We start from the raw sequence: 51,333 nt of genomic DNA, 5'->3' as shown, positions 1-51,333 counted from the left end.
AAAAAACCTGAGCCCGGTGGAATACCGGACTCAGGTCCTCAAGGTCGCCTGACAAATTATTTATTGTCTAACTTTTTTGGTTCAGTTCATGAGGATAGGGGTGTTTGTCGTCAATCATGCTTCGTATAATCGTAACGCCTCTCGTGCGACACGATCTGCTTTATTCTCCGACCGTGGAATCCACTTCACAAAAGCGAGTGGTAAGAGTTGATAACGCGCAAAGGCAGGATCAAAGATCGTCTGCGTTCGTTTATTCTTGACGAATTCGCGTTCGACCGCGAGTGCAACTGCTTCTGAATCCGTCCGAAACGAAATGACACTCTCGCCTTGTGCGATGAGTTCGTGCGCCCACTCGACAGCTTTCGAAAAAGCAATAAATTCTGCCTCATGATTATTGATTGCTTGAATTTGATACATTTTTTCTGTGACTTCGCCCTCGGAATTTTTACTAAAAAGTCCAACCGCCGCTTCATCATTTGAAGGACGGACCGTACCGTCAAAATAAAGTTCAACCATGTTCAATTGCCGCCTCGATTCCTTTTCGTATCGCTTGTTCATCTAGCCCTTTCCCAATGAAGACGAGCGTCGTCTTTGGTTGTTCGCTAAATGGTTCTCTAATCGCTGTTCCGTAAATCATGCCAGTACCTTGTAAAATGACCTTTCGATCCGTATCTGCAAAATGAATGATCCCTTTATAGCGATACAGGTCTTCCGCATAGGCCTCTAACACCTCACGTAGGACCATTCCGAATCGATTCCGGTTCAACGGTCGTTCCTCGACAATCGTCAATGCCGTGAAATCCTCAACCGATTGATGAATCTGATCCGTTTGTTGACTAAGTCGTACTTGCTCTTCTTTTGGAAAATGGAACGTTTCAAACAGTCGATCTGATTCGAGTTGACCTTGTTCCGTTTCAATGATGGCTGCAGAAGGATTTCGTTCGCGCAGTAAAGCGGTCAACGTTTCGCGCTCTGATACATCAACTAAATCCATCTTATTTAAGATAAGGACATCAGCAAAACCGATTTGTTTCACATTTTCTTGGAACGTCAGTTGACGTTCTAAATGATATGCATCGATGACTGTGACGACACTGGAAATCTGATAGGACTGTTCAACAGCCGGCTCAAAATAGAATGTCTGTAGAATCGGTCCTGGATCAGCGACGCCTGTCGTCTCAATCAATAATCGATCAAACGATAGCTCCCCATCTCGACGGCGTTTTGCGATCCGTAGCAACGCATCCCGTAAATCACCGCGAATCGAACAACAAATGCAGCCATTCGTCAATTCGATCATCTCTTCGTCACTTCGTTCAATCAATGCTTCATCAATATGAACAGAACCTACTTCATTGACGAGCAACGCAAACTTTTCTGTCGGTTGAGAAACGAGATGATTGAGTAGCGTAGTTTTACCGGCACCTAAAAAACCAGTAATGACAGTCGTACGTATTTTGTCTTGCATGATTTCACTCCTTAGCGTCCTTGTTGCTGACGCCATTTTTCTTTTCGTGCATCGAGTAGATCGATCGCATGGAGATACCAAGCATCTGTCGTTTGCGGCGTAACACTTGATCCCCACTCGCGTTTACCATGGTGTGATAATACCATATGCATGAGACGGTGATAAACAGCACGCGGTAATCGGATATCTTCTTCTCGAAGTGTTTGTTCGAGAACAAAACATCCATATGGCATATGCCCCATCAACACGCCGTCCGGATCAAGCGCAATGCCCGCCAGTTCTTCCTCTTCCTCTGTTACGTGCAGCAGTCTTGAAAAACGATCTGCCGAAGCCCCTGCATGTGTATACTCCCATAGCTTTCCGATGTCATGCAATAAAATGCCGAGTAACAATTCGTTCGGATTTGGACGTTGATCTAACAGTGCAATCCCTTTTGCCGCTTGATAGAGAGCATCAAAACTATCATCCCAAGAAAATTGACGTATCTCTCGTTCAGCTGCTTGGAATAGTTCATTTTTATGATCGGCTTCTGCTTCTTGAATACATTTGAGTAGCGTCAAGTATGGTTGTTCACTATCACAAATTCCTCGACCAATCGTCATCATACAAGCAGTGTGTTTCAGCAACCCACCGATATAGGCATGGTGATGAAAAAGAGCAGCCGGTCGTGTCGAAAAATCTGCCCAGTACTGTCGCAAAATCGAGAGCGCGATTTCTTGATGAGGAGAATCAAGCTGACCGACTAATCCAAGCAACTGATCACGGTATGTTTCAAGCGATTCACCTGCCGGTAACTGTGGCAAGAACTGCGTCGGTGAGGCATCATGAATCGGAGTGACACGCTGAACGGTCAATGATTTGTTTCCGGATTGCGGCGGATATTCCTCTACCTTTGCCTCGACCCGAACGATTCGTGTTTCGAGATAGGGACGAAGTGCTTCTTCTGCCGTTCCTTGATTGATCCATTGTTTTCCCTTACAAGATCCAGCGGGCGAATTGAACGTGAATTGTAACCATTCTCGTCCGGTTTGACCAGTACGGATTTCACCAGAGGCAACAAGTAGGACCTCTTCCACTCGTTCACCGGGAGCACATGTATCGATCGAAAATCCAATCGGTTGATTCGACTGATTAATGGAAAAATCAACATTTTCATAAGGAGGCATCGTCACTTCTGGAAGTGCCTTAAATAATTGAATCACGTCATCTCACTCCTTTTTCTTCATTCATATCATAGCAGACACGATTTCATCACGACTACTATTAAGCAGATATTGTAAGCGTTTTCTAAATGAATTATGATGAAATTGGAAGTCCATTTTATGCTTAAGGAGGAGAAACGATGATTCGACCACTTACTCAACTATACAGTGAAGCTGTTGGCACACTCGATCAATGGACGGTATCCGAAATCGTGACACGCGATCAAATTCGGCAAGCTGTTCAGTTGTACGATCCATATCAAATGCATACGTCGTATGCTTTGGAACAATTGTTGATTCATGAATTGCGTGAGGCTTGTCAGCATGTCCAAGAACAAGGGCTAACGTTGGCTGATGCGCAAACAGAGCTTCTCATTCTCTCTGCCTTCCAAAGTGATGCGGGCTATCAAGCAGAAGAAATTCAAGATATGTCTCCCACTGCAATCAAACGACACTTGTCCTCGCTAGACGCTGCCTTTAATCGACTATTGCATCAACTGTTTTTACATCAATCGCAACCAGACATCCTTTGTCAGCGATTCATGACGATTCTTTCAGGTGCGGTCGCCACGAAATGCGCAATCCGTGCTAAACGCTTCAAGGAAGCGACACTTGTTCATCCATAAAAAAAATCCTGACTCATGTGAGTCAGGATTTTTTCATTCAACGACCTGGCATTCCAGCTCCTTGATTGGTTTTGTATGAAAATGCGGCGTTCCGCTTCGTCATATTCTATAGTCATCATGACAAACTATTCAATTCCTGTCAATTCTTTTCTAAAAAAAAGTGGACCGATTTTCGATTGAAAATCAGTCCGAATGGAAGAGTGAATAATTACCATGGCAATGCTTGATTTCATCATACAATGCAATGGAAGCGTTTACAACCCTTTTCAGTTAAATTTTTTCAAGAAAATATTCGTTTGCGAGTGGCAAGTGAATGACTTCGATCCCACTCTGCCTCATCAGGTTCAACCCGTCCCCGTATTCATAACCTGTCGAATAGACGACCCGATCGATTTTAGAGGCAATCAGCGCCAAACTACATGCATGACACGGACTATGGGTGACATAAGCGGTCGCATGACGCGCACTCGTCGAATCGGCTGCCAGCTTACCGAGCGCGTTGATTTCAGCATGAATCTCGTGTTGTTTCGACCATTCATGGTGTTCTTCTTGATTTTCGCACCGATAAAAAAGAATCCCGTTTCGTTCAATCGATTCTTCAACCACCGGGTGGTCAGGTCGTGATGTATAGAGAATACCCTCTTGCTTTAAGTAAATTTCGTTGCAATTCACATGCTGACTAGGTGTTCCGTTTATTCCGATCGAAATCGGCTTTTCATCTTTGACGATGACACAGGCAACAGATTTCGAGGCACATTTAGAATGACGATCTGCCATCATCCGTGCGAATAATAACCATGTCGTATCCCATTGCAGCTGTTTCTCTTCACTTTTCATTCCTAATCCTTCCTTTCATGAAGGAAAGGAACACGAAAAATCGTGTTCCTTAGTATGGTCGATTCGGTAATTCTCTGCTTTTTGAAGCGACTTCGATGACTTTTTGTTTCAGTTCGTTTTCCATTCGTTCTAACTCATGCTCCGCATCACGACGCTTTTGTTTTCCTTCTTGTTGGATGCGTAATGTTTCATCGAGTGTCTCAATCAAGTTTTGATGTGCAACCTTTAACGATTCAACAGATACGATACCTTTTTCGTTTTCTTCCGCAATTTCAATTGACGATTCCTTCAACAGCTTCGAATTTTGCTCAAGTAACTGGTTCGTCGTATTGGTGACATCCTTCTGCATTTCAAGCGCTGCCTTTTGACGCGACAGACTCAAAGATAGGACAACTTGGTTCTTCCAAAGTGGAATCGTATTGACGACGGCTGATTCAATTTTTTCCGCTAGAATTTGGTTGTTTTGTTGAATGACACGAATTTGCGGTGCCATCTGCAAGCTAATCGTTCGAGATAATTTTAAATCATGGATTTTCTTTTCAAAACGATCCGTCAATTGAATCAAGTCATTTAATTCCTGTAACTTCGTTTGATCCCGCGATACCTCGACTTCTGTTCGTAACGGTTCGATTTCATGTTGACGAACGTGAGCAATTTTCGTTTCGCCGGCTGCAATATAGACGTTCAATTCTTCGAAATAACGCTTGTTCTTTTGATACATTTGATCAAGTAGCGTAATATCCTTCATTAAACCAAATTTCGATCGATCAAGATTGTGTACGACTTCTTCCAGATACGCACTCATTTTCTCATATTGCAAGAAGTACGTTTCCGCTTTTTTCTTCGCCCGACCAATGACCGGTACGTTCGACCAGAAACTCTTTTTTTCTTGGAGCGTGTCTGGATCCATTTGGCGGACACGTTGCATTAAATCACTCAACAATTTTCCCGCTTCGCCGCCATCCTTCATCTTCACTTCACTTAAGACTTGATCAGAGAATTGGGATAACTCACGTTGAACAGGCGCGCCAAACTGCATGACAGCATCTGTTTTCTGAAGATCAATCACCTGTAGTAGACGTTCGATCTTTTGTCGTTGTTCTGACGGAACATCTGAAGGAATCATCTCTTCGACCGGACGTGCCGGCATTTTAGGTGGTGTCTCTGCTACATTCAAATCGACCGATGGATCAGAAATCGTCGGTTGCTCTTGCTCATCAGGCCATTGTTGCCATGTATCTTTATCAGAATGGGTCATGTCGGTAACTCTCCTCCTGTTTTCGTTGTTCAGTCTCTTGCGCCAGTACCTTTTCAATCGTCAAAAGTTCCCGTTCTAAATCAACGGTGTCTCCTTCAAGCAACAAGGTTTGTTGCTGTTTCAGCTTTTGACCGATCATCTTTAAGTTCGAAATCAATTGATTTTTCGTATCCAATTGAACTTGGGCACCACGGCGTTCCAAATCGGCATATTTTTCTGAAATCGACAATAAGGAATCCAAGTAGAATGTAAAGAAGTCCCGAACTTTTTTGACGTCGCGTGGACTTTCATATAATTCCTCGAACAATACATGCGCTTCACGAGAGACGATTCGCATCTCGCTTCTAATTTCGCTATCTCGAATGGACGGAACGATTTGATCGTACGTCTGGATTTTCGCAAATCCTTCTTCGATTGTCCGCTGCAATACTTGAAGCTCCAAATCATCCGTCTCTTCAAAACGGCGTGTCGCCCGTTCTGGTTTTAAAATGACACTTCCGACGAATTCCTCTTCATCGTCAAGAAGTAATTTCTTTTTCACATTTTTCCGCTTGATTTCAGTCGACTTCCGTTCTGTCCGATATCGTCGACCTGGTTTTGTCCGGTAACCGCTCCAAATGAACCACAAACCAAGAGCGATGAAGATTCCCGAGAAGTTGAACGTATCGGCTAATTGTAGAAATACGAACATCATACCGATGGAACCAAATATCCACCATGAAGACTTCATGTCATCCCCTCTTCCTTCGTGCTGATTCTTCTATCAGGTTTACGTGTCTTTATTTTAACATTACGTATGGTCTAACAAAAAGTTTCCCGTTTTTGCGAAATGTTACGCCTCATGTATTCATATTTCACCATACTTTTTAACGAATGACATCAGGCTGAAGAATGAACTGTTCAGGCTTTTCTGTTTGATATCCTTTCATGACAAATAAGGTAGTCGACAATTTTAGTCGACTACCTTATGGAGAATACTTCATTTATTATCCGAACAACGGCCAAACAAGAATAATGAGGATCGCGATTGGACTTAGGTAACATACACTCAGTCGCCAGATTGGGACCATTTTTTTCATCATTGGGCTAGTAACCAATTCTTGTTCGACAAGTGCACGGTCTAACTTAAAGCCAGCAAAAATCGAAATTAATAATGCACCGATTGGCATTAAAATATTCGAGACTAGGAAATCAATGCTATCAAAGAACGTTTTTCCCATGAACTGCGCATCACCTAAGATTCCGAACGAAAGCGCGGACGGAATCCCGACGATTGCAATCGCTAGTGTCGCAAGCCATGTCGTCCGTTTTTTATCACGCATCGTCGCGTTTTCTTTACGATCCGTTAAGGAAGCAACAACGACTTCAAGCATCGCGATCGATGACGTGATCGATGCGAAAGCGAATAAAAGGAAAAACAACGTCAAGAAGACTGAACCAAACTGAATTTGGCTGAAGACTGTTGGTAAGACGATAAAGAGTAACGCTGGTCCTTCTGCTGGATCAAGACCTGAAGCAAAAACTGCTGGGAAAATCGCAAATCCTGCGAGTAACGAGACAGCGACATTCATTGTAACGATCCAAGCTGCAGAACGATTAATCTCTCCACGTTCCTTCATATAGGAAGCGTATGTCAGCATCGCTGATACACCGAGCGATAGTGAGAAGAACGCTTGACCGAGTGCACTGAGCACTGATGTTCGATTCAGGACCGAGAAATCAGGCTGTATGAAGAATTTAACACCTTCCATTGCACCATCGAGTGTCAAAGAACGGACAACAAGAACAATGAAACAAACAAATAATAAAGGCATCATGATTTTACTCATTTTTTCAATACCAGATTGAACTCCGCGTAAGACTATCCAACACGTCAATGCGAGGAAAATCAATTGTCCTGAAATGACATAGAGCGGTGAGGCAGAAATCGTGCCGAACAGTTCACCAAGCGCACCACTGTCCATCGTCGTTAAACGACCAGTAAACCCTAGAATGGTATAAATCAATACCCATCCACCAATGACGCTGTAGAAAGAGAGCAACAAGAAACATGCGATGACACCAAGGACACCAATGAACGTGAACTTCTTATGGCCAAGCTCCGAGAATGCTCGAAGTGCTGTTTTCCCGCTCGTTCGACCGATTAAAAATTCGGCAATCAAGACAGGCAGTCCCAGCAGTAAGGTAAACACGAGGAATAAGAGTAAAAACGCGCCTCCTCCGTTCGTTCCAGTCGTGTACGGAAATTTCCAAATGGCCCCCAGACCAATGGCGGATCCCGCTGCTGCTAAAATAAATCCAACTTTTGAAGCCCATGCGTTTCCTTTCATGGTGCTCCACCTCCTTTTCAAAATACTTTTTCATTGTACAGAAAGAATCCGTGAAAGTCATCCTTTATCAAATATTTTCTTTAAAGCGTCAAAGCATAACCGCATACGCGTGTTGAATAATCATCAAAAAAGAGAAGATCGTATACTTTTACGACCTTCTCTTCCTTCCAATTTTATTATAGAGTGCCTCCATACATTCGGAGAAACTCTGGTAATACTTTGACTGTCACTGGTGTATGAATCGCTTTTTCACCATCTGTATCAATGACTTTTGCATCTTTCGTTTTCAACTGAAAACCGCTTGTCAGGATATGCGTAAAGGAAGGATCATTGGCAAGACCGATTTTTTGAAGGATCACATCACGAATAGTCGTCAAGTTTACTTCATCGACGATGACTAAATCAAGTTTCCCATCGTTATATGCTCCATCTGACAAGTTTGTTTCGATTCCACCGAGCGATTCTCCATTTGCCGCAAGGATTAGTACCGCTTCGCCTGTCATATGACGACCTTCGTCTAAGATTAATTCATATTCAAATGGTTTTGCTTCTAGACTCGAACGAATCGTCGATAGATAATAACCCATCTTACCAAGACGTGCTTTTTCTTCCGTATCGATTCCAATTGATGCTTCTGCGACAAGACCAACGCCAAGGAAATTCAAGAAATAGCTATCTTCGACTTGTCCGAGATCAACTTGAACGACATGTTGCATCGCAATCGCTTCCGCGGCAAGGCGCGGCGCCATCGGCAACCCGAGTGTTCGTGCGAAATCATTACAAGTACCTCCAGGAATGATCCCAAGAATTGGTCGCTCGTCTAGTTTTGCGACGCCGTTGATTGTTTCAAAGACCGTTCCATCTCCACCAATGACGACGACGGCATCAAACGAAGATGATTCTTCCGCAAAATGCATCGCATCGCCGGCTTGTTTCGTATTTTTAATGACGATTTCATCGAACAATGTACTTAACGGTTCGATGACTTCTCCAAGTAATCCCATACCATTCATGCCCGCTGTTGGATTACTGATCAGTAATAGCTTCATTGAATGATGCCTTCTTTCTTCAGATAATCACGAGCGACTTCATTCGCTGTTTTCCCACCATATGCGACCGCTTCATTCATTTTGGACATCTCTTCATCAGAAATTTTACCTGATAATTGTTCGAGTGCCTGTTTTACTTCTGGATATTCTTCAATCGTCTCTTGACGCAGAAGAGGAGCCCCTTCGTACGGCGGGAATAATTGCTGGTCGTCTTTTAGGACCACCATGTCGTATTTCGCGATTTCTGGATCCGTTGAGTAAGCATCAATGACATCGATTTCACCTGATTCGATTGCTTTATAGCGCAACTTCGGTTCCATCGTAACGACTTCTTTGAAATTGACGTCATATTTTTCTTGAATGCCTTTATACCCATCTTGGCGATCCTTGAATTCTAACGTGAAGCCGGCTGTTAACTGATTCGCGACCTGTTTCAAGTCAGAAATCGTCTTCAGATCATAGCGTTCAGCTAATTTCTTCGGAACGGCTACAGCATAAGTGTTGTTATAGTTCATAGGTGGTAGCAAGGCTAATTCTTGTTTTTCAAGACCGGCTTTCGCTTGTTCATACACTTCTTTTGCATCGTTTGACTTCGGTTTTTCATTCGTCAAACTAGCAAGTACCGTTCCCGTAAATTCTGGATACGCGTCGATATCACCTGACTCGAGTGCCTTGTAGACGAATGTCGTCTTCCCAAAGTTTGGTTTAACTTGAACTGTCAAATCTGTTTCATCTTCAATGACGATTTTATACATATTCATCAGGATTTCAGGTTCTACACCTAATTTTCCAGCAACGACGAGATCCGGTCGTTCACTGCGACCAAAGGCAAAAGGTGCAGCGACGATCGCGACCATCAATACGACTGCTGTTACGAGACGGGCTGTTTGTCGTTTACGAGTTGCGACTTCCGTTTGACGTAATAAGCCATCAAATAGAAGGGCGAGCAGTGCTGCTGGAATCGCACCAAGCAACAGTAGATAGTTATCGTTACGGTCGATTCCAAGGAGAATGATGGAACCTAATCCTCCAGCACCAATCAAGGCCGCAATCGTTGCTGTACCAATGATCAGTACCATCGCGGTCCGTATACCCGCCATCATGACAGGTAGTGCTAATGGAAGTTCGACTTTCCATAAACTTTGCATCGGAGTCATCCCACATGCGCGTGCTGCTTCCTTGATCGAAGGATCGACTTCGGCAAGCCCTGTATAAGTGTTTCGAACGATTGGTAATAAGGAATATAAGACAAGTGCAATAATGGACGGGACTGTACCGATTCCGACAAGTGGTATCATCAGACCGAGTAACGCGAGTGATGGAATCGTCTGGATGACAGAGGTTACACCAATCGACCACTCACTCAGACGTTTATTGCGTGATAAGTAAATCCCCAGCGGAATAGCGATGACACATGCGATCAGCAAGGAGATGACAGATAATTGGATATGTTCGATCAACGCTTGAAGCAGTTCGCTTTTTCGGTCCTGATACGTCTCAAGCAATCCGTTCATTCGATATTCCCCCTGACTTGACGCATGAATTCTTGAACGAACGGATCGTTACTTGCTAGTACCTCTTCCTTCGTACCGATGAAAGCGATCTCTCCAGCGTTCATCAGACAGATGCGACTGCCTAGTTTCAACGCTTCGTTCATATCGTGCGTGACGAATAAAATTGTTTTACCAAGCTCTTCGTTTAGATGCAACAAATCATTTTGTAATTGTTCCCGTGAAATGGGATCAAGAGCAGAAAATGGTTCATCCATCAAGATGACGTCTTGTTCTGCTGCGAGTGCCCGCATAACCCCGACCCGTTGTTGTTGTCCCCCAGAGAGTTCGCTTGGATATTTTTTCTTAAGTGAGGTGTTCAACCCAGTTAACCGAAATAATTCATCGACTCGTTGTACCACTTTCTCTTTATCCCACTTTAATAACTCAGGTACGACGCTAACGTTCTCCTCAATCGTCATGTGTGGAAAAAGGGCAATCTGTTGTAAGACATAGCCAATTCGCCGACGCAGTTCATGTTCATTGATTGACATGATCGGTTCACCATCAATCCAAATTTGCCCTTCCGTATGATCAATCAATCGATTGACCATTTTCATCGTCGTAGTTTTACCGCATCCTGAAGGACCAATCAAACAAAAAATCTCGCCTTGTTCAACCGTAAAATTCACATGTTGTACTGCCTTTGTTCCGTCTGCATACGTTTTGCCGACATCCTTGAATTCAATCACTAACCATCCCTCGTTTCCCGGTTTATTATCTTTGTAAAATTCCCCTTTCTTGGACATTCCAAAACCTATTCCATCCACTCTTTTCCCTGTTTTCTAAATCCATTATCGAACAGGCAAGTTTTTAATTCTTTATCAAAACAAAAAAGACGATGGAAACTATCCACCGCCTAATCGTAAACATCTCTTATTCGAACGTCACCGTGACTTGACGGCGACCCCATTCTAAGGCTTCTTGTTTTGAACCGACAAGAAGATCCATGATTTTTCCGCGAATCGCACCACCTGTATCGAGCGCAATCGCATCGCCGAAACCTTCTACATGTACCTTAGTTCCAAGCGGTACGACCGATGGATCGACAGCAACAATGCGACGTCCTTCGTATGTAATCGTGTTTGTGACGTCATAACCTGATGCCGTTAAGGCACGACCATTATACAAGCGGCTTCCATTGTTTTCTGGATTCGTCGTATACGCTGTCGTCTCAAATGTTTCCGTACGCTTTGTGGAACGGTCAGTGTTTGCTTGTGTTCGACTGTGTTTCTTTACCTGTTGTGCTTCCTTTTTGGCTTCTTGTGTTGCTTTTGCTTTTTGCTTAGCCAAGGCTTTTAGACGCGCTTGTTTTTTCGCCTCTGCTTGTTCACGCTTCTCTTGAGCAGCTTGACGTTTCATCTCTAATGGATTTTGTACGATTGTTTTCTCCGTACCGATCCCGATTTGTGCTGCCGACGCTTCATGATGCGGCAAAAGAATAAATATGAATCCCGTTAAACAAAGGGATAAAAGGAATGATGTTCGTTTCATGTTGATGCCAACCTTTCTCGCCGTTTTACGACCCGCACAACGTATCACGGTGACAAATAGTTTGAAAAGCGAACACTATGAATTGAAATATATCTGTCAAAAAGTAACGAAATGGTTACACGCTTACAAAAAACGCTCTCAATCGTTGTGTATCAACGTTTTTATATTTTGTAACCGTTCTGTTACGAATTAGTTCTTGTTACTCTTTTGTAATAAATGTATCTTTTCGATGTTTTCAGTTATTTTATCCAATTCTTCAAAGAATATAAGAATATAGGATTTTATTATTATTCAGATCGCTGAATGAACATAAAAAACACACCAATTATGTGGTGTGCTGAGTTTGCAAACAAGATGGTCCTGCGGAACCAGTTGTTCCAATATGATTGTGATCTCTCTTACCATCATTGAAAGTCCTCCTCCTTCTTCGTTTCTACTTTTTTATACCGAAAGAAAGAGGAGAGAAGCGTTTTGTTCACTCGAAATCGCTTCCTAGGGAAAAACAAGCAGGAGCGACCCTGCAACGAAGTGAAGCGGCGCGATGCTTGTCCCAGGAAAACGATTCGAGATGAACAAAAAAAGCGCAATCTTTCTCGTTAAGAGAAAAATTACGCTTTGTCTTAAGTCTGAGCAAACCAATTATGTGGTGTGCTTTCATGTATTATTTTGTTTTACGTTCTAACAATTCGATCTCTGACTTTAATAAGACTTGTTTTTCAAACTCTAAGCCGAGTGACTCAAAGTTTTTCGTGTGGGATACATCACCGACGACCGTATTTGTCAATACAGCCGTTACTTCCGCAACCCAACCTTCTTTTGTTTTCACCATATCGCCAACGATATAATCGAATAACTCTTCTGTTTCTTCCATCTGACTCATCTCCTGACACGTTCAATTACAGTTAATCATATAAAATAACGACCGAAAAAGCTAGTCACGCGTCAATTGAGTTAAGAACTGGCGCAAGATTTTAGCGGTTAATCCCCAAATCAGATAATCCCCGTGCTCATAAAAATGCTCCGTGACCGTATACGTACGATCCAGATATGCTTCTCGATTCGCCATTCGTTCGGTCGGCACTTCCTTGCCAGGGCGGATCCGCCACTCCATATCTCCTTTAATCGGCTTCGAGGTCATCAATTCTGTTAATGATACGAGAAACACATGATCGACTTCTGCAGGTGAAGGATTAAAGTCCGTCGCATGGAGAATGCCAAGATACGGGTAAATGATCGACCGGTTCGGTGTCACGAGTGGTTCAAGTGTTCCAATCACTTCGATCTCAGAAGCATTGACATTTAATTCTTCGACCGTTTCACGAACAGCTGCTGCTTTCGGTAATTCACCCGCATCGATCCGACCACCCGGAAAAGCGATTTCACCTGGTTGCGAACGTAGTGTTTTGGCTCTCACTTGAAATAACAGGTACACTTCACCATTCTGCTCGACTAACGGAACGAGTACGGCTGCCGCATGACGAGGTAAACGTTCTTCAGAATCTACGTATTGCTTTCGGATATCGGCTAAGTTCACCTGTTTCATCGCCCTTCTTGTGCAACGTGATGGTACGCCTCTTCCAGATGGCGCATACGGACGATGAGATCCGCATTCTTAGCAATCCGGTCCGATAAAATCGATCCTGCTACCGTCTTGTAATAGGCGTTTAACGCATGTCTTTTTGTTAGATGCGCTTCATTCTGCCGGATATATTCCTTAAAATTCGCAATCAATCGTTCTGTCGTAAAAAGTTGTTCGTTCACAAGTTTCATCCTTTCACACGTCCAGCGTGTCATCAATAGTTTAATGGTACCGAGTTTTGGCTAAGATGTAAATTAAGGGGGGTTATCCGTGAATAAAAAATTAGATGTCCTCATTATCGGTGCCGGACCAACCGGTTTAACACTCGCACTCGCACTCTCGCGCTATGGATTATCCTTTCGCATCGTCGAACGTGCAAGCGGACCATCCGTCGTCTCAAAAGCAATCGGGATTCAAGCGCGTTCTCTAGAGTTGTTCGCAAGGCTTGGTGTCGCAGAAGACTTGATGGAGAATGCGATTAAAATCAATCAAGGAAACCTCTATGTCAATGGTGCATGGCAGGCAAAACTTGATTTTACTGATTTGAATACACCCTTTCCGTTCGTCACGCTGTTACCTCAAAGTGAGACAGAACGGATTCTTGAAGCGCAACTCGCCACTTACGGTCATGCAGTGGAACGAGAGACGGAATTAACGGGGTTTGCTCAATTCCCGACTTTTGTTACTGCTTCCTTACAACATAAAGGGGAAACAGAGACGGTCGATGCTTCCTTCATCATCGGAGCAGATGGTGCGAACAGTTTCGTCCGTCGTGAGCTCGGGCTTCCATTCAGCGGGAAGTCGTTTAAAGAATCGTGGGCACTGGCTGACATCGAGGTCGACTGGCCGCTCTCTTCAGAAGAGGTTCATATCTTCTTCTCTGATCATGGCGTCATCGAGTCGTTTCCTCTCCAGTCGAACTTGTTCCGTATTACGGGGAATCTAACAAGCGGACCTGTTCCGACCGACCATAAAGCGATTGATGATTTTTTACAAAATCGAGCCAAAGTACCGTTTGAGCTAAAAAAAGTCCATTGGTATTCGATGTTCCGTGTCCATAACCGGATTATCGAGAAATTTGGTCACCATCGGATTTATTTGATTGGGGATGCCGCACACATCAATTCACCCGTCGGTGGTCAAGGAATGAACACCGGAATTGCTGATGCGATGAACCTCGCTTGGAAACTATGGTGTGTCCATCAGTTCAAGGCGAGTTTTCCGTTACTTGATTCTTACAGCGTCGAACGTCGAGAAGCGGCACAAGGTATCTTACGATCAACAAATCTTGCGACGGAACTCCTGCAAATCAACATTCCCTTTTTATTACCCTTGCAGGAAAAAGTCATTCGGAATAGTCTCAAAATCGCACCCTTACATCATTTCGTGACAAACCGGATTGCTCAGCTCAACAGCCACTACCCAGCGAGTTCGACCTTCGTCACACAAGGACACTTTAGTCCATTGACACCAAAACCAGGTGAACCGATGCCTTACAGTGAAGTCGTCCACCCGCGGACGAAAAAGAACGAACTATTGTTACGTCGTGCCGATCGGAATTTCTTATTGCTGCTGTTCTTACCAAAAAATGCAACCGATGATCTTCTTGAGCCATTCAAGGAACTCGCCTATACCTATCCCGATCTATTTGAGACGGTACCGATCCATCAATCCCTTAAAGAGGATGGTGTCGTCGATCAAGGCGGTGAACTTGCACGACGCTTTGGCATCAAGCAATCCGGATTATATTTGATTCGCCCTGACGGTTATATCGCGTATCGCCAACAAGGTTTGAAAAGTAAATCATTCGCCCGGTATGTTGAACGTTTACTTTATGCGCGTTAACAACGTTTACTTTATGCGCGTTAACTCGGTATGATAGTAGGTGAGGTGAAGGTAAAGATGGATATACAGCTAGTTCGAACGGTTTTAATCATTCTTTTAGTCATTGCATTTCTCGTCATCGTCAGCAGACGAACGAAGGAAAATCTTCGATGGTCATTGATCAGGGAAGCATTTGGTGAAAAAGGAGAAGATTTATTAAAGGATGCTGCTCGACTTGAAGCAGCTGACTTAGACATTCGAGTCGAACGCGGCGTCAAGACTTCGTTTTTATTCCGGCGTTTCAGTAAAGACTTGGATGATCGCGTAGCGGTGTATGTCTTGAAAGAAGACTTGGATCAAGCTGAAGACATTCTTGCTTCTCGACCAAGACGATGAATTCAAACGAAAAGGCAGTGAAGCGAGCGCTTCACTGCCTTTGTTCATTCCTGCTGCTGTGCAAGATAAAATGCAACTTGTTTTCGTTCTTGCTCTAGAACAGGGGAGGATTTTTTTGAGACGATGAACGCCCGCACATCCTTGAAGCTATGCCCCGTCGGGAATTTAATTCGTTCCGTTCGCATCTGAGGTGCATTCGGAAAAAGTGTGATGCCATGAATCGGAATGATGATCCCTTGTTCTTTTAGCGTTTTTCGAACCGCTTGAACGATTTTTTTCGACTGATTGATTGGATGAGGTTCAAACACTTTTCTTCCATGCTCAGAATCCATGATATGACAAGATTCCTCCGTCATCCATTCTACGACCGCATCGTTTTGTAACACGAGGAACAATCCTTTTGGACCAATCAGTGCAAAAGGAATGACAATCGTGTCAGAAAGACGAATCCGATCAAACAACATCCAATCAAAACGACAAACATGACGGATTTCATTACAGAGTGCATCCGTTTCACTCGTCGTCGTACTCACTTGTTTATTTGCAAAAAAACGACGGCGCGGTGGTTCAGGAACAGAAGCAGTCATGACTTGTAACATGGTTCATCATCCTTTGTAGTATGTATTATTAGTTATCTTAACACCGTTTTCGTTCAGATGACGATTCTTTCAAAAAGAAGGAAATAAAAAAGACACTTCTGATTTGACAGAAATGTCTTTTTTGATGCGTCAATCTTGGTGCGGACGTCCGAAAACGGCCTTCTCTAGATTCGAAATACGACGTAACATGTCATAGTTCGATGAACTTGATACTTGTGGCTCCGCTTGTTCGACGCGGCGTTCTTCACGTTTTACCGGTTGTGCTGGTGCTTGTTTTAACGCCTCGTTCTCTTTCTTCAGACGTTCGATCTCACGTTCGAATCCTTCATAATCCTTAATGATTTGATCCAAGTATCCATCGACATCCTCGATGACATAGCCACGGAGGCCGGTTTTGAATTCCTTTTTGTAAATATCGTCCGCTGTCAACAATGGCTTATACATCCTCTTCACTCCCACTGATCATTGTATTGTAATTCTTGTTCGAGCCAAGATAAATCATCTTGTGTAATTAAAAACAACTGATAATCGGATTGTTCCATTTCTATTCTAGCACGCTCTACTAAAAATTTCGCCGATCCTCCATGTTCTTCATCAAAAACCGACAATAATCCTTGGCTTTTTTGAATCATGAACTCGGTTTTATTGCGTAACTGCGATGGATCCGTATACGGTTTCTGACTGATTGCTTCGACGAAGTCAGCTTGTTCAAGAATGGAGAGGTACTGCGCTTGAACTGGCTCTTTCCAGCGTGCTTCCTGTTCCAAGAACGGCAAAAGAATACCGAGACGAATATGTGGATACTCTTCCTTTAATTCAAGCACGACCTCGCATGCCCAGATTTCGCAACCCGGTGAGGCATTCGTGATAAACCACTCTGTACCTCGATCCTCAATTAAGCGAATCATCCGCTCTCGATATGCTGCCTTTAAGATCCGGATACCAGGATGTTTTTGATCAAAGATACCTAGTTCATTGGGTTTGTAACCTGTGATGGCGATAACTTTCACGCGTCACACTTCCTTTTTAACCGACGTCCTCGATGATCTAGCTCTGCCAAGATTCGTTCTTTTTTAGTAATCAACCAATGATGTCGCTCGACGTGTTGTCGTGCTCGTTCCGTATAATCATAAGCAAGCACTGGATCTTTTGCAATGTGCTCTGCCCACTTCGCAAGTTCGACATACCCTAAATAACTGTTGCTCTTCAAGAAACAATCTCGAGCTAGTTCATAGTTCTTCATTTTTTTATGCAAATAACCTTGGCGCAACCATCCTTCTGCGGATAGTTCTTTGACTTGTTGAAAATGAGCGTGTGATCCTTCATGAATTCCGAGATCTGCCAGCCAAATCGCGATGTTTTCTTGAATCGGAGAAGGTGCCTCCGCTCGATGTGTGACGAGTCGGTTGCATGCATCATAGAGTCCGACAAGCGTCAAACAATCATCCAGATGATGTTGCAAGACCCCTGTCATGATATCCGGATGCTGGTGTTCGACGTACTGGAAGTAATGCATGGGTGCCAAAAATCCAGGTAAATCCCCTTCCCGTTCGAATCCGATCCGCTCTTCCATCGCTGTCAACCGATAGGAATCATACATTCCTTTAAAGATCCGTCGCGCAACATGAAGTAAATCAAGATGACCGACTTTCGGCAAACGAGGAACACGTTCCCGAACGAAGACATGACGTGTCTTGATTTGCGGCCAATCAAAGCTTTTCCCGTTATAGGTCACGAAGCGGACATCATCTCCGATATCATGCAGGAAGTGATGGTAAAAGGCAGCTTCAAAGTGCGGATGCGGTAAGAAATATTGCCGCATCAGCAATCCACCCTGCTCAAAGCGCGCGAACCCGAGTAAAAAGATCGTCGTTCCGGTTCCTCGTAATCCTGTCGTTTCCGTATCAAAGAAAATGACTTGCTCAAGTGGAACATCCAGTGCAAGTGGCGGATGAGGAAGCTGTAAGGACTCATACACTTCAGCAAAACTTCGATCTCCATGCCGATCTGTTAATGCATATCGCTTGTCGATCCTGACGATCCACTCTTCTTCGAACGTCAAGATATCGGCTCCACGATCAATCCAGGCTTGCTGTTCGTCAGTCCATCCGACTGTGGTCTCCGCTATTTCCGCTTCAGAAGCGGAGGACGCAGGAGCATCTGGTGCGACGTCTGATGTAGATTTCAGCATTCGTCTAAGACGATTTTTCATGATAGTTCCTTCTCCATTTCTGCTAACAACTGAATCGTTCGTTCTTTCTCGTCTGATACGCCGACCATACCGATACAAGCAGGACAACCGTCCTGACAAGGGCATGTGACGATTGAATCACGGGCGGCACGCAACATGACACCGCGTTGCTTATAAATCGACTGGGCGAGTCCAACACCACCCGGGTAACGGTCATACAGATAGACGGTCGGCTGTTGTGTGTGAGTCGCCTTGACTTGCGGCACGACGAAGACATCACTGGCATCACACATCAAATAAAGTGGTGCAACACGCCGTAGACTATTCGCGACCCCTTCTAACACTTGTTCGAGCTCCGTCGAAGAACGTGCATGATCAGGTAAAGTGAACCAGACACCTGTTGTGTGAATTTCTCGTTCCGGTAAGTGAATCGGACCCGACCCGATGTTCTCATGCGTACCGAATTTAATCTTCTTGAACATCGTCGCCATCCCCCGGACACTGACATCGCCACGGGCAACACTATATTCTCCCTCTGCGTATCGTTCATCTTCTTCGAGTACGGAAAGGTCGACTGAAAAATTAGCATCTGTATAATAATCGACGTCTACAGCACGGACAAAGGCTTTTTTCTCTTCAAAATCCAAATGTTCGACTTGATATTGGTCGGCTCCATGCAAATAGATTGCCTCGTCATGCAACAACGTCATTGCACTGAACGTATCCATCTCACCGATGACCCGATTCGGTACTTCGGTCTGATCGACGATGATGACGTTCTCTTGATCACTCGATCGAAGCGAAATCCCGTGTGCTGGGAACGCATCGTTCATCCAATAAAAGCGATCGCCTCGTTCGTGCAAGACGCGTTCCTCGACTAAGTATTCAAGGATATCCTCCGTCTCAAGCGACCCGAATGATTCTCCTTTTGTAAAGGGGAGTTCGAACGCTGCACATTTGACATGATCGACAGCAATGATCAGGTTATCCGGGTCAAGTCGTGCTGCTTCAGGTGACTGGTTCAAGAACAGTTCTGGACGTTCTGCGACGTATTGATCGAGCATCCCTGAAGAAGCGACAAGAATGATCAACGCATCATCTTGGCGGCGCCCCGCTCGTCCTGCTTGTTGCCAGAGTGAAGCAATCGTTCCCGGGTAACCGTTCATGATACAGACTTGCAGTTGACCAATATCAACACCAAGTTCGAGAGCATTCGTCGAGACGATACCCGTGATTTCTCCTTGGCGTAACCGACGTTCGATATCGCGACGTTCACTTGGCAAATAGCCTCCTCGATATCCTTCGATTGATCGTGGACCAAGTTCATGTGGGTAGATGCTTCGCAAATACGTCAGTAAGACTTCGACGCGGACGCGTGAACGTGCAAAGACGATTGTTTGGAACTTTTTTTTGATGAAACGCATCGCTAATTGTTTCGTCTCGAGTGTCGCTGAACGTCGTATCCCGAGTTGTGCATTGACGATTGGCGGTTGATAAACGAGAAAATGTTTACGACCAGTCGGTGCACCGTTGTCATCAATCAGACCGACTGATTTTTCTGTTAACCGCTCTGCTAACTCCTTTGGATTGGCAATCGTCGCACTCGTCATGATAAAGACCGGGTCACTGCCGTAATAACGACAAATTCGTCGGAGCCGACGAATCACATTCGCGACATGACTACCAAACACTCCACGGTACGTGTGTAACTCATCGATGACAATGTATTTCAAGTTCTCAAATAGTTCGATCCATTTGGTGTGGTGTGGCAAAATCCCGGAATGCAACATGTCTGGATTCGTAATGACGATGTTTCCTGCTTTTCGCACTTTTGTCCGAATCGTGGGAGATGTGTCGCCATCATAAGTAAAACAACGGATTGGCGCTTCTAATTGATCAATCAGTTCCAGTAACTCACTATTTTGATCTTGTGCGAGAGCTTTTGTCGGGTAAAGATACAACGCTCGCGCGTTCGGATGCTCTAGCAAATGCGATAAGACCGGTAAATTAAAACAATAGGTCTTTCCGGAGGCAGTCGGCGTGACGATGACCGTCGACTCTCCCGCTTGTACACGTTCATACGCTAGCCCTTGATGACGGTATAACTGGTTTATTCCACGTGTACGTAGCGCTTGCCGCAAACGTTCCGGTAGTTGTTCTGGAAAATCGACGTAGCGTCCAGCTGTCGCTTCCATCGTTTTCATATACGTAATCCGCTCCATGAACGAGCGGTCCTGTTTCAGTTCTTCGAGAAATGCAACGAGCGTTTGTTTCGCTTGCATACCTTCACTTCCTTCCACTTCTCATTATACAAAAAAAGAGGCAAGACCAAAGAACGATCTACTCGTCTTTGGTCTTGTCTGCTTTACAGGTGATGATCTTTCATTACTCTTCAGAGTCATCTCCACTATCATTCGAATTATTGTTGTTATTTCGTTCCGTCGAACCATTCGAATTGTTTTGCGCGTTTGCGCCATCATTTGAATTCGGTTCATCTGTTGCTGGTTCGTCCGTCGTCGGTTCGTCTGTTACCGGCTCATCCGTCGTCGGTTCGTCCGTTGTCGGTTCGTCCGTGGCCGGTTCGTCCGTTGTCGGCTCATCCGTCGTTGGTTCGTCCGTCGTCGGTTCGTCCGTCGTTGGCTCATCCGTCGCTGGTTCATCCGTCGCTGGTTCGTCCGTTGTCGGTTCATCCGTTGTCGGTTCATCCGTTGTCGGTTCTTCTGCTTCAGGATCCGTGACCGTGACCGTTGTCGAGACCGGACCTGATTCTTCTCCAGAAGCTTTTGCTACGACTTGGAACGTCGATCGTCCTGGCTTCAATCCATTGATGGCGATTCGATTCGTCGTACTCGTACCAATCGTTGATGTTTCGCCGTCAGCATCTGTCATCGTCACTTCGAACGATACATCATCATAGCCATTGGCACGAAGCGCAGCATCATTATAGTTCCAAGTCAGTTCACCGCTCTTTGTGTCTTCATCGTAAGATGCTTGTAATCCAGTCGGAGCGGGTACCGTCTTTTTTTCAACGACAGGTTCCTTCGTCCCTTTCACGTACAATTCGTTTCCGATACTGAGGACGGAACTAGGCTGTTCAAATGGTGCTGGCGTACGATCGCGCGTTTTTGTAATGAAATCTTTCCAGATTTGCTGTGCCATCGTACTGTTATACGGACCACTGAGTCCAGATCCGTTGTTATTTCCAGATTTCGTCGTTCCTGTCCAAACACTGATTGAGACATCAGACGTATATCCTGCAAACCAAACATCTTTATAGGCATTCGTCGTTCCGGTCTTACCGGCTGCATCAAATGACAATCCAGCACTTGGGAACGTACCGCCTGGTTTTAAGACATCACGAAGCATGTCCGTCAACATATAAGCTGTATAGTCTTCCATCGCTTTTTTCGATTTGATCGGTGATTTGATTTTTGATCCATCACTGTACTCAATCGATTTGATGACGTGTGGTTTGATATAATCGCCACCGTTACCAAGTGTTGCATAAGCTCCAGCCATCTGCGTCGTATTGAAACCGTGTTTCATCCCACCAATCGCATACGCTGGAGAAATCGACTCATCATCTTTCATTTTCAAACCAGATTTTTCAGCGAATGCTTCGACTGAATCACCACCGATTTCTTGGTACGTTTGGATGGCTGGTGTGTTTGCTGAGATTTTTAACCAGTGACGAATCGTGTTCGTGCCACGGTATCCATCGTAGTAGTTTCCAATCTCTTTACCGTTGACTTCTGTTGGTTTATCCGTCAATTGTTTCGCAGTCGACCATTTATCGTTCTCGATTGCTGGACCATAGGCAAAGAATGGTTTAGCAGACGAACCCGGTTGATGCGGTTCATTCGCAAAGTTTCGTCGCGCCGTTCCTTTACCTGGATTTTTACCATCCACGACCGCAAGGATTTCTCCTGATTGCGTGTTGACTGCTGTCGCAGCTGTTTCAGCGTATTCCGGTAACTGAACGATTTGGTCTTTCTTAATGGCTTCATTCATATAGTCGTGCATCGGTTTATCAATCGATGTATAGATCTTTAACCCTTGACCATAGATATCTTTACCTTCAAGACCAAAATCATCTTCTAACTCTTTAGACACCATGTCGAAGATGACACTATCGTAGGACTCATCCTTCGTTGACTTCGGTGCCGGATTGATTAATTTCGAAATCGGTTGTTTGACTGCTTTATCCCGTTGTGCTTCTGTAATGACGCCTGTCGTTTGCATCGCATTGAGAACTTGCGTCTGACGCCATTTCGTTAGCTTTGGATCTCCTTTGATTGGATCGTAAGCTGTCGGACGTTGCGGGAGTCCTGCAAGCATCGCGGCTTCCGCATAATTCAACTTATCAACAGACTTGTTGAAGTAAGCCTTTGAAGCCGTCTGGATTCCAAACGAGTTTTGACCATAATAGTTTTTGTTCAAGTACATCTCTAAAATTTGATCTTTTGTATAGTCCTGCTCTAAACGAATCGCGAGCCATTGCTCCTGCACTTTCCGCGTAATCGTCTTATCAAAGCTGAGGAACGACTGTTTGACGACCTGTTGCGTAATCGTCGAAGCCCCTTCTGATCCGAATCCATCTGTCACGTTCGCGATGATGGCTCCGCCCAGACGACGGAAATCGATTCCGTTGTGCTGATAGAAACGACGGTCCTCAATCGATATGAATGCGTCTTTAACGACTTCCGGTACTTCATCGATTGATACGTATTCTCGACTCGTTCCGCCTTTCGTAATCTCTTCCTTATTGCTCGCATAGATTTTCAATGGCAAAGCATCTCGAAGTTCTGTCTCATCGAGCTCAGGTGCCGTAGCAATCGCGTAAGCGGCAAATCCGCCTCCGACCAACATCATGACGATGAATAGTCCAGTAGCAATCAGCAATAACTTTTTCCAAAGGGGTCCTTTTCCACCGGAACCTCCACCTGACTTTTTCTTTTGGGGACGTTTCGTCCGTTTCATCTTTTTCTCAGATGACTTCGTCTCTTCACGACGTGCGACACGACTTCTTTCCATATGCTATCCTTCTCCTTCAATCAAAAAGTGTCTGAATTGAAATATAGTTCGTCCACTGCCTTTAAATAATCGATGGCAGGGTACGCGCCAGTCTCGACTTTGATACCGTCTCGTTCAATGACCGTCAGCGGAATTGATTTTCGTCCGCTTTCTAGCTGATCCCACCAGGGGAACACGTGCTCGACTGAAAGCACATATTGCACATTATACAGACTGAAACGAATGATGACAAAACAAATTCCTCCATGTTCGACACATTGGCGCATGTGTGCGATTTGATGGGGGTGAAAATTTTTTATCGGGAAGGACGTTTTGTTCGTCGTCTCCTTCGCTTCGAAATCAATATATTTTCCGCGATAAACACCGTTATAGTCCGTCGTCGACGGTTGCTTGAAATAGGCTTCCTTGACGACCGCTGCCGACCGTTTTGGATAATCGACTTGGACGATTTGTAACGGAGTGGGTTTCTTGTGAATGATTGCCCGATTATGGGTCAAGTAAAACGTATTACTTTCATTCAATAATTTTTCGAGCGTCATCCCTCGATTTGAAAAGGTTGAATCGGTTGATCGCGCCTTCTTGATTCGGGTTCCCTGCGACTCGAGTGGCTTTTGAAATTTTTTCCCATTCGGGTAATTCAAAACGATTCCCCTCCTATCGCGTTTATTGTACCATGATATGTGATTGTACCGTATCGGCCGAGAGGAGTAGTTAAAAACCAATGACAATTGAACCGTTATTACAAGAGATTGAACGTATTTATCAAGAAGGACGTGCCGGAACCGAATATGACTTCAATCGAGACGTCGTACCGTTCGTTGAACGAGCGGATCAACTGATTGCACAGTGGCAAACGAATGCCCAAGATAGTCCTTACTTACGACCTAGCATGGTCGAAAGCGCCGTTGATCAACTGAAGCAAATTTCCGTCCAAGCATTTCAGCCGAAAACGAGTCTGAAGCGCTTCAATGAAACAATTAAATCCGTTCGGTATATCGATCGCTTGATGAATGGTGAAGAATAACGATTAAAAAACAGGAATTATCTTCCTTAAGTCGAACACCTAATCATACGAGGGAATGTTTCTACGGTTTCACTTATCAGGCTATAGCTTTTCAATCGCCTAGCGTGTAAAGTGGCATCAAGAGCATTTCTTTCGAAAAGACTGTGTAATTATTGTGCAACTGGAGGAGATTCATTTGAACAAACGGGTACAATCGAACGTCAAAGGCGTTGACGTCAAAGGATTTCCTAAGAATTCAACCCCTGCCCCGAAGAAATACATCATGTTCGTCGACGAAACTGGGACACCGAAAGGGAATACACAATTCAACTTAACGGGTGTCTTGATGGAATATAAATATGCCATCGATTCGGATGAGACCGGTGAACCAAGTCCGCTTCGTCAACGTTTGATGGATTTTAAGGCAAAAGTTTTTGAAGATCCACATATTCCCCTTCATTTGAAAGAGATTTTAAAAGCTGAGCATCCGTACGGTAAAGAAGATGGCATCACGATCGATATGCTACGACATTTCTGGATCGCCTTGCCGGAATTTTTAGTTGATATCGATTGTACGATCGTCAGTGTCGAAGTCGATAAACAGAAGCTACAAGACTTCTTCTCGACACCGAAGGATCCGTATGTCGTTGCCTTCGCCCATCTGATGAAGTCGTTTTATTCCTTCCTTGATGAGACAGAAGCAACGAGTGCGCGTGTCGTCCTTGAGAGCCGTGATGATTATCAAAACTTGCTCATTCAAAAGGCGTTCTTCGATATCTTCAATTCGGGAACGGTCCATCTCGACGTCGAAAAAAGCCGTCAAAAAATCAAAGGCTTCATCTTTGCTGAAAAAGACAGCGACCTCTACCAATCTGGTCTTGAGATTGCCGACTTGGTCTGCTTACCTTTATCTCGCGTCCGTCGTGGTGTCATCGAGGTAAAACCGCGGTTTGTCCATTATGGGGACGAAAACCGGATTTTTAAAGCCATCAAAGATAAGATTTACATTCGCCGTGATAGCCCGGACCAAGATTTCCGAAACTGGGGATTCAAAAAAGTACCGATCACGAAAAAGCGTCGTGAATGGTCCGATACTCCTTGGAATGGATGATATGCAAAAAAAGTGGATCCGGTCTCGGATCCACTTTTTTATGGTGTAGCTAGTCCTTTTGTCCGCTTTTTTCCCTCTCGACACATATCAAGTAACGGGCACGCTTCACAGTTCGGACGTTGTGCCTTGCAGTGATACCGTCCAAAGAAGATGAATTGGTGATGGAGCTTTGACCACCGCTCCCGTTTGAAACGGCGCATGAGTGTCGCTTCGACCTGCGTGACATTATCCTTCCAGCGACAGATCCCGAGGCGTTTTGAGACACGTTCGACATGTGTATCGACCGCAAATGCCGGTACATCAAAGGCGACAGACAAGACGACGTTCGCCGTCTTACGTCCAACGCCAGGTAATGCTTCGAGCCCGGCGCGTTCCGTCGGGACTTCTCCATCGTGTTGCGCAAGGAGTTGTGCCGCAAGCGCCTTGATGTTTTTTGCTTTATTCCGGTATAATCCAAGTCGTTTGATTTTATCCTCGATTTCCTCGACCGGTGCCGTAGCAAGCGAAGCAGGATCCGGATACGCCGCGAATAATCCAGGCGTCACCTGATTGACGAGCACATCGGTCGCTTGTGCACTGAGTGCGACCGCGACGACAAGTTCAAACGGATTACGGTGAATCAACTCACAAAATGCATCTGGAAACATCTCTTCTAGCGTTGCTTCAATCCGATCGATTTCTGCTTTTCGTAACATCTACTCAACCTCCCCGCCCTGCGAGATCCTCGAGCGTCTTGATCCCTTCACGTTCCCACGTCCGTAAAATTTGATTGATATAAGTCATTTTACGGACATTATGATAGACCGCTTCTCGAAGTGCGGCAAGCACCAGTTCTTCCGAAATGTTCTCGATCGTCAACCACTGAATGATCTGCTCCATCTGAAACGGTGACATCATCCCGAGTTCCCGTTCGAATTGTTGGAAGACGGACGGATTAATCGTATCAAAGTTCGGTGTTTCCTGTTCCGGTGGTGCCATCAGCTTTTCGTACAGCGGAACAAGCGAATAACGTTCTGATCCGTTGACGTTTTCCATTGCCAGTAATCCTTTTTGCAATAAACCGAGAGTCGTCTCGATTGTTTCCGTCTCTGATAGTCCGAGTCGATTGCTTAACTCTTCCGGTGACGGCATTTCCATGCCTTCCGCCCGACAAGCAAACAGTTGACCAATCAATGTGAACTCGACAAAACTGATGCCTAACCGTTTTGCCTCGGTGAACAATCGTTTCGGTAAGACGACGGTCCCTTCTTCAAATAATTGCACTAAATTATGATTCATCGTATTTCCTCGATTCTCTAGTCTAAACAAGAAATCGACCCGTCGAGACGATGGGTCGATGTTTTTCTTTACTGCTTAAGGATAGAGACGGTTCAGCAGACGTGGGAACGGAATCGTTTCCCGAACGTGCTCGACGCCTGTGATCCAAGCGACTGTCCGCTCTAAACCAAGACCGAAACCACTGTGTGGCACAGAACCGTATTGACGTGTTTCAAGATACCATTTATAGGCACCCGTCTCGTCAAGACCGTGTTTCTTCATCTCCGCGAGAAGTTTCTCATGATCTTCCTCACGTTGTGAACCACCGACGATTTCCCCGTATCCTTCTGGGGCAATCAAATCATCACATAAAACGAAGTCTGGGTTTTCCGGATCTTCTTTCATGTAGAACGGTTTGATCGCTTTTGGCCAGTGCGTGATGAAGACAGGACGTGCGAAGCTGTTCGCGATTGCTGTCTCGTGTGGTGCACCAAAGTCATCGCCGAATTCGATATCGTCGAATCCTTGCTCCTTGAGCATGTCAATTGCTTCCGTATACTTGACGCGTGGGAACGGTGCGTTGATATTCTCAAGGACCGTCAAGTCACGACCAAGTAATTCGAGTTCCGCACGACAGTTTTTGAGTGCCGATTGCACGAGGTGCGAAACGTAGTTTTCTTGGACTTCGAGGTTCATCTCGTGGTCGTGGAATGCCATCTCAGGCTCCATCATCCAGAATTCGATCAAGTGACGACGTGTTTTTGATTTTTCAGCACGGAACGTTGGACCGAACGAGAAGACCTTTCCAAGTGCCATTGCTGCCGCTTCCATGTAGAGCTGACCAGATTGTGAAAGGTACGCATCTTCATCGAAATATTTCGTGTGGAACAATTCTGTCGTTCCTTCTGGCGCGCTACCTGTCAAGATTGGTGGATCCACTTTAATGAATCCTTCTTGGTTGAAGAATTCGTACGTCGCTCGAATCAATTCGTTCCGAACGACCATGACCGCATGTTGACGCTTTGAACGCAACCAGAGGTGACGGTTGTCCATCAAGAAATCCGTTCCGTGTGCTTTTGGAGTGATCGGATAATCGACTGCTTCATGGATGAGCTCAATCTTAGAGATTTCCATTTCATGACCGATCGCTGTCCGACCGCCGTCTGATTTGATGACACCTGTCACCCAAAGTGACGATTCCTGCGTTAAGCTTTTTGCTTGTTTGAATAAGTCTTCACCGACTGTTTCTTTGACGACGACACCCTGCATGAATCCAGAGCCATCCCGAAGCTGGAGGAAGGCGATCTTACCGCTTGAGCGTTTGTTTGCTAACCAACACCCGATCGTCACTTCTTCTCCTACATATTTGTTTACATCTCGAATCATTGCTTTCAACAGTCAACATCCTCTCTCTATTAAACGGCTGTATGTGCCGTGATGAATCCTTCAATCCGGTCGAGTGCTTCTAAGACACGTGCCGGGTCCGTCGCGTAAGATAGGCGGACATAGTCCGGTGCACCAAATCCTGAACCTGGAATCAAGGCGACCTTCGCTTCAGATAAAACAGCTGTACACCAGTCGTCGACATTATCGAATCCACACATCTCAGCAGCTTGCTTTGCATGTGGGAACAAATAGAATGCCCCTTCCGGCTTCAAGCACGTCAATCCTTTGATTTCATTGAGTCGTGCATAGATTTTCTCAAGTCGTTCCTCAAAGATGACACGCATCGCTTCGACCGGTGCATCGCCTTCTGCATACGCAGCAACCGATGCTGCTTGCGCAATCGATGTCGGGTTCGACGTCGAATGGCTCGCTAAGTTTGTCATCGCTGAGATGATTTCCTTCGGTCCGATTGCATACCCAATCCGCCAGCCTGTCATCGCATGGGACTTCGAGACACCATTGATGATGACCGTCCGTTCGCGCATCTCTGGCAAGGACGCGATCGAGATATGTGTCGCACCGTTATAGAGCAACTTTTCATAAATCTCATCACTGATGACGAGTAGATCATGCTTGATCGCAACATCTGCTACCATCTCGAGCTCTTCTTTCGAATAGACCATTCCTGTCGGATTCGATGGTGAATTCAAGACGAGTGCTTTCGTTTTTGGAGTAATGTGTTGCTCGAGCAATTCCCGTGTCACTTTGAAGCGAGACGATTCGTCCGTTTCTAAAATGACCGGTACACCGTCACTGAGTTTAATTTGCTCCGGATAACTGACCCAGTATGGTGCTGGGACGATGACTTCATCGCCTGGATCAAGAATCGCTTGGAACAACGTCGAAAGTGCATGTTTTGCTCCTGAAGCGACCATGACTTCCGAACGTTCGTATGACATCCATAAGTCCCGGCGTGTTTTTTCGATGATCGCATCCTTCAAGGCAACCGTTCCGCCAGACGGCGTATACTTCGTATCGCCCGCTTCTGCTGCCTCGAATGCTGCTTGGATGATGAATTCCGGTGTATTGAAGTCGGGCTCTCCCGCACCTAAACCGATGATGTCTTGACCTTCTTCACGTAGTGCCTTGGCTTTCGCTGTGATGGCTAGCGTTGTAGATGGTGTCAATTGTCGTACGCGTTTCGATAACATGTCGCCCACTCCCTTTACTTGATTCGTAATCGTTTGATGAAAGAACCTTCTTGATACGTGTAATACGAATAATCATAACCTGTCGTCGTCTTTGAAACGATCTCGATGACGGCACGATCCTCAAATCCGTACTTAGCAGACACGATGTCTCCGAGTTCCGGATGATCCGCGATGACCGTTTTGATGGCAATACCATCAGCAACCGGTCGTGCCTCAATCGTTCCTTTTTTCGGAACGAACGCCCGTACCGCCTGTCCGTTCTGCTTCATCGTAAAAACGACATATTGACGTTTCCCGTTAAAGACAGACTCGAACCGGACGTCCGTCGGTTTGAGTTCTTTTTTCAGACGTGCCTCTGCTTGCTCGGCGACGCTCTGTTCCCGGTCTTTTGCCTCAGCAATCGTCACCTGATAAACGGCGGTGCCAAGCACAGTCAAAAGGATGAGTGCACTCAGCAGACCGAGCGTGATTTTCCACTTCATGTGCGGTAGATGGTGAAGACCATCTGCTCCTTGTCTTTTTCATCGAGAGCAAGACCGAACATTAAATCTTCCGTTTTCAGTGTCCGATTCAACAAGTCTACGATTTTATACGTATCCTCATGGCGGTTCACTTTGACGGTCGCAAGTGTTTCAATTTTTGAATCCATCTGTATGTCCTCCCTCATTTTTCTCTATCTATTATAATGCGATAGGGTTTATCTGAATAGACTCAATCGTCATCATTCAAGAACAATTCTAGTTCTGCCGTTAGTTCATCAAGTGGTTTTGATAAAACAGGCACTTTCGGCAGACTCGTAACGAACCGTTTTCCATAACGTGTCGTCTCGATCCGTCGATCGAGTACGAAGACGACACCTCGGTCGTTCGTCGTCCGGATCAAGCGACCAAATCCTTGCTTAAAGCGAATGATGGCTTGCGGTAAACTGTATTCGAAAAATGATGATTTCCCGAGTTTTTCGATCCGTTCCGAACGTGCCTGGACAATCGGTTGGTCCGGTGGTGCAAACGGAAGCCGGACGATGACGAGACAACTGAGGTCATCTCCTGGGATATCGACCCCTTCCCAAAAACTAGCTGTTCCGAACAAGATACAGGCGTCGAGTTGTTTGAATTGTTTCATCAGTCGTTGCCGTGAACCTTGCGTGACCCCTTGCGAGAGTAACGTAAACCGGTCAGGTAGTAACGGCTTCGTCGCTTCATGCGTCAGTCGAAGTAAATCGTTTGACGTAAATAAGACGAGCATCCGCCCTTCCGTCACCTCTGCGATTTGTAAGATGGCTTCTGCAATCGTCTCTGCGAATTCCGGCAATGGCACATCCTGTAGGAGCGGAAGATCCGTCGGAATCATCAATCGCACGTTATCGGCATATCCGAATGGTGACGGAACGACGAATCGACGTGTCTCAAACGCATCAAGTCCTAATCGGTTCTCAATGAATTGGAACTTGTTCGAGACGGTCAACGTCGCAGACGTCAGGATACACGTCCGTTTCGAAAAGACATCGCGACGTAGTCGCTCTGAAATATCGATTGGTTGTGTATACACGCGTGTCAGTTTTCGATTCTTAACGGACGTTTCGATCCAAGATACCGTATCGTCGTGCGGAGCAAGCATTGTCTCGAAGATGGCGAGCTCCGCTTCTTCGATTTGAGACGTGATCGCTTTTAAATCCGCGACGAGTGAACGCTCCCGATAACTCATCTGCTCACGGTGTTCGTGGAATAGTTTATGAATCGCACGGATTGCTTGACGCAAACGACGCAACACTAATTCAACCCGCTTGGCACTCTCTTGAACAGCACGCATCGAACGGTCGAGTCGCTTGAAGCGAATGCTGACCATCCCTTCCCGACGTGCTTTGCGGGAAGCCAGTTCGAGCCCGTACGCTTGAATGATCATCAACAGCCCGTCCGCCTCTTCGAGCAATGTCGTCAACGCCTCATCGACTGTCTCACTATGGGCTTCGACCATCTCGGCGATGTCCCATTCTTCCGACAGATCGAGCAAGCGGTGTAACAATTTTTTGTCGGACGAATATCCGAGTTGTCGGAACAGACGATCAAACGTATGTCCATCAAAGACGAGACCAAAGTGATGACTCGCGACTTCTTCGATCTGGTGCGCCTCATCAAGAATCAACGGACTTCCTTTCGGTAAGACCCCTGCCTCGAATTGAAGGTCACTAAACAACAAGGCGTGGTTCGTAACGATAATCGTCGCATCCTTTGCCTGGCGAATCGCGTGTTGGAAGAAGTCCCGGCTGTACCATGGGTCAAACCGTCCAAGCTGCGATTGGCTATCAGACTGGATCAACTGTTTGATGCCGATATTGCCTTGCGCAGCACCGCCTGGTAAGCTGACTTCTTCTAAATCTCCCGTTTCTGTTTCCGTCAACCAGACGAGCAGAATCGCTTTTGCGAGCGTGAAGTTATAGGCATCCTCTTGATCATTCAAGAAAAATTCGAATTTCCGTAAATCAATGTAGTTACTTCGTCCCTTAAGTAATGCAATCTGGACCGGTGCCTCGAACAGCTGACGCAAGAGCGGTAAATCACGCGCGAACAATTGCTCCTGCAATTGAATCGTGTGCGTACTGACAACGATCGGTACTTCATGTTCGAGTGCGTAATGCGCTGCAGGCACAAGATAACCGAGCGATTTTCCTGTTCCCGTCCCTGCTTCGACGAGCAACGGTGTTTCTTGATCGAGCGATTGATAGACATGACGCATCATCTCGAGCTGCCCACGTCGCTCTTCATATCCTTCGAATAGACGAGGGAACGTGACGGCATTCAATTCATCAACGAATGGTCCAAACGGTTCAAGGACGGGTGGATGTGCCAACCGCTCTATCGTCTGGCGTTTTTTCAAAGCGATTTTTCGAAAACGATCGAATCGCTCATCCTCTTCGATACCGACTAAACGAATCGCATGGTCGATTTCCTCTTCGATGGCACTGAACAGGCGCGGTGATAAACGTCTTAAGTGCTTCAATGTCTCAAGCGGCAACGTATGTAGTCGTTTGAGTAGTTCAAGCAACAATTCAGCCGTCGCCGAAGCGTCACTCCCTGCCCGGTGCGCCTCTTGATGGGCAAGGTGTAATGACTCTGACAGATGCGACAGCGCGTGGCTTTCTGCTGTCGGAAGTAAGATTCGTGCGAGTTCGACCGTATCAATGACAGGACCTGTGTACGGCAAGTATCCTTCCTCTTCTAACGCATCGTTTAAGAAGTTTAAATCGAACTGCACATTATGTGCGACGAAGACACCACCATCGAGCAATGATAAGACACGCGGTGCGATGACATCGAATGTCTCGGCCTCTTTGACATCCTCATCTGTGATGCCCGTCAACTGGGAAATGAACGGAGGAATCGGTTGGGTCGGACGCACGAAGGCAGAAAATTGTTCTGTCAACTGCCCGTCTTCAATGACCGCCATGCCGATCTCAATCATCTCATCGCCAGCCTTTATGGAATGACCTGTCGTTTCCAGGTCGACTACGACGTACTTTTTCTTCAACACTGATCCTCCACCTTTTATCCATCCTCTCCATGATCGGACGGCATCTCATTCTTCATCTTAACAAAAAAAGAGACCCGCTGACATGATCGGGTCTCTAAAATTTCATAAGATCGTGTGGGCGATTTCTTGAGATAACATTTGTTTGATGTCGTTCTGCTCATTTAGAACAGCCACTTTTGGGACATGTGTCGCGATTTCTTCCGTCGACAATTGCGCATACGCCATGATGATGACCTCATCCCCGACTTGGAAATGACGTGCTGCCGCACCGTTTAAACAGATGACACCTGAACCGCGCGCACCTTTGATCGCATACGTTTCAATCCGCGCACCGTTCTGGTTGTTCGTCACTTGGACTTTTTCATTTTCAAGAATTCCGACAGCATCGAGTAAATCTTCATCAATCGTAATCGAACCAACATAGTGTAAGTTTGCCTCGGTGACCCGGGCCTTGTGTAGTTTAGCGTGCATGAATGTGCGTAACATCGTCATGCTCCTCTCGTATATAGTAAATTATCGATCAAGCGTGCCGATGCGAACTGCACGGCGACAGCTAAGAGAATCGTAGTCGTTTGTTCAGTGACAGGTCGTAGTGATGGATAGTCGACAGCTTCGACGTAATCGATCGTGGTCCCCTCGAATTGAAGTGCTTCGCGAGTCTGCTCGAGAACCGTTTCAACCGGCACCCCTTGATCGAGTGCTTGTTTCGCTTGTTGTAACGCCTGCTGGATTCCCGGTGCTTGCGCACGTTCTGTTTCCGATAGATAGACATTACGTGACGATTTCGCTAGACCATCTGCTTCGCGAATGATTGGGCAACGGACAATCTCAACCGGAACAAAGTAATCAGCGACATACGCTTCGATCAATGCGAGCTGTTGTGCATCCTTCAGACCGAAATACGCACGGGTTGGACGGACGACGTTCAACAGTTTACTGACGACCGTCAAGACACCGTCAAAATGCCCTGGTCGTGATGCTCCGCATAAGACATCATCACCGGAGCGGACCGTAACACGGGCCATATCCAGCGGATACATTGTCTCGTTCGTCGGATAGAACAGATAATCGACTCCTTCTGCCTCCGCGATTTTCTGATCCCGTTCTGCGTCTCGTGGATAACGATCCAAATCTTCGTTTGGTCCGAATTGTGTCGGGTTGACGAAAATACTCAAGACGACGACATCATTTTCTTGTCGTGCTTGTTTGAGCAAGGAAGCATGCCCTTCATGCAAGAATCCCATCGTCGGTACAAAACCGATTGAACCGGCTCCCGCTAAATGTTCGCGTAACGTCTGGACGTCCTCGATAATCTTCATTCCTTGTTCCCTCCATAAAGCGCACCAATCAGTTCTTCGTCCATCTGGAACGAATGTGCTAGTTCAGGGAAGGCACCGGCTTTGACGTCTTTGACGTAAGCTGCGATTGCTTCCGTTCCTGAAGTATTCCAGTCCGTGTACGCTTTAACAAACTTCGGTAAACGACCGACGCCATACGTCAAGATGTCATGATAGACAAGTACTTGACCGGCGACTTCTGCGCCGGCACCGATTCCGATGACGGGAATCGAGAGGAGCTCTTGAATCCGTTTCGCGAGCGGATGCGGCACACACTCGAGCACGAGCATCTTCGCTCCGGCACGCTCTGCTTCCAAACTGTCTGCAATCAGTTGTTCGGCTGCTTCTAGTGATTTCCCCTGGACCTTGAATCCTTCAAGAACGCCAACGGATTGTGGTGTTAATCCGAGATGCGCGACGCAAGGCATCCCAGCATCCGTCAAACGACGAATCGTCTTTAAGATTTCCCCTGCCCCTTCTAGTTTCAAGGCATCTGCCTGTGATTCTTGGAAGATGCGGGCTGCTGATTCAAGCGTGCGATCAAATGAACCATGATAGCTTGCGAACGGCATATCGACGATCATGAACGTCTGTGGTGCGCCGCGGCGAACGGCACGCGCATGATGAACCATGTCGTCGACCGTGACGGCAATCGTTGAATCATAGCCGAGGATGACGTTCCCGAGGGAATCGCCGACGAGCAACATATCAACCCCTGCTGCCTCCGATAGTTTTGCTGAAGGATAATCATACGCCGTCAACATGACAAGCTTCTCTCCAGCTTGTTGTTTTTTGAGTAATGGACCCATTGTGTGCATTGTGTTCTCTCCTTACGTGTGTAGGGAGGACAAAAGGAAAACGCCTTCTTCTCCAAAATAAATGCATGCGGAAAAGAAGGCGGAATAATTGAATATCGTCCTTCTGTCCCTGTCCGTTAAGATCAAGGCAGTTGAAACAGCTAAAACTGGCACCTGTCAATTCGGTATGGTTCCGATGAGCGGATACCATCCGTGGCTTTATTATACATGACGGGAAAAGCTCTCTGCAAACCGTCTGATTCAAACCCTTATTCTTTTTACCAGTAAATCAGCTCTGCTGAATGGAAACGGGTCTCACCTGTTTCCGTCTTAATCCGAATCGTACCCGTCTCGTCAATACCGAGCAATGTTCCGGAAGCGGTCGCCTGACGTGTCCGTAGTGTCACTTGTTCATGTAAGCGGTCAGCGAGTGTTTCCCACTCGGAGACGAAAGATCCGAACCCTAGCTCGAGCCACTGCGTGTATAGTCGTTCAAATCGATTCAAAAACGTCGCGACGACTTCCGCACGTCGGAAAGTTCTTCCTGATTCTCGGACAAGCGAGGTAGCACGATCTTTGATGCCTTCGGGAAACTGTTCGTGATGGACATTGATGCCGATGCCGATGATGACCGAACTAATCCGGTCCGCCTCGGTCTGCATTTCCGTCAAGATGCCTGCTACCTTACGACCGTTAATCAAGATGTCGTTCGGCCATTTAATCGTAACCGGAACATCGAATGTCCGGAGAGACTGTGCAAGTGCAATACCTGCTACAAGTGTTAATTGACCTGCTTGATGCATCGGTACATCTGGTCGGACGAGTAGACTCATCGCGATGCCTTCATTTTTCGCCTCATGCCACGTTCTCCCTAGCTGTCCGCGTCCATTCGTTTGGTGATCGCATACGACGAGTGTTCCTTCTGGCGCATGCTGTTGCGCTTGTTCATGTGCAATCCGTTGCGTTGTATCCAGTTCTTCGAAATGAAGGAGGTGGCGACCAAGACACGCTGTCGTTAACCATTGTTCAATGGCAATCGGCGTTAGCAAATCGCCTTCATCGACTAATTGATAACCTTGTTTTTTATTTGAGATGATCTGGTATCCTTCTTCTTTTAAAATTTGCATATGCTTCCAAATGGCGGTACGTGAAATATTTAACGTCTCTGCTAATTCTTGTCCGGAATACCACGTCCGCTTACGAAGTGCGATCAAGATTTGTTCTCGGACTGAGTGCGCCATCGCTCTACCTCCTCCATTAATGCCGTTCGGTCGTTTGGACAAGATCGCATGACGACGCTATTCTCCAAGTGCAAGAGCGCTTCCTTGATCTGTTGCTTTTGAAGACCGAGGCGGATCATATCTTTTCCGTCGACAGCGAGCTCTTTGCGACCACGAATCGGTAAATCCGAACGATCCGGATAATGCTTTCCCGTCATTTCCCGAAGAGTCGTCAGTTCTGAGTCCGACAATTGATAACGATCCCAGTCCTGTAACGGTCGATGCAACAGGGGTGCCAAACGCGTAGCGAGCTGGACTTGATGTTTCGATCGTTTCCAGCGCGTCAATTGGTCTCGCGCAAGACCCGCATCGAGCACGAGTGTCCAGACGGCATCTTTTGAAACACCCCGAAGCGACTGCTGCGCAAGTCCTTTGACGATTTCTGAAGTCATGCCGGGTAAATAGCGTTCGATGCCAGTGCGTAGCATCGCCTGTAACGCCCGCTGTTTTCCCGGACCAAGTAAGAGCTTCTCGAACTCGATCGCGATCCGCTCAATCGCAACGGCCGCTAAATGTGGGGCAAGTTCCGTAATTGCTTGTTCCGTCGCCTCGTCAAGCGAGAAGTCCAGTTGACTCATGAAGCGGAACGCCCGCATCATCCGAAGCGCATCTTCATTAAAACGTTCGGTCGGTTTGCCGACCGTCCGGATGATCCGCTCTTCGATGTCACGCGCTCCTCCGAATAGATCGACGCGACCCGTTGGTCTGAGTGCCATCGCGTTGATTGTAAAGTCGCGCCGGGTCAAATCCTCTTCCAAACTGACACCAAGCGTCACCGCATCCGGTCGCCGGCGATCGCTATACGTTGCTTCCGAGCGGAACGTCGTGATCTCGTACGGCACGTGGTTGAGTAAGACCGTTACGGTTCCATGCTCAAGTCCTGTCGGAATGACGACAGGGAATAAGTCGATGATTTGTTCCGGTAACATCGAGCTCGCTAAATCATAGTCTCCAGGTGTCCGGTCGAGCAACATATCACGAACGGCACCACCGACGATATAGGCTTCACCGCCCGCTTGCTCGATTGTTTTAATGATGTGATGTGCACCTTCAAGCAAGTTCATGACGCGCACACACCCGTTCATAGACTTGTTCATAACGGCGGACGATCTCGTTCGAATCAAAACGACGACGCGTATCGCGAATGCCCTCTTCTGCCATTCGCTCCCGTAACATCGAATCATCTGCGAGTTCACCGATTCGTGCCGCAGCTACTTTGACGTCGTAGGTTGGAACGATATACCCGGTTACGCCGTCTTGTATGACTTCCGGTAAGCCACCTGCTGTCGAGACAACACTCGGGACTCCAATTGCCATCGCCTCAAGGACGACGAGTCCGAATGCTTCTTTTTCCGACAACAGAACATGAATATCACTGATGGCGAGCAACTGCGCGACGTGTTCCTGTTTACCAGCAAAGATCACTTTGTCGTAAATGCCGAGTTCCTTTGCGCGACGTCTCGTTTGTCCCATCTCTGGACCATCCCCGACAAGTAAGAGACGCATCTTCCGATCTTTCGCTGCAATGGCGAACGCTGCAAGCGTATCATCAATTCGTTTGACCGGTCGGAAGTTCGAGATATGAATGACGACGACTTCGTCCGCTTCGATGCCGTAATGCCGCTTCAAGCGTTCATCCCGCATCGGATAATAGACACTCTCATCAATCGAGTTCGCAATGACATCGATGTCGTAGTGTGCGTTGAGCGTCGCATTCGTCTCAAGCGCTAGACTCTCTGAGACGGCCGTGACCGCGTCTGATCGTTCGATACCGTAACGAATTGCCGGTTGCATCTCTAAGTCTTGCCCGATGACGGTGATGTCCGTTCCGTGTAACGTCGTCACGACGGCGACACCTTTTTTCTTTGCCATGTTTCGTCCGAGATCTGCACAGACCGCGTGCGGAACGGCGTAATGGGCATGGATGACATCAAGATCAAATAAATCAATGATTTCTGCGACTTTTGACGCCAACGTAATGTCGTATGGTGGATATTTAAAGACGGAGTACTGGTTGACTTCAACCAAGTGTACCGTGATGTTTGGACGATATTCTGTCAGCCGAAACGGCATGCTGGATGTAATGAAGTGAACGTCATGTCCACGATCTGCTAGTTTCATACCAAGTTCCGTTGCGACGACCCCACTCCCGCCGACGGAAGGATAACAAAGAATCCCAATTGCTTTTTTCATGATAAGACCACACTCTCTTTATGACTTCTATTCGTCTCTATTCTAAGCAATATCGATCGGAATGACCATACTGATCACTTTTCGACTGATTTTCATAGGAAAAGCTAGTCTTTTTCCGACCGTGCCGTTACCCTAGAGAAAGAGTCTTGATTTGAAAGGAGCATACGGAAATGGCACCTCCATTCCAATTTCCGATTCGGATCCAGAACATTTTCTGGATTTTGGTCGGGTCATTCATCTTTGCTTTTGGTATTTATCATTTTAACGTTCAAAACGAGTTAGCAGAAGGCGGTTTTACTGGGATTACCTTAATCTTAAAAGGACTGTTCGGATGGTCTCCATCGATCACGAACTTAGTGTTGAATGTCCCACTTTTTTTCGTCAGTTATAAGATTCTTGGTCGAACGACCTTCGTCTACACGTTGATCGGTACATTCAGTTTTTCCTTCTGGTATGGATTGATTGCCAAATATTCACCTCTTGTCATCGACCTGCGCGACGATATGGTGCTTGCCGCGCTCTTTGCAGGTGTATTCATCGGCGTGGGTCTTGGTATCATTTTCAACAACGGCGGTACGACAGGTGGCGTCGATATCATCGCGCGTTTGACGAAACGCTACTTCGGTTGGTCGATCGGTCGAACATTCTTAATCTTTGATTTCTTCGTCATCGTCGCATCCTTGACGTATCTCGATTACAAACAAGCGATGTATACGTTACTTGCCGTCTACGTCGGCGCCCGTGTCATCGATTGGATGCAAGAGGGCACTTATGCTGGTAAAGCAGCGATGATCATCAGTGATCACCGGACGGAGATTGCAGACGGCATTCATGCGACAATGAATCGTGGCACGACCCGTCTGATCGCAAAAGGCGGTTACTCCGGACGAGATCTCGAAGTATTGTACGTCGTCGTCGCTCGTAATGAAATCAATCGCTTGAAGACACTTGTAAAAAGTGTCGATCAACATGCTTTCATTACCTTACATGACGTTTATGAAGTAACGGGAGAAGGCTTCACGTTCGACGAAAACCGGGTCCCAATCAAAGAAACGTAAAAAAACACGGATCGCTCACTTGAGCAATCCGTGTTTTTCTGTTTAATCATCACTTGATGGGTTGAAGACGAGCAGTGCAAGACGAAGAAACTCGGCGACGGCAACGAGTGTTGCTGCGACGTACGTCCAAGCCGCTGCGTTCAAGACACGACGTGAACCACGTTCTTCTTCGGCATCAATGATACCATGCTCCGTCAACTGCGCCATCGCTCGATTCGAGGCATCAAACTCAACTGGTAACGTGACGAGTTGGAAGATGACGGCACCAAGCATCAAGACGACACCCAGCATCGCAAGACCACTGAAACCGGCAAATAGACCAATCAACAACAGTGGGAACGATAAGTTCGACGTAATCGACGCGACAGGTGCGATCCGGTGACGGACACGCATCATATTGTAATCCGTCGCATCTTGAATGACGTGACCGATTTCGTGTGCTGCAATCGAAACGGCTGAGACCGTCGAACCGTAATAGACGTCTTCCGACAAACGAACGACTTTGTTCGTCGGGTCATAATGGTCGGACATCGTTCCACCAATCGGCTCGAGACGGACGTTCGTGATCCCGTTCTGCTTCATGATGAAGTCGGCGACCTGCGCTCCCGTCACCCCACTCTGAATCGGAACATCTTGATATTTTTTATAGGTGCTCCGCACCCGCATCTGAGCCCAAATCGGGACGATGATGATGATCGCGAGATAGATCAAATAGTTTGCCACGAGACATCGTTCCTTTCTTTTTTTGATTATAGGTCTATTTTATGTTCAAGTGATCTTATTGTCAATTGAATCGCGTGCGACAAGCAGATATCCCATCAAAAGACATAATCCGGTCAACCAGAAGGAGCCGTATCCGATCCACTGAATGTGCTCCGCAAGCGCCGGATAGCGCGGCCATTGTCCGAGGACGTAATCGACGACATCGTTGTGGATGACCCAGATGGCGACGAGGACGAGCTCCTTGACGCGAAACGTCATCAGCGGACTGTATAACAATGCCTGGAACGCCATCGCTCCGTGCGACACCATCAACATCAGTGCCATCGCCGTTAAGGTCGCATTCTCCATTCCGAGTTGATTTAACATCAACGCATTCATGACGACTGCCCAGACGCCATATTTAATCAATGTCACGAACGCGAGCGCTTCAAACAGTCGGGAACGTCGTCCAAAGATCCAGAGAATGACGATGATCGTAAAGAAGAGAGAGGCGGTCGGGCTATCCGGAATGAACGGATAGTAATACCACTTCGATGTCGCAAGTTGCGGTTCATACCAGATGTAGCCGTAGATCGTTCCTGCTAAGTTGATCAATCCGACGATCCAGAGTACTGCTTTATGGCGGAGTAATGTCAAAATACCTTGCAATCGTTTCACCTCATCATCGACAAAAGCCGGAGGATTGCTCCCCCGGCTTTTGGCTTATTTATTGTTTTCGCCGCCTTCACCGTATGAAGCGATGAATTTCGCGAGTTCTTTACGATCCGCATCTGATCCTTTGTACTGACCAGCAGGCATCGAACCGATACCTTTATCTGCGATTTCATAAATCTCTTCTTCTGTCTTCTTCGTACCAACGAGTGCCGGAGCTGCTGCTCCACCCTCGAGGTTTTTACCGTGACAGTTGACACATGACTGGTTCGAATAAATTTCGTATCCTTTTGCCGATGTATCAATTTTTGGTCCTTCGTTCATCGTCAACTCACCTTGTTTATGGATTGTATCCCAGTGAGTCGTTTGAACAGATTCCCATGTCAAGAAGACGATCGAGACGACTGCGAGGAGCATCATGCTGACTGCGATCGGACGTTTCGCAGGACGACGTTCAAGACCTTGGTCGAGCCATGGCGCGACGAGAAGTGCTGTGAACGCAAGACCTGGAAGGATGACCGTACCCATCAAGATGTATGGACCTGCAGCGAATTGATATTTCAAGAGCTGATAGAGGAATAGGAAGTACCAGTCCGGAAGTGGAATGTACGACGTATTCGTCGGATCGGCAATGTTTTGAAGTGGTGCTGCTTCTACGATTGTCAGTGTCATGAAGCCGATCAAGAAGACCGCTCCAACCATCCATTCGCGAAGTAAGAAGTTTGGCCAGAACGCTTCCGTTCGACCTGGATATTCCGAGTAGTCTTTCGACTTGTTCGGCATCCGGTTGTTGATCGACACCCGTGAATCGGTGACGAATTTCATTCCTTTACCACGATGCATCGTGTTCTCCCCCTTTTTTGTTGTCTAGATGATAGTCGGTTTAAAGTGGTCCAGAGATCCCTTGTTTACGGATCATCATGAAGTGGGCCCCGAGCAAGACGAACAATGCTGCAGGAAGGAAGAAGACGTGAATCGCAAAGAATCGAGCGATTGTACTTGCGCCGACGATTTCTCCACCCGCAAGGAGGGTCTTCGCGATACCACCGATGACCGGAATACTTTCAGCAATCTGAATCGTAACTTTTGTCGCGAACAACGCTTTCATGTCCCAAGGCAATAGGTATCCTGTCAGACCGAGAGCTAAGACGACGAAGAACAAGAGAACTCCGACGACCCAGTTCAATTCACGTGGTTTTTTGTATGAACCAGTGAAGAAGACACGTAATGTATGTAGGAACAACATTACGATAACGACCGACGCACCCCAGTGGTGCATACCACGAACGATTTGTCCGTGTGCGACTTCATTTTGAAGATAGTAGACGGACGCGTGTGCGTTGATGATGTCCGGTACATAATACATCGTCAAGAACATCCCCGAAAGAATCTGGATGACGATCGTAAAGAACGTCAATCCGCCAAAACAATAAACGAAAGCTGAAAAGTTATGTGCCGGGTTGACGTGCTCCGGTACTTCATGGTCGGCGATATCTCGCCAGAGCGGCGTAATGTCAACGCGCTCATCGATCCAATCATAGATTTTTTGCATCATCGCTTACGCACCTCTTTCGACTGGTTTACCAAGGTAGAGGAAACCATCTTTCTGCTGCATTTCATAACCATCGAGTGGTTTCGTCGGAGGCGTTCCTGGAACGTTGACGCCATCCTTCGTGTACCGACCGAAGTGACATGGGCAATAGAATTGCTCCGGGTGCGTCGGATCTGAACCGAAGCTGACTTGGCAACCTAAGTGTTTACAAATTGGTGAGAGGGCTAAAATTTCTCCCTTATCATCTTTGAACACCCAAGCTGACAACGTTTCTTCGAACTCATACCATGCATCTTGCGTTTGTTTCTTGAAGTCGACCCGTTTTGGTTCTGTCGTGATATCCGACAACTTCATTACTTTTACTTTATCGCCTGCTCCTGATTTCTTCAGGACTGGATCAACTGCGAAGTTGACCATCGGCATGACCATCGTCGCCGCCATGAAACCGCCGACGCCTGTCAATGTATACGTCAAGAACTGACGACGTGTTACGTTAGACCCGTTTTGAGCCATCTCGATCCCCCCTTGTGATGTACGCTGTGCCCCAAGACGACAGTACTTCACACAAATTTCTCACATGGTAATAGTATCTTAATAAAATCATTGCGTCAACCGCTTCATAGCGCGGTCCAACGGTTTCCTAACTGTTCGAGAACTTGTCCTACGAAATTCCCGACCATCTGACCTTGTTGGTCACGACTCATCGTCTCAAGAGCTAGACGTGGCACGTAGATAATCTCTTCGGCGGCAGTCTCCTTCCACCTTAAATCAGCAGTGATGAAGGTGATGAAACGGAATTGCCCGGAAGCAGCCGCTTGACGCCATCCTTCCAACTGTTCGATCGACGGTGCATCGATATAGGTCAGAGCAGGAACGAGCAACGCCCGTCCGGATAGCTGGCGTTCGACTTCGGACGCCACCGTCAATGTCATGTCTGCGCATTCCGCGTAAGCATGCATCGCCTCATCGAAACCGACCGGAAGCAAAGGCACGATCAGCGTATCGATGTACTCTTGCTCGCTTCGTGTCCGCTGTACGTCGGATGGTTTGAAACGCAAGTCATTTCCCCCTTTCTTCGTACTTACAATTCGTCACATTTAATGTATCATATCCGCATTTCCTCCTACTCTCTTAATGTGAACGTTTTATGAAATTCCACTCTATTTTTCTTCATATTTTGCACAAATCTTCACATACGAAAGGACCCTACTACCTCCGCTGGGCAATAGAGTCCTTCTGTTAAGGAAGTTGACTTCGAACGAGCCGTAACTGTTCGGAAAGAGAGTGGAATCGATGTTGATCGCGTGCATCCAGCGCTTCATCAATCAAGCGGACTAAACGTTCTTCTTCCTGCCGATTGACCGTGACCGCGATGAAATGTGTCGCTTCATCCGCTAAGCGCGGTTCAACTGCAACTTCTGGGCGAAACGGATTTTCTTCTAGTAAAGACAAATACTCGTCATCCATCATCATACCTTGGAAGTTCAACTCGATATAGATATCTTCCGAGGTCAGGCGGATGTCATGATACGCTTTTTCTGGATCTAACGTTGTGACATCCCCTTTTTTGAAGAGAAACGGTTCCGCATCGAACCCGTATGTCGTCATGATGATTGCCTTCGGAGCGAAGGTCGCATTTTGGACGAAGTGTACTTGCTCGAGTTTTGCCTCATTACGCAGCCAATAATCGATGATCCATTTCGCTTCCCGTCGCTTTAACGTGTAATAGGTCAAGATGCGGCGTAAGAATCGCTGCTTTCTCTCTATCATCTCAATCCTACTCCCTTCTCCCGTGAAGTCATCCATCCATTCGTTCAACATAGTCGACGAGTTCGTTATCTTCTGGTGTCAACTTAGCAGCGCGGCGGAGAAGACGTTGTCCCTCTTCACGCCGTCCTTCCTCGACGAGTGCGAATCCATACTCTTTCAAGAAGAGCGCATCTTCCGTGAATGCACCTTCGACTATCGCATAATTCTCCATCGCTTGTGTGTATTCCTCTAAGGCATACAAAGCGCGTGCCCGGTACCATGTCAGAATCGGAGCCGTGACGTGTTCTTCGATGGCAGAGATCGTCTCGATCATCGCTTCGTGGTCCTCGTCTTCAGCTAGTAACGAAAGCAAACGTTCCGCTGCGACGATTGATTCCGGATTCAAGGCAAGTGCTTCACGCAACGCTTGGACGCTTCCTGCGCGATCACCGAGTTTTAGAAGGAACAAGGCTTCCATCGTCCGCAACTCATCATTGTAATCGTCGCGCTCCATTCCTTGTTTGATGACGTTCAGCGCTTCTTTCGTCAAACCAAGTTCGGCTTGGCTTTCCGCATATGGTACGTACGCCGACGTATAGTCTGGATCCTGTGCAATCAATTGCTGGAATGTCTCGACCGCTTTTTGATGTTGACCAACACGGTGAGCCGTCATCGCAAGACCAAACAGCGTATGCAGGTCAGAGCGTTCTGCGACAGCACGTTCGTACAGTGGAATCGCATCTTCAAATTGTCCTGTCATCGCGAGCGATTCCGCATAAAGGGCATCGAGCGGCAATTCAGCACGTAACTCTGGACGCTCCGCGATTTCAGCGAATAACGGTACCGCCTGATCAAACGCGCCGAGCGTCATGTAGAGCTCAGCCAAACCGTATGCAAGTAACGGTTCGTCCGGCGCAAGATTACGTGCTTCCTTCAGCTTCGCTAACGCTACTTCGTCAAGACCTTGCGACTGATAAAGGTCCGCAAGTAAAACAAGAGACCGGGGACCATATTCCATGTCCGACGTATCAACCTGCTCGAGGACCGAGATCGCTTCTTCTTCGCGATCCAAATCGATATAACATTCTGCAAGTAACAAGGCAACTCCCGCGTTACCCGCATATTCAACGTAAAGTGGTGCCAAGAGATCGACCGCCCGGTCAGACAATCCGAGTTCGATATAGAGATCGGCAACGGCGAGGCGGTCCTCATCCGTTCCTGTCTTTTCGAGTTTTTCTAATGCTGCTAACGCTTCTGAGGTGTGACCATGTTCTAATTCTTCGATGATGCCATTCAATAGTTGTTCATTCAAGGCAAACGCCCCACTTTCTGTCATCCGCCTATTGCTTACTCAGATTGGTCGGATTGAAGTTTCTTTAAATCATCATAGAACGTTGGATAGCTGACTTCAACTACTTCGCGTCCATGAACCATAATTTCCGGATTGATCGTCGCTGCGATCGTTAACATCATCGCGAGCCGGTGATCACCTGCACTGTCGACTTCCGCTGCTTGCAAAGATGTCGGTCCTTCGATGATCATGCCGTCATCCGTCGCCTCGATGTTCGCCCCAAGACGCTGTAATGCCGTCACGACCGTCTCGATCCGGTCCGTTTCCTTGACACGAAGCTCTTGTGCATCGCGAATGATCGTTCGTCCTTCCGCTTGCGTCGCAAGTAAAGCGAGTAACGGGATCTCATCAATCAAGGATGGAATCTGATCCCCTTCGACGGTGATTGCTTGTAACGATGTCGTCTCGACAGTCACATCTGCCGTCTCCTCTCCACCGTCTTCTGAGCGATGATTGATTTCGACACTTGCACCCATCTGTCGTAACGTCTGTAAAAAACCGATCCGTGTCGGATTCATCAAGACGTGGGTCGTCGTGATGCGACTATCCTGACCGATTGCTGCTGCCGTCCACCAAAACGCTGCTGACGATGGATCCCCTGGAATGTCCAGTGACGTCGCGTGTAAGCGTACAGGACCCTGTACACGAATGTGCCGACCATCCTCGCGTTCATCGATTGTTACGTCAACGCCGAACTGTGGCAGCATCCGTTCTGTATGATCGCGTGACAGGACCGGCTCAATGACAGTCGTCTCACCCGTCGCATGCAGACCTGCGAGCAACACGGCACTTTTCACTTGCGCACTTGCAACTGGCAATGTATACGTCGTTCCGACAAGCGGCGTTCCTGTGATATGAAGTGGTGCCGTCTCACCTGTGATGTTCGCTCCAAATAAGGCAAGCGGTTCCGTGATCCGTTTCATCGGACGTCTTCGCAAGGAAGCATCGCCATCGAGCGCATACGCCGCTTGACCGCCTGCTAGGATACCGCTCAAGAGACGAATCGTCGTCCCCGAGTTTCCGCAATCGATCGTCGCTTCTTGGAACGTATCCGTTCCGGTGATCCGAATTTCCTCTGGTGTTCGATCGATCTGCGCACCAAGCGCCTGCATCGCTTCTAGTGAAGCGAGACAATCAGCTCCTTCAAGCGCATTTCTGACACGTGTTGTTCCCTCGGCAATTCCGCCGAACAGGAAAGCACGGTGCGTCATTGATTTATCGCCTGGTACTTGTACAGTTCCTCTTAAGCCCATTCTAAACACCTCACTGTTTGATTGAATGCTTGGCGCAATCGTTCTTCGCTCATCGCTTCTAAAATGAAGCGTCCTTCTTTTTCAAGGACGAATCGAATCGTTGCTTGGTGGTTCTTCTTGTCGCGACGCATCAGTTCGAGATAGGTCTCGAACGATTGTCGATCTGGCAATTCCGTTCCGAGACGGTGGAGCAATTGCCCGAGCTGCTTCGCCTGTCCGTCATTTCCTTCCAAGAACTTGACGAAGACGAGTCCGATCCCTACGGCCTCGCCATGCGACAGACCCAGACTCGCATATTCAACGGCATGACCGAATGTATGTCCATAATTCAAGAAGGCACGCATCCCTTGCTCCGTCTCATCTTGTTCGACGATATCCCGTTTCACATTAATCCCTCGTGCGAGCCAGTCTTCTAAATCGAGTCCTTTAACAGTATCCAGCGAAACATCGAGTAACGAATCCGCAAATGATGGTCGCGAAAGGAACCCATGCTTGACTAACTCAAAGAAGCCACTTCTCCATTCCCGGTCTGGTAATGTCTGAAGGAGCGTTAAATCATACACGACACCACTCGGCTGATAAAATGCACCGACTAAGTTTTTACCAAGGGAGAGGTTGAGACCAACCTTTCCACCAACACTTGAATCATGCGCTAACAGTGTCGTCGGAATTTGAATAAACGGGATGCCGCGTAAAAAGGTTGCCGCGACGAATCCCGCTAAATCCCCAATCATACCACCACCGAACGCAAGGATAAGGCTATGGCGTGTCATCCCATACCGAATTCCTTCTTCAAGTAGAGCGCCGTATACGGCAAGCGACTTACTGTTCTCACCAGGCGCAACGGTACTGATGTGAACATCGATCGACGGCGATATATCCGCTAACGCAGCCTGCAATCGATTCATCTGCAAATGATGTACCGTTTCATCCGTGATGACCCAGATGCGGTCCGCCTTGTTTAGCGCTGAAAGATGCGATAACCGGGCTAATGCCCCATTTCCGACAAATACGGGATATGACGTTTTCAACCGGATATCAAATTCGATCAAAACGTCCGAACCTCCTCTTTATAAGCAGCGACGGCAGCCTGAAGACGATCGAGTGTCGATGTCCCGAACATTTCAAGGATAGCAACCGCAATCTCAAACGCGACGACGGCTTCTAGGACAACCGATGCGGCTGGAACGGCACAGGCATCACTTCGCTCGATTTGAGCCGTGAATGCTTCCTTCGTCTCGATATCGACTGATTGCAGTGGACGATAGAGTGTCGGAATCGGCTTCATCGCGATTTGGACGCGAATCGGCATGCCTGTCGACATCCCACCTTCGATTCCGCCTAGATGATTCGTCCGCCGATGATATCCGGATGCATCATGAACGATTTCATCTTGGACGGTACTTCCCTTGCGACGACCAAGTTCATATCCGTCACCAAAACCGACTGATTTCATCGCGTTGACACTGATGACAGCTTGTGCAATCCGGCTGTCGAGCTTTAGATCGTTTTGGGTGAAGGACCCGACGCCAGGCATCATGCCCGTCACGACGACTTCGATTTCACCGCCGAGTGTATCCCCTTCTTTTTTAGCCGCATCGATTTCCTCCATCATCCGTTGTCCAGCCATCTCATCTGCACAACGAACGGGTGAAGCATCAATCGTTTCCTGATGTTCGACGGGATCCTTCCACGGTGCATCGATTCCACCAATCGACCGTACGTGCGAGAACACTTCAATTCCGAGTTCATTCAGTAATTGTTTAGCGAAGGCACCGACCGCTACACGTGCTGCTGTCTCACGAGCGGAAGAACGTTCTAGCACATCGCGTAAGTCGCGATGACCGTACTTCAATCCACCAACGAGATCCGCATGTCCGGGACGTGGACGCGTCAACGTTCGCGGGCGCTCCAACTGTTCTTCGAGCGGTTCTGCTTGCATGACTTGTGTCCAGTGCGTATGATCCTTATTCTCGATGAACAAACTGATCGGTGATCCCGTCGTGTACCCGTGACGAATCCCGCCACGTGCATCGATTTGATCTTGTTCGATTTGCATCCGTCGTCCGCGTCCGTATCCCCCTTGGCGACGTGTCATTTCACGCTGGATGGCTTCAAAATCAATCGTGAGTCCTGCCGGCATCCCATCGATGATGACGGTCAACCCTTTTCCGTGTGATTCTCCTGCTGTCATGTAACGCATTCGCTTCATCCCTTCCTGTTCAACCGATTTTTTCGTAAAAGAAGCTCTGTTTCATCTTTAATCCAAACCGTTCGGGTTGGAAAATTTGTTCCGTTCCACCAACGAATAGGATTCCGCCTGGCTTTAAGGCCTCGACGAACGAACGATAGACGTGTGCTTTTGCTTCTTCTGTAAAATAAATTAGTACGTTGCGGCAGATGATTAAATCAAACCCCGTATCGTACCGGTCTCCTAACAGATTATGTTTACTGAAACGAACGAGTCGTTTGATTTCCGGAACGACTTCGAACGTTTGCTCTTGCTCGATGAAGTATTGCTTTTTACGGGCTTCGACGACTTCATTCAATGCAGAAGCTCCGTATCGACCAAGCTTGGCTTTTTCAAGGACGAGTTCATCCAAATCTGTTGCTTGAATCGTAAAGGCGGACGGATCGAGCCGTTCACTTAAAATCATCGCGAGGGAGTACGGTTCTTCTCCGGTCGAACAAGCTGCGCTCCACGTCCGGATTCGTCCATGTGCTCGCGACTCTAGGATCGGTAAGATATCTTGTTCCAATTGTTGCCAACGAATCGGATTACGGAAAAATTCACTGACATTGATCGTCATCCGATCTAAAAATTCGTCGTATAACGATGTGTCCTTATCCATTGCCTGCATATAAGAAGCAAATGTACTGTATCCTTTTTTATCACGTAACGCCGTCAATCGCCGTTTCATCTGTGCTTCTTTATACTGACCGAGGTCAATCCCTGATTTGGTCTTGAATCGTTGAATAAAAAGTTCATAATCTTGCAATTGGCACACCTCACTCACTCTCGATATCGAATGGTCATCTCCATGACCGGTTCAACTTATTTTCTATAGTAGCATAAAGCTATAGGCATTCCAAAAAGCAATTAGACAATTGGGTCATTCCGTTTTACAAGAACACGACAAAAGGGATTCGATCAAATCGAATCCCCTCCCCGTTGTCTTTCCATTCATTTATTACGCGTTGACTGGCTGTCCTTGAAACCAGAGGGAAAGCTCACGCTCCGCACTCTCGACACTATCTGAACCATGGATGACGTTTTCACTCATCGTGTTCGCGAAATCACCACGAATCGTTCCAGGTGCTGCTTCAAGTGGTTTTGTTTTCCCGATCATCAAACGAGAAACAGCGACGACGTCTGCACCCTCGACACGAAGTGCAACGACAGGACCCGATGTGAGGAAAGTGACCAACTCTCCAAAGAACGGTTTTTCCGCATGCTCTTCGTAATGTGCTTTTGCGAGCTCTTCTGGGACGTTCATCATTTTCATTTCACGAATGATGAATCCTTTGCGTTCGATCCGTCCAATGATTTCCCCAATCAATCCACGTTCTACGCCATCCGGTTTGACCATCAAAAATGTCTGTTCCATCTCTAGTTCCCCCTATGAAATGCTTTTAGAAAAGCGCTTACATAGTCAGTTTACTGGCTTTTGAGAAGAACAGCAAGAAATTTTTGACAATCTTCATCCTTTTCGTTTTCCAACGTAGCGTGCGACTTCTTCAAGTGAACGCTTAGCTGAGGATTTAGGTAAGGGTTCAAGACGTTTGATGGCACGATGGATATAATGATCGACTGTTTGTTGCGTTCGTTCGAGAGCACCGGAAGTTTGAAGAAACGACAATAACGGTGCGACTTCTTCATGCGTTGGCATACTCTCGATTTTCGAAAGACGTTCATAAAAGACAGCATCTTCTGCACCATAAAAGACAGGTAACGTTTTGTGTCCATGACGCAAATCCTCTGCTACTGGCTTACCAAGTTCTGTGCGATTTGCGGTGAAATCAAGCAAATCGTCAGCAATTTGAAAAGCGAGTCCGATATCTCGTCCAAACAACCGTAACGCTTTCGTATCGGCTGCAGAACAGTTCGCAACAATTGCACCAAGATGGCAACTCGCTTCGATAAGAATGGCTGTTTTTCGTTCAATCCGTTTGATATAGCGCTTAATCGACTGTTCCCAATCATATTGGTCGTAGATTTGTTCAATCTCACCTTCACAAATTTCACGCATCGTATGGACCATCACTTGGACAAGTTCCGGCTTTCCGACTTCACCAATCAACCGAATCGCCTCTCCAAACAAATAATTCCCGGAATACAATGCTACTTCTTCATCGAAATATTGCATGACGGTCGGTTTTCCTCGTCGTAGTTCCGCATCATCAATGACATCGTCATGAACAAGTGACGCCATATGGACAAGTTCAAGACTTGCTG

General features: G+C 46.8%; 54 protein-coding genes (1 of these 54 running past the window's edge). 6 read left to right on the top strand and 48 right to left on the bottom strand.

Annotation, left to right across the window (positions count from 1 at the left end; all coding sequences use genetic code 11):
- Positions 1 to 114: 114 nt before the first annotated feature.
- From KNQ15_RS01455 to KNQ15_RS17005, 3 genes are read right to left on the bottom strand one after another with little or no spacing between them, the layout of a single operon-like run.
- Entirely contained in the window at positions 115 to 516 is a 402-nt protein-coding gene (locus tag KNQ15_RS01455) for a reverse transcriptase-like protein (protein WP_214727322.1), read from the bottom strand.
- Entirely contained in the window at positions 509 to 1,468 is a 960-nt protein-coding gene (locus KNQ15_RS01450; protein WP_047393931.1) for a CobW family GTP-binding protein, read from the bottom strand. The genes KNQ15_RS01455 and KNQ15_RS01450 overlap by 8 nt, the downstream gene beginning before the upstream one ends.
- An 11-nt stretch (positions 1,469 to 1,479) precedes the next feature.
- The gene (locus KNQ15_RS17005; protein ID WP_214727320.1) at positions 1,480 to 2,670 is read right to left on the bottom strand and encodes an HD domain-containing protein; all 1,191 of its coding nucleotides are present in this window, start codon (positions 2,668 to 2,670) and stop codon (positions 1,480 to 1,482) included.
- Positions 2,671 to 2,810: 140 nt separating this feature from the next.
- Between KNQ15_RS17005 and KNQ15_RS01440 the strand changes: the two genes are divergently transcribed.
- The gene (locus tag KNQ15_RS01440; RefSeq protein ID WP_029341968.1) at positions 2,811 to 3,296 is read left to right on the top strand and encodes a hypothetical protein; all 486 of its coding nucleotides are present in this window, start codon (positions 2,811 to 2,813) and stop codon (positions 3,294 to 3,296) included.
- A gap of 270 nt (positions 3,297 to 3,566) precedes the next feature.
- Here the strand turns inward: KNQ15_RS01440 and KNQ15_RS01435 are convergent, their stop codons facing one another.
- The 11 genes from KNQ15_RS01435 to yvfG form a co-directional block, all read right to left on the bottom strand.
- Positions 3,567 to 4,133 carry a deoxycytidylate deaminase gene (locus KNQ15_RS01435; protein ID WP_029341969.1) on the bottom strand — a complete coding sequence of 189 codons (567 nt, stop codon included), beginning with the start codon at positions 4,131 to 4,133 and terminating at the stop codon, positions 3,567 to 3,569.
- Between the two features lie 49 nt (positions 4,134 to 4,182).
- The gene (locus KNQ15_RS01430) at positions 4,183 to 5,391 is read right to left on the bottom strand and encodes a toxic anion resistance protein (protein ID WP_029341970.1); all 1,209 of its coding nucleotides are present in this window, start codon (positions 5,389 to 5,391) and stop codon (positions 4,183 to 4,185) included.
- Positions 5,378 to 6,121 (bottom strand): 5-bromo-4-chloroindolyl phosphate hydrolysis family protein, encoded by a 744-nt coding sequence (locus KNQ15_RS01425; protein WP_029341971.1) that lies wholly within the window; start codon positions 6,119 to 6,121, stop codon positions 5,378 to 5,380. Before KNQ15_RS01425 ends, KNQ15_RS01430 begins: the two co-directional genes overlap by 14 nt.
- A gap of 256 nt (positions 6,122 to 6,377) precedes the next feature.
- Complete coding sequence (locus tag KNQ15_RS01420; protein ID WP_214727318.1) at positions 6,378 to 7,721, bottom strand: sodium-dependent transporter; 1,344 nt, start codon at positions 7,719 to 7,721, stop codon at positions 6,378 to 6,380.
- Between the two features lie 176 nt (positions 7,722 to 7,897).
- The gene (locus KNQ15_RS01415; RefSeq protein ID WP_214727316.1) at positions 7,898 to 8,770 is read right to left on the bottom strand and encodes a diacylglycerol/lipid kinase family protein; all 873 of its coding nucleotides are present in this window, start codon (positions 8,768 to 8,770) and stop codon (positions 7,898 to 7,900) included.
- Positions 8,767 to 10,284: an ABC transporter permease/substrate-binding protein gene (locus KNQ15_RS01410; RefSeq protein ID WP_029341974.1), complete on the bottom strand. Its 1,518-nt coding sequence runs from the start codon at positions 10,282 to 10,284 to the stop codon at positions 8,767 to 8,769. The genes KNQ15_RS01415 and KNQ15_RS01410 overlap by 4 nt, the downstream gene beginning before the upstream one ends.
- The gene (locus tag KNQ15_RS01405; RefSeq protein ID WP_029341975.1) at positions 10,281 to 11,012 is read right to left on the bottom strand and encodes an ABC transporter ATP-binding protein; all 732 of its coding nucleotides are present in this window, start codon (positions 11,010 to 11,012) and stop codon (positions 10,281 to 10,283) included. Before KNQ15_RS01405 ends, KNQ15_RS01410 begins: the two co-directional genes overlap by 4 nt.
- Positions 11,013 to 11,196: 184 nt before the next feature.
- The gene (locus KNQ15_RS01400) at positions 11,197 to 11,814 is read right to left on the bottom strand and encodes a 3D domain-containing protein (RefSeq protein WP_214727314.1); all 618 of its coding nucleotides are present in this window, start codon (positions 11,812 to 11,814) and stop codon (positions 11,197 to 11,199) included.
- 661 nt (positions 11,815 to 12,475) lie between these two features.
- On the bottom strand, positions 12,476 to 12,685 hold the full coding sequence (locus tag KNQ15_RS01395) for a hypothetical protein (RefSeq protein WP_029341978.1): 210 nt from the start codon (positions 12,683 to 12,685) through the stop codon (positions 12,476 to 12,478).
- A 60-nt stretch (positions 12,686 to 12,745) separates the two neighbouring features.
- Entirely contained in the window at positions 12,746 to 13,357 is a 612-nt protein-coding gene (locus tag KNQ15_RS01390; RefSeq protein WP_214727312.1) for an NUDIX hydrolase, read from the bottom strand.
- Positions 13,354 to 13,584, bottom strand: coding sequence for a protein YvfG (yvfG, locus tag KNQ15_RS01385; RefSeq protein ID WP_251137557.1), 231 nt, complete (start codon positions 13,582 to 13,584; stop codon positions 13,354 to 13,356). The genes KNQ15_RS01390 and yvfG overlap by 4 nt, the downstream gene beginning before the upstream one ends.
- Before the next feature lie 79 nt (positions 13,585 to 13,663).
- Between yvfG and KNQ15_RS01380 the strand changes: the two genes are divergently transcribed.
- Together KNQ15_RS01380 and KNQ15_RS01375 are read left to right on the top strand one after the other, a co-directional pair.
- Positions 13,664 to 15,238: an FAD-dependent monooxygenase gene (locus tag KNQ15_RS01380; protein WP_029341981.1), complete on the top strand. Its 1,575-nt coding sequence runs from the start codon at positions 13,664 to 13,666 to the stop codon at positions 15,236 to 15,238.
- Positions 15,239 to 15,295: 57 nt separating this feature from the next.
- Positions 15,296 to 15,613, top strand: a complete 318-nt coding sequence (locus tag KNQ15_RS01375; protein ID WP_214727310.1) for a hypothetical protein — start codon at positions 15,296 to 15,298, stop codon at positions 15,611 to 15,613.
- A 44-nt stretch (positions 15,614 to 15,657) separates the two neighbouring features.
- Here the strand turns inward: KNQ15_RS01375 and KNQ15_RS01370 are convergent, their stop codons facing one another.
- The 7 genes from KNQ15_RS01370 to recU form a co-directional block, all read right to left on the bottom strand.
- A complete protein-coding gene (locus KNQ15_RS01370; protein WP_029341983.1) occupies positions 15,658 to 16,212 on the bottom strand; it encodes a nuclease-related domain-containing protein in 555 nt (184 codons plus the stop codon).
- Between the two features lie 129 nt (positions 16,213 to 16,341).
- The gene (gpsB, locus tag KNQ15_RS01365) at positions 16,342 to 16,656 is read right to left on the bottom strand and encodes a cell division regulator GpsB (protein ID WP_023468607.1); all 315 of its coding nucleotides are present in this window, start codon (positions 16,654 to 16,656) and stop codon (positions 16,342 to 16,344) included.
- A gap of 5 nt (positions 16,657 to 16,661) precedes the next feature.
- A complete protein-coding gene (locus KNQ15_RS01360; protein WP_214727308.1) occupies positions 16,662 to 17,222 on the bottom strand; it encodes an SLOG family protein in 561 nt (186 codons plus the stop codon).
- On the bottom strand, positions 17,219 to 18,424 hold the full coding sequence (locus tag KNQ15_RS01355) for a ribonuclease H-like domain-containing protein (protein WP_069940822.1): 1,206 nt from the start codon (positions 18,422 to 18,424) through the stop codon (positions 17,219 to 17,221). The genes KNQ15_RS01360 and KNQ15_RS01355 overlap by 4 nt, the downstream gene beginning before the upstream one ends.
- Positions 18,421 to 20,685 carry a DEAD/DEAH box helicase gene (locus tag KNQ15_RS01350; RefSeq protein ID WP_214727306.1) on the bottom strand — a complete coding sequence of 755 codons (2,265 nt, stop codon included), beginning with the start codon at positions 20,683 to 20,685 and terminating at the stop codon, positions 18,421 to 18,423. Before KNQ15_RS01350 ends, KNQ15_RS01355 begins: the two co-directional genes overlap by 4 nt.
- A gap of 103 nt (positions 20,686 to 20,788) precedes the next feature.
- A complete protein-coding gene (locus KNQ15_RS01345) occupies positions 20,789 to 23,437 on the bottom strand; it encodes a PBP1A family penicillin-binding protein (RefSeq protein ID WP_214727292.1) in 2,649 nt (882 codons plus the stop codon).
- Between the two features lie 20 nt (positions 23,438 to 23,457).
- The gene (gene recU, locus KNQ15_RS01340) at positions 23,458 to 24,084 is read right to left on the bottom strand and encodes a Holliday junction resolvase RecU (protein WP_214727360.1); all 627 of its coding nucleotides are present in this window, start codon (positions 24,082 to 24,084) and stop codon (positions 23,458 to 23,460) included.
- Between the two features lie 74 nt (positions 24,085 to 24,158).
- On the opposite strand from recU, the gene KNQ15_RS01335 reads away from it, so the two are divergent.
- Both KNQ15_RS01335 and KNQ15_RS01330 read left to right on the top strand, forming a co-directional pair.
- Positions 24,159 to 24,461: a DUF1798 family protein gene (locus KNQ15_RS01335; protein WP_023468613.1), complete on the top strand. Its 303-nt coding sequence runs from the start codon at positions 24,159 to 24,161 to the stop codon at positions 24,459 to 24,461.
- Positions 24,462 to 24,636: 175 nt separating this feature from the next.
- Complete coding sequence (locus KNQ15_RS01330) at positions 24,637 to 25,551, top strand: DUF3800 domain-containing protein (RefSeq protein ID WP_023468614.1); 915 nt, start codon at positions 24,637 to 24,639, stop codon at positions 25,549 to 25,551.
- 38 nt (positions 25,552 to 25,589) lie between these two features.
- On the opposite strand, the gene nth is transcribed toward KNQ15_RS01330, so the two are convergent.
- From nth to bshA, 13 genes are all read right to left on the bottom strand, one after another.
- Complete coding sequence (nth, locus tag KNQ15_RS01325; RefSeq protein WP_058264836.1) at positions 25,590 to 26,246, bottom strand: endonuclease III; 657 nt, start codon at positions 26,244 to 26,246, stop codon at positions 25,590 to 25,592.
- 4 nt (positions 26,247 to 26,250) lie between these two features.
- On the bottom strand, positions 26,251 to 26,829 hold the full coding sequence (locus tag KNQ15_RS01320; RefSeq protein WP_029341990.1) for a DnaD domain-containing protein: 579 nt from the start codon (positions 26,827 to 26,829) through the stop codon (positions 26,251 to 26,253).
- 75 nt (positions 26,830 to 26,904) lie between these two features.
- Positions 26,905 to 28,194 (bottom strand): asparagine--tRNA ligase, encoded by a 1,290-nt coding sequence (asnS, locus tag KNQ15_RS01315; RefSeq protein WP_214727346.1) that lies wholly within the window; start codon positions 28,192 to 28,194, stop codon positions 26,905 to 26,907.
- A gap of 29 nt (positions 28,195 to 28,223) precedes the next feature.
- The gene (locus KNQ15_RS01310) at positions 28,224 to 29,405 is read right to left on the bottom strand and encodes a pyridoxal phosphate-dependent aminotransferase (protein ID WP_029341992.1); all 1,182 of its coding nucleotides are present in this window, start codon (positions 29,403 to 29,405) and stop codon (positions 28,224 to 28,226) included.
- Between the two features lie 14 nt (positions 29,406 to 29,419).
- Positions 29,420 to 29,887: a hypothetical protein gene (locus KNQ15_RS01305; protein ID WP_029341993.1), complete on the bottom strand. Its 468-nt coding sequence runs from the start codon at positions 29,885 to 29,887 to the stop codon at positions 29,420 to 29,422.
- Positions 29,884 to 30,054, bottom strand: coding sequence for a YpmA family protein (locus KNQ15_RS01300; protein WP_069940825.1), 171 nt, complete (start codon positions 30,052 to 30,054; stop codon positions 29,884 to 29,886). Before KNQ15_RS01300 ends, KNQ15_RS01305 begins: the two co-directional genes overlap by 4 nt.
- Positions 30,055 to 30,116: 62 nt before the next feature.
- On the bottom strand, positions 30,117 to 32,933 hold the full coding sequence (dinG, locus tag KNQ15_RS01295; RefSeq protein ID WP_353048880.1) for an ATP-dependent DNA helicase DinG: 2,817 nt from the start codon (positions 32,931 to 32,933) through the stop codon (positions 30,117 to 30,119).
- A 102-nt stretch (positions 32,934 to 33,035) separates the two neighbouring features.
- On the bottom strand, positions 33,036 to 33,419 hold the full coding sequence (gene panD / locus KNQ15_RS01290) for an aspartate 1-decarboxylase (RefSeq protein WP_029341994.1): 384 nt from the start codon (positions 33,417 to 33,419) through the stop codon (positions 33,036 to 33,038).
- A gap of 2 nt (positions 33,420 to 33,421) precedes the next feature.
- Positions 33,422 to 34,252 (bottom strand): pantoate--beta-alanine ligase, encoded by an 831-nt coding sequence (gene panC, locus KNQ15_RS01285; protein ID WP_029341995.1) that lies wholly within the window; start codon positions 34,250 to 34,252, stop codon positions 33,422 to 33,424.
- Positions 34,249 to 35,088: a 3-methyl-2-oxobutanoate hydroxymethyltransferase gene (panB, locus tag KNQ15_RS01280; protein ID WP_029341996.1), complete on the bottom strand. Its 840-nt coding sequence runs from the start codon at positions 35,086 to 35,088 to the stop codon at positions 34,249 to 34,251. The genes panC and panB overlap by 4 nt, the downstream gene beginning before the upstream one ends.
- 257 nt (positions 35,089 to 35,345) lie before the next feature.
- Positions 35,346 to 36,308 carry a biotin--[acetyl-CoA-carboxylase] ligase gene (locus KNQ15_RS01275; RefSeq protein WP_029341997.1) on the bottom strand — a complete coding sequence of 321 codons (963 nt, stop codon included), beginning with the start codon at positions 36,306 to 36,308 and terminating at the stop codon, positions 35,346 to 35,348.
- A complete protein-coding gene (locus tag KNQ15_RS01270) occupies positions 36,278 to 37,411 on the bottom strand; it encodes a CCA tRNA nucleotidyltransferase (RefSeq protein WP_029341998.1) in 1,134 nt (377 codons plus the stop codon). Before KNQ15_RS01270 ends, KNQ15_RS01275 begins: the two co-directional genes overlap by 31 nt.
- Positions 37,398 to 38,540, bottom strand: a complete 1,143-nt coding sequence (gene bshA / locus KNQ15_RS01265) for an N-acetyl-alpha-D-glucosaminyl L-malate synthase BshA (RefSeq protein ID WP_029341999.1) — start codon at positions 38,538 to 38,540, stop codon at positions 37,398 to 37,400. The genes KNQ15_RS01270 and bshA overlap by 14 nt, the downstream gene beginning before the upstream one ends.
- 170 nt (positions 38,541 to 38,710) lie before the next feature.
- Between bshA and KNQ15_RS01260 the strand changes: the two genes are divergently transcribed.
- The gene (locus tag KNQ15_RS01260; protein WP_029342000.1) at positions 38,711 to 39,598 is read left to right on the top strand and encodes a YitT family protein; all 888 of its coding nucleotides are present in this window, start codon (positions 38,711 to 38,713) and stop codon (positions 39,596 to 39,598) included.
- Between the two features lie 42 nt (positions 39,599 to 39,640).
- Here the strand turns inward: KNQ15_RS01260 and KNQ15_RS01255 are convergent, their stop codons facing one another.
- The 14 genes from KNQ15_RS01255 to KNQ15_RS01190 all read right to left on the bottom strand — a co-directional run.
- The gene (locus KNQ15_RS01255) at positions 39,641 to 40,321 is read right to left on the bottom strand and encodes a zinc metallopeptidase (RefSeq protein ID WP_023468628.1); all 681 of its coding nucleotides are present in this window, start codon (positions 40,319 to 40,321) and stop codon (positions 39,641 to 39,643) included.
- Positions 40,322 to 40,366: 45 nt separating this feature from the next.
- A complete protein-coding gene (locus KNQ15_RS01250) occupies positions 40,367 to 40,969 on the bottom strand; it encodes a DUF1405 domain-containing protein (RefSeq protein WP_029342001.1) in 603 nt (200 codons plus the stop codon).
- 54 nt (positions 40,970 to 41,023) lie between these two features.
- Complete coding sequence (locus KNQ15_RS01245; RefSeq protein WP_029342002.1) at positions 41,024 to 41,815, bottom strand: menaquinol-cytochrome c reductase cytochrome b/c subunit; 792 nt, start codon at positions 41,813 to 41,815, stop codon at positions 41,024 to 41,026.
- A 40-nt stretch (positions 41,816 to 41,855) separates the two neighbouring features.
- Entirely contained in the window at positions 41,856 to 42,527 is a 672-nt protein-coding gene (gene qcrB / locus KNQ15_RS01240; protein WP_012370658.1) for a menaquinol-cytochrome c reductase cytochrome b subunit, read from the bottom strand.
- A 3-nt stretch (positions 42,528 to 42,530) separates the two neighbouring features.
- Entirely contained in the window at positions 42,531 to 43,037 is a 507-nt protein-coding gene (locus KNQ15_RS01235; RefSeq protein WP_023468631.1) for a ubiquinol-cytochrome c reductase iron-sulfur subunit, read from the bottom strand.
- Between the two features lie 104 nt (positions 43,038 to 43,141).
- Positions 43,142 to 43,582, bottom strand: a complete 441-nt coding sequence (locus KNQ15_RS01230; RefSeq protein WP_214727283.1) for a DUF2487 family protein — start codon at positions 43,580 to 43,582, stop codon at positions 43,142 to 43,144.
- 181 nt (positions 43,583 to 43,763) lie between these two features.
- Positions 43,764 to 44,294 (bottom strand): ReoY family proteolytic degradation factor, encoded by a 531-nt coding sequence (locus tag KNQ15_RS01225; protein WP_029342003.1) that lies wholly within the window; start codon positions 44,292 to 44,294, stop codon positions 43,764 to 43,766.
- 28 nt (positions 44,295 to 44,322) lie between these two features.
- Entirely contained in the window at positions 44,323 to 45,609 is a 1,287-nt protein-coding gene (locus KNQ15_RS01220) for a tetratricopeptide repeat protein (RefSeq protein ID WP_251137555.1), read from the bottom strand.
- Positions 45,610 to 45,620: 11 nt separating this feature from the next.
- Entirely contained in the window at positions 45,621 to 46,877 is a 1,257-nt protein-coding gene (gene aroA, locus KNQ15_RS01215; protein ID WP_214727280.1) for a 3-phosphoshikimate 1-carboxyvinyltransferase, read from the bottom strand.
- Positions 46,868 to 47,929: a 3-dehydroquinate synthase gene (aroB, locus tag KNQ15_RS01210; protein WP_214727272.1), complete on the bottom strand. Its 1,062-nt coding sequence runs from the start codon at positions 47,927 to 47,929 to the stop codon at positions 46,868 to 46,870. The genes aroA and aroB overlap by 10 nt, the downstream gene beginning before the upstream one ends.
- On the bottom strand, positions 47,926 to 49,080 hold the full coding sequence (aroC, locus tag KNQ15_RS01205; protein WP_029342007.1) for a chorismate synthase: 1,155 nt from the start codon (positions 49,078 to 49,080) through the stop codon (positions 47,926 to 47,928). The genes aroB and aroC overlap by 4 nt, the downstream gene beginning before the upstream one ends.
- A 19-nt stretch (positions 49,081 to 49,099) precedes the next feature.
- Positions 49,100 to 49,876 carry a CheR family methyltransferase gene (locus tag KNQ15_RS01200; RefSeq protein ID WP_029342008.1) on the bottom strand — a complete coding sequence of 259 codons (777 nt, stop codon included), beginning with the start codon at positions 49,874 to 49,876 and terminating at the stop codon, positions 49,100 to 49,102.
- Positions 49,877 to 50,068: 192 nt separating this feature from the next.
- Positions 50,069 to 50,485 (bottom strand): nucleoside-diphosphate kinase, encoded by a 417-nt coding sequence (gene ndk, locus KNQ15_RS01195; RefSeq protein ID WP_214727264.1) that lies wholly within the window; start codon positions 50,483 to 50,485, stop codon positions 50,069 to 50,071.
- Positions 50,486 to 50,578: 93 nt separating this feature from the next.
- Positions 50,579 to 51,333, bottom strand: partial view of a polyprenyl synthetase family protein gene (locus KNQ15_RS01190; protein WP_023468640.1) — the 3' portion only. The gene runs 208 nt beyond the window's last position; the window shows 755 of its 963 coding nt (coding positions 209-963); its start codon lies off the right edge, out of view; it ends in the stop codon at positions 50,579 to 50,581.

This window comes from Exiguobacterium sp. s168 (assembly GCF_018619035.1).
In the GTDB taxonomy this organism is placed as follows: Bacteria; Bacillota; Bacilli; order Exiguobacteriales; family Exiguobacteriaceae; genus Exiguobacterium_A; species Exiguobacterium_A acetylicum.
Note: the sequence above shows the minus strand (reverse complement) of the source record. Positions and strands in the feature narration are given on the sequence as shown.

Excerpts from the sequence above, each read along its gene's own strand:
- KNQ15_RS01400 (WP_214727314.1), bottom strand. The coding sequence starts at position 11,814 with ATGAAACGAACATCATTCCTTTTATCCCTTTGTTTAACGGGATTCATA.
- KNQ15_RS01450 (WP_047393931.1), bottom strand. The coding sequence starts at position 1,468 with ATGCAAGACAAAATACGTACGACTGTCATTACTGGTTTTTTAGGTGCC.
- panD (WP_029341994.1), bottom strand. The coding sequence starts at position 33,419 with ATGTTACGCACATTCATGCACGCTAAACTACACAAGGCCCGGGTCACC.
- KNQ15_RS01390 (WP_214727312.1), bottom strand. The coding sequence starts at position 13,357 with ATGAAACAGGTGAACTTAGCCGATATCCGAAAGCAATACGTAGATTCT.
- KNQ15_RS01245 (WP_029342002.1), bottom strand. The coding sequence starts at position 41,815 with ATGCATCGTGGTAAAGGAATGAAATTCGTCACCGATTCACGGGTGTCG.
- KNQ15_RS01270 (WP_029341998.1), bottom strand. The coding sequence starts at position 37,411 with ATGAACTTGCTTGAAGGTGCACATCACATCATTAAAACAATCGAGCAA.
- KNQ15_RS01350 (WP_214727306.1), bottom strand. The coding sequence starts at position 20,685 with ATGCAAGCGAAACAAACGCTCGTTGCATTTCTCGAAGAACTGAAACAG.
- KNQ15_RS01320 (WP_029341990.1), bottom strand. The coding sequence starts at position 26,829 with ATGAATCATAATTTAGTGCAATTATTTGAAGAAGGGACCGTCGTCTTA.
- panC (WP_029341995.1), bottom strand. The coding sequence starts at position 34,252 with ATGAAGATTATCGAGGACGTCCAGACGTTACGCGAACATTTAGCGGGA.
- qcrB (WP_012370658.1), bottom strand. The coding sequence starts at position 42,527 with ATGATGCAAAAAATCTATGATTGGATCGATGAGCGCGTTGACATTACG.
- KNQ15_RS01275 (WP_029341997.1), bottom strand. The coding sequence starts at position 36,308 with ATGGCGCACTCAGTCCGAGAACAAATCTTGATCGCACTTCGTAAGCGG.
- yvfG (WP_251137557.1), bottom strand. The coding sequence starts at position 13,584 with ATGAAACTTGTGAACGAACAACTTTTTACGACAGAACGATTGATTGCG.
- ndk (WP_214727264.1), bottom strand. The coding sequence starts at position 50,485 with ATGGAACAGACATTTTTGATGGTCAAACCGGATGGCGTAGAACGTGGA.
- KNQ15_RS01430 (WP_029341970.1), bottom strand. The coding sequence starts at position 5,391 with ATGACCCATTCTGATAAAGATACATGGCAACAATGGCCTGATGAGCAA.
- gpsB (WP_023468607.1), bottom strand. The coding sequence starts at position 16,656 with ATGTATAAGCCATTGTTGACAGCGGACGATATTTACAAAAAGGAATTC.
- panB (WP_029341996.1), bottom strand. The coding sequence starts at position 35,088 with ATGCACACAATGGGTCCATTACTCAAAAAACAACAAGCTGGAGAGAAG.
- KNQ15_RS01425 (WP_029341971.1), bottom strand. The coding sequence starts at position 6,121 with ATGAAGTCTTCATGGTGGATATTTGGTTCCATCGGTATGATGTTCGTA.
- aroA (WP_214727280.1), bottom strand. The coding sequence starts at position 46,877 with ATGGGCTTAAGAGGAACTGTACAAGTACCAGGCGATAAATCAATGACG.
- KNQ15_RS01300 (WP_069940825.1), bottom strand. The coding sequence starts at position 30,054 with ATGGATTCAAAAATTGAAACACTTGCGACCGTCAAAGTGAACCGCCAT.
- KNQ15_RS01345 (WP_214727292.1), bottom strand. The coding sequence starts at position 23,437 with ATGGAAAGAAGTCGTGTCGCACGTCGTGAAGAGACGAAGTCATCTGAG.
- nth (WP_058264836.1), bottom strand. The coding sequence starts at position 26,246 with ATGTTACGAAAAGCAGAAATCGATCGGATTGAAGCAACGCTAGAAGAG.
- KNQ15_RS01375 (WP_214727310.1), top strand. The coding sequence starts at position 15,296 with ATGGATATACAGCTAGTTCGAACGGTTTTAATCATTCTTTTAGTCATT.
- KNQ15_RS01435 (WP_029341969.1), bottom strand. The coding sequence starts at position 4,133 with ATGAAAAGTGAAGAGAAACAGCTGCAATGGGATACGACATGGTTATTA.
- KNQ15_RS01440 (WP_029341968.1), top strand. The coding sequence starts at position 2,811 with ATGATTCGACCACTTACTCAACTATACAGTGAAGCTGTTGGCACACTC.
- bshA (WP_029341999.1), bottom strand. The coding sequence starts at position 38,540 with ATGAAAAAAGCAATTGGGATTCTTTGTTATCCTTCCGTCGGCGGGAGT.
- KNQ15_RS01355 (WP_069940822.1), bottom strand. The coding sequence starts at position 18,424 with ATGAAAAATCGTCTTAGACGAATGCTGAAATCTACATCAGACGTCGCA.
- KNQ15_RS01335 (WP_023468613.1), top strand. The coding sequence starts at position 24,159 with ATGACAATTGAACCGTTATTACAAGAGATTGAACGTATTTATCAAGAA.
- KNQ15_RS01410 (WP_029341974.1), bottom strand. The coding sequence starts at position 10,284 with ATGAACGGATTGCTTGAGACGTATCAGGACCGAAAAAGCGAACTGCTT.
- asnS (WP_214727346.1), bottom strand. The coding sequence starts at position 28,194 with ATGATTCGAGATGTAAACAAATATGTAGGAGAAGAAGTGACGATCGGG.
- aroC (WP_029342007.1), bottom strand. The coding sequence starts at position 49,080 with ATGCGTTACATGACAGCAGGAGAATCACACGGAAAAGGGTTGACCGTC.
- KNQ15_RS01420 (WP_214727318.1), bottom strand. The coding sequence starts at position 7,721 with ATGAAAGGAAACGCATGGGCTTCAAAAGTTGGATTTATTTTAGCAGCA.
- KNQ15_RS01260 (WP_029342000.1), top strand. The coding sequence starts at position 38,711 with ATGGCACCTCCATTCCAATTTCCGATTCGGATCCAGAACATTTTCTGG.
- KNQ15_RS01225 (WP_029342003.1), bottom strand. The coding sequence starts at position 44,294 with ATGATAGAGAGAAAGCAGCGATTCTTACGCCGCATCTTGACCTATTAC.
- KNQ15_RS01220 (WP_251137555.1), bottom strand. The coding sequence starts at position 45,609 with ATGACAGAAAGTGGGGCGTTTGCCTTGAATGAACAACTATTGAATGGC.
- KNQ15_RS01455 (WP_214727322.1), bottom strand. The coding sequence starts at position 516 with ATGGTTGAACTTTATTTTGACGGTACGGTCCGTCCTTCAAATGATGAA.
- KNQ15_RS01305 (WP_029341993.1), bottom strand. The coding sequence starts at position 29,887 with ATGAAGTGGAAAATCACGCTCGGTCTGCTGAGTGCACTCATCCTTTTG.
- KNQ15_RS01395 (WP_029341978.1), bottom strand. The coding sequence starts at position 12,685 with ATGGAAGAAACAGAAGAGTTATTCGATTATATCGTTGGCGATATGGTG.
- KNQ15_RS01310 (WP_029341992.1), bottom strand. The coding sequence starts at position 29,405 with ATGTTATCGAAACGCGTACGACAATTGACACCATCTACAACGCTAGCC.
- KNQ15_RS01415 (WP_214727316.1), bottom strand. The coding sequence starts at position 8,770 with ATGAAGCTATTACTGATCAGTAATCCAACAGCGGGCATGAATGGTATG.
- KNQ15_RS01235 (WP_023468631.1), bottom strand. The coding sequence starts at position 43,037 with ATGGCTCAAAACGGGTCTAACGTAACACGTCGTCAGTTCTTGACGTAT.
- KNQ15_RS01370 (WP_029341983.1), bottom strand. The coding sequence starts at position 16,212 with ATGTTACAAGTCATGACTGCTTCTGTTCCTGAACCACCGCGCCGTCGT.